Annotated in this window: 46 protein-coding genes, 2 tRNA genes and 1 pseudogene (1 of these 49 running past the window's edge); 7 read left to right on the top strand and 42 right to left on the bottom strand. The window is 64.6% G+C overall.

Features of this window, described 5'->3' with window-relative positions:
- Nucleotides 1–27: 27 nt before the first annotated feature.
- Both Q0L89_RS07890 and Q0L89_RS07895 read right to left on the bottom strand, forming a co-directional pair.
- Nucleotides 28–219 carry a hypothetical protein gene (locus Q0L89_RS07890; protein ID WP_296763635.1) on the bottom strand — a complete coding sequence of 64 codons (192 nt, stop codon included), beginning with the start codon at nt 217–219 and terminating at the stop codon, nt 28–30.
- Nucleotides 216–1,070, bottom strand: coding sequence for a sterol desaturase family protein (locus tag Q0L89_RS07895; protein WP_296763637.1), 855 nt, complete (start codon nt 1,068–1,070; stop codon nt 216–218). Before Q0L89_RS07895 ends, Q0L89_RS07890 begins: the two co-directional genes overlap by 4 nt.
- Nucleotides 1,071–1,154: 84 nt before the next feature.
- Between Q0L89_RS07895 and Q0L89_RS07900 the strand changes: the two genes are divergently transcribed.
- On the top strand, nt 1,155–1,826 hold the full coding sequence (locus Q0L89_RS07900; RefSeq protein ID WP_296763639.1) for a metalloregulator ArsR/SmtB family transcription factor: 672 nt from the start codon (nt 1,155–1,157) through the stop codon (nt 1,824–1,826).
- Between the two features lie 326 nt (nt 1,827–2,152).
- On the opposite strand, the pseudogene Q0L89_RS07905 reads toward Q0L89_RS07900, so the two are convergent.
- The 3 genes and pseudogenes from Q0L89_RS07905 to Q0L89_RS07915 form a co-directional block, all read right to left on the bottom strand.
- Nucleotides 2,153–2,571 (bottom strand): annotated as a pseudogene (locus Q0L89_RS07905) (transposase); the annotation flags it as partial.
- A 266-nt stretch (nt 2,572–2,837) separates the two neighbouring features.
- Complete coding sequence (locus tag Q0L89_RS07910; protein WP_296763641.1) at nt 2,838–3,362, bottom strand: BLUF domain-containing protein; 525 nt, start codon at nt 3,360–3,362, stop codon at nt 2,838–2,840.
- Nucleotides 3,363–3,503: 141 nt separating this feature from the next.
- Entirely contained in the window at nt 3,504–5,963 is a 2,460-nt protein-coding gene (locus Q0L89_RS07915) for an FAD-dependent oxidoreductase (RefSeq protein WP_296763643.1), read from the bottom strand.
- 75 nt (nt 5,964–6,038) lie between these two features.
- Here Q0L89_RS07915 and Q0L89_RS07920 point away from each other — a divergent pair, with 75 nt between their 5' ends.
- Entirely contained in the window at nt 6,039–6,695 is a 657-nt protein-coding gene (locus Q0L89_RS07920; RefSeq protein WP_296763645.1) for a TetR family transcriptional regulator C-terminal domain-containing protein, read from the top strand.
- Between the two features lie 256 nt (nt 6,696–6,951).
- Here the strand turns inward: Q0L89_RS07920 and Q0L89_RS07925 are convergent, their stop codons facing one another.
- The 13 genes from Q0L89_RS07925 to Q0L89_RS07985 all read right to left on the bottom strand — a co-directional run bounded on the left by Q0L89_RS07925 (nt 6,952) and on the right by Q0L89_RS07985 (nt 18,518).
- Nucleotides 6,952–8,424, bottom strand: a complete 1,473-nt coding sequence (locus Q0L89_RS07925; protein ID WP_296763647.1) for a sodium:solute symporter — start codon at nt 8,422–8,424, stop codon at nt 6,952–6,954.
- 3 nt (nt 8,425–8,427) lie between these two features.
- The gene (locus Q0L89_RS07930) at nt 8,428–8,607 is read right to left on the bottom strand and encodes a hypothetical protein (protein WP_296763648.1); all 180 of its coding nucleotides are present in this window, start codon (nt 8,605–8,607) and stop codon (nt 8,428–8,430) included.
- Nucleotides 8,608–8,937: 330 nt separating this feature from the next.
- Nucleotides 8,938–9,014, bottom strand: a tRNA-Arg gene (locus tag Q0L89_RS07935).
- A gap of 66 nt (nt 9,015–9,080) precedes the next feature.
- A complete protein-coding gene (locus Q0L89_RS07940; RefSeq protein WP_296763650.1) occupies nt 9,081–10,100 on the bottom strand; it encodes a methyltransferase in 1,020 nt (339 codons plus the stop codon).
- Nucleotides 10,101–10,271: 171 nt separating this feature from the next.
- The gene (locus Q0L89_RS07945; RefSeq protein WP_296763651.1) at nt 10,272–11,495 is read right to left on the bottom strand and encodes a cysteine desulfurase; all 1,224 of its coding nucleotides are present in this window, start codon (nt 11,493–11,495) and stop codon (nt 10,272–10,274) included.
- On the bottom strand, nt 11,496–12,086 hold the full coding sequence (locus Q0L89_RS07950; protein WP_296763652.1) for a Yip1 family protein: 591 nt from the start codon (nt 12,084–12,086) through the stop codon (nt 11,496–11,498).
- Complete coding sequence (locus Q0L89_RS07955; RefSeq protein ID WP_296763654.1) at nt 12,073–12,573, bottom strand: YIP1 family protein; 501 nt, start codon at nt 12,571–12,573, stop codon at nt 12,073–12,075. Before Q0L89_RS07955 ends, Q0L89_RS07950 begins: the two co-directional genes overlap by 14 nt.
- Entirely contained in the window at nt 12,573–13,862 is a 1,290-nt protein-coding gene (gene sufD / locus Q0L89_RS07960; RefSeq protein ID WP_296763655.1) for a Fe-S cluster assembly protein SufD, read from the bottom strand. Before sufD ends, Q0L89_RS07955 begins: the two co-directional genes overlap by 1 nt.
- Nucleotides 13,862–14,617 carry a Fe-S cluster assembly ATPase SufC gene (sufC, locus tag Q0L89_RS07965; protein ID WP_296763657.1) on the bottom strand — a complete coding sequence of 252 codons (756 nt, stop codon included), beginning with the start codon at nt 14,615–14,617 and terminating at the stop codon, nt 13,862–13,864. Before sufC ends, sufD begins: the two co-directional genes overlap by 1 nt.
- A 34-nt stretch (nt 14,618–14,651) precedes the next feature.
- Nucleotides 14,652–15,248: a hypothetical protein gene (locus tag Q0L89_RS07970; RefSeq protein ID WP_296763658.1), complete on the bottom strand. Its 597-nt coding sequence runs from the start codon at nt 15,246–15,248 to the stop codon at nt 14,652–14,654.
- A gap of 35 nt (nt 15,249–15,283) precedes the next feature.
- Nucleotides 15,284–16,846 (bottom strand): Fe-S cluster assembly protein SufB, encoded by a 1,563-nt coding sequence (gene sufB / locus Q0L89_RS07975; RefSeq protein WP_296763660.1) that lies wholly within the window; start codon nt 16,844–16,846, stop codon nt 15,284–15,286.
- A gap of 21 nt (nt 16,847–16,867) precedes the next feature.
- Nucleotides 16,868–17,911, bottom strand: a complete 1,044-nt coding sequence (locus Q0L89_RS07980) for an aminotransferase class V-fold PLP-dependent enzyme (protein ID WP_296763661.1) — start codon at nt 17,909–17,911, stop codon at nt 16,868–16,870.
- Nucleotides 17,912–18,056: 145 nt separating this feature from the next.
- Complete coding sequence (locus Q0L89_RS07985; protein WP_296763663.1) at nt 18,057–18,518, bottom strand: Rrf2 family transcriptional regulator; 462 nt, start codon at nt 18,516–18,518, stop codon at nt 18,057–18,059.
- Nucleotides 18,519–18,673: 155 nt separating this feature from the next.
- On the opposite strand from Q0L89_RS07985, the gene Q0L89_RS07990 reads away from it, so the two are divergent.
- Nucleotides 18,674–19,327, top strand: coding sequence for an alpha/beta hydrolase (locus Q0L89_RS07990; protein WP_296763664.1), 654 nt, complete (start codon nt 18,674–18,676; stop codon nt 19,325–19,327).
- A gap of 27 nt (nt 19,328–19,354) precedes the next feature.
- Here Q0L89_RS07990 and Q0L89_RS07995 read toward each other — a convergent pair whose 3' ends face one another.
- Genes Q0L89_RS07995 through Q0L89_RS08005 form a run of 3 tightly spaced genes read right to left on the bottom strand, consistent with a single transcriptional unit; the run spans nt 19,355 to nt 23,955 of the window.
- On the bottom strand, nt 19,355–19,945 hold the full coding sequence (locus Q0L89_RS07995; RefSeq protein WP_296763666.1) for an N-acetyltransferase: 591 nt from the start codon (nt 19,943–19,945) through the stop codon (nt 19,355–19,357).
- Entirely contained in the window at nt 19,938–23,399 is a 3,462-nt protein-coding gene (gene mfd, locus Q0L89_RS08000; RefSeq protein WP_296763667.1) for a transcription-repair coupling factor, read from the bottom strand. Before mfd ends, Q0L89_RS07995 begins: the two co-directional genes overlap by 8 nt.
- Before the next feature lie 10 nt (nt 23,400–23,409).
- A complete protein-coding gene (locus Q0L89_RS08005) occupies nt 23,410–23,955 on the bottom strand; it encodes a component of SufBCD complex (RefSeq protein WP_296763669.1) in 546 nt (181 codons plus the stop codon).
- Nucleotides 23,956–24,073: 118 nt separating this feature from the next.
- On the opposite strand from Q0L89_RS08005, the gene hemB reads away from it, so the two are divergent.
- Together hemB and Q0L89_RS08015 are read left to right on the top strand one after the other, a co-directional pair.
- Nucleotides 24,074–25,081, top strand: coding sequence for a porphobilinogen synthase (hemB, locus tag Q0L89_RS08010; RefSeq protein WP_296763825.1), 1,008 nt, complete (start codon nt 24,074–24,076; stop codon nt 25,079–25,081).
- Between the two features lie 145 nt (nt 25,082–25,226).
- Nucleotides 25,227–25,787 carry a YSC84-related protein gene (locus tag Q0L89_RS08015; RefSeq protein WP_296763670.1) on the top strand — a complete coding sequence of 187 codons (561 nt, stop codon included), beginning with the start codon at nt 25,227–25,229 and terminating at the stop codon, nt 25,785–25,787.
- Between the two features lie 34 nt (nt 25,788–25,821).
- Here the strand turns inward: Q0L89_RS08015 and Q0L89_RS08020 are convergent, their stop codons facing one another.
- The 3 genes from Q0L89_RS08020 to Q0L89_RS08030 are packed head-to-tail and all read right to left on the bottom strand — an operon-like array spanning nt 25,822 to nt 27,757.
- Nucleotides 25,822–26,301 (bottom strand): DUF2948 family protein, encoded by a 480-nt coding sequence (locus Q0L89_RS08020; RefSeq protein ID WP_296763671.1) that lies wholly within the window; start codon nt 26,299–26,301, stop codon nt 25,822–25,824.
- Nucleotides 26,298–27,566: a UDP-N-acetylglucosamine 1-carboxyvinyltransferase gene (gene murA, locus Q0L89_RS08025; RefSeq protein WP_296763673.1), complete on the bottom strand. Its 1,269-nt coding sequence runs from the start codon at nt 27,564–27,566 to the stop codon at nt 26,298–26,300. Before murA ends, Q0L89_RS08020 begins: the two co-directional genes overlap by 4 nt.
- The gene (locus Q0L89_RS08030; RefSeq protein WP_296763674.1) at nt 27,566–27,757 is read right to left on the bottom strand and encodes a hypothetical protein; all 192 of its coding nucleotides are present in this window, start codon (nt 27,755–27,757) and stop codon (nt 27,566–27,568) included. The genes murA and Q0L89_RS08030 overlap by 1 nt, the downstream gene beginning before the upstream one ends.
- An 87-nt stretch (nt 27,758–27,844) precedes the next feature.
- Here Q0L89_RS08030 and Q0L89_RS08035 point away from each other — a divergent pair.
- A tRNA-Thr gene (locus Q0L89_RS08035) sits at nt 27,845–27,919 on the top strand.
- 149 nt (nt 27,920–28,068) lie between these two features.
- Entirely contained in the window at nt 28,069–29,265 is a 1,197-nt protein-coding gene (locus Q0L89_RS08040) for a site-specific integrase (protein ID WP_296763676.1), read from the top strand.
- Here the strand turns inward: Q0L89_RS08040 and Q0L89_RS08045 are convergent, their stop codons facing one another.
- The 18 genes from Q0L89_RS08045 to Q0L89_RS08130 all read right to left on the bottom strand — a co-directional run.
- Nucleotides 29,266–30,342 (bottom strand): reverse transcriptase/maturase family protein, encoded by a 1,077-nt coding sequence (locus tag Q0L89_RS08045; RefSeq protein WP_296763677.1) that lies wholly within the window; start codon nt 30,340–30,342, stop codon nt 29,266–29,268.
- Nucleotides 30,343–30,608: 266 nt separating this feature from the next.
- The gene (gene avd, locus Q0L89_RS08050; RefSeq protein ID WP_296763679.1) at nt 30,609–30,986 is read right to left on the bottom strand and encodes a diversity-generating retroelement protein Avd; all 378 of its coding nucleotides are present in this window, start codon (nt 30,984–30,986) and stop codon (nt 30,609–30,611) included.
- A gap of 37 nt (nt 30,987–31,023) precedes the next feature.
- Nucleotides 31,024–32,064 (bottom strand): hypothetical protein, encoded by a 1,041-nt coding sequence (locus Q0L89_RS08055; protein ID WP_296763680.1) that lies wholly within the window; start codon nt 32,062–32,064, stop codon nt 31,024–31,026.
- The gene (locus tag Q0L89_RS08060) at nt 32,064–32,393 is read right to left on the bottom strand and encodes a hypothetical protein (RefSeq protein WP_296763682.1); all 330 of its coding nucleotides are present in this window, start codon (nt 32,391–32,393) and stop codon (nt 32,064–32,066) included. The genes Q0L89_RS08055 and Q0L89_RS08060 overlap by 1 nt, the downstream gene beginning before the upstream one ends.
- Before the next feature lie 13 nt (nt 32,394–32,406).
- The gene (locus tag Q0L89_RS08065) at nt 32,407–33,066 is read right to left on the bottom strand and encodes a hypothetical protein (RefSeq protein ID WP_296763684.1); all 660 of its coding nucleotides are present in this window, start codon (nt 33,064–33,066) and stop codon (nt 32,407–32,409) included.
- Between the two features lie 12 nt (nt 33,067–33,078).
- Nucleotides 33,079–34,266: a hypothetical protein gene (locus Q0L89_RS08070; protein WP_296763685.1), complete on the bottom strand. Its 1,188-nt coding sequence runs from the start codon at nt 34,264–34,266 to the stop codon at nt 33,079–33,081.
- Nucleotides 34,263–34,844: a holin family protein gene (locus Q0L89_RS08075; RefSeq protein ID WP_296763687.1), complete on the bottom strand. Its 582-nt coding sequence runs from the start codon at nt 34,842–34,844 to the stop codon at nt 34,263–34,265. Before Q0L89_RS08075 ends, Q0L89_RS08070 begins: the two co-directional genes overlap by 4 nt.
- Nucleotides 34,835–35,467: a holin-associated N-acetylmuramidase gene (locus Q0L89_RS08080; RefSeq protein WP_296763688.1), complete on the bottom strand. Its 633-nt coding sequence runs from the start codon at nt 35,465–35,467 to the stop codon at nt 34,835–34,837. Before Q0L89_RS08080 ends, Q0L89_RS08075 begins: the two co-directional genes overlap by 10 nt.
- 87 nt (nt 35,468–35,554) lie before the next feature.
- Nucleotides 35,555–49,372 carry a PLxRFG domain-containing protein gene (locus tag Q0L89_RS08085; protein ID WP_296763690.1) on the bottom strand — a complete coding sequence of 4,606 codons (13,818 nt, stop codon included), beginning with the start codon at nt 49,370–49,372 and terminating at the stop codon, nt 35,555–35,557.
- Nucleotides 49,373–49,473: 101 nt separating this feature from the next.
- Nucleotides 49,474–49,740, bottom strand: coding sequence for a hypothetical protein (locus tag Q0L89_RS08090; RefSeq protein ID WP_296763692.1), 267 nt, complete (start codon nt 49,738–49,740; stop codon nt 49,474–49,476).
- A 317-nt stretch (nt 49,741–50,057) separates the two neighbouring features.
- A complete protein-coding gene (locus Q0L89_RS08095; protein ID WP_296763693.1) occupies nt 50,058–51,749 on the bottom strand; it encodes a hypothetical protein in 1,692 nt (563 codons plus the stop codon).
- A 35-nt stretch (nt 51,750–51,784) separates the two neighbouring features.
- Nucleotides 51,785–52,594: a hypothetical protein gene (locus Q0L89_RS08100; protein WP_296763694.1), complete on the bottom strand. Its 810-nt coding sequence runs from the start codon at nt 52,592–52,594 to the stop codon at nt 51,785–51,787.
- Entirely contained in the window at nt 52,594–53,580 is a 987-nt protein-coding gene (locus tag Q0L89_RS08105; protein WP_296763696.1) for a tail fiber domain-containing protein, read from the bottom strand. The genes Q0L89_RS08100 and Q0L89_RS08105 overlap by 1 nt, the downstream gene beginning before the upstream one ends.
- A 1-nt stretch (nt 53,581) precedes the next feature.
- On the bottom strand, nt 53,582–54,016 hold the full coding sequence (locus tag Q0L89_RS08110; protein ID WP_296763697.1) for a hypothetical protein: 435 nt from the start codon (nt 54,014–54,016) through the stop codon (nt 53,582–53,584).
- Nucleotides 54,013–54,462, bottom strand: a complete 450-nt coding sequence (locus Q0L89_RS08115) for a hypothetical protein (RefSeq protein ID WP_296763699.1) — start codon at nt 54,460–54,462, stop codon at nt 54,013–54,015. Before Q0L89_RS08115 ends, Q0L89_RS08110 begins: the two co-directional genes overlap by 4 nt.
- The gene (locus Q0L89_RS08120) at nt 54,459–54,704 is read right to left on the bottom strand and encodes a hypothetical protein (protein ID WP_296763700.1); all 246 of its coding nucleotides are present in this window, start codon (nt 54,702–54,704) and stop codon (nt 54,459–54,461) included. The genes Q0L89_RS08115 and Q0L89_RS08120 overlap by 4 nt, the downstream gene beginning before the upstream one ends.
- A 175-nt stretch (nt 54,705–54,879) precedes the next feature.
- A complete protein-coding gene (locus Q0L89_RS08125; RefSeq protein ID WP_296763702.1) occupies nt 54,880–56,202 on the bottom strand; it encodes a hypothetical protein in 1,323 nt (440 codons plus the stop codon).
- Nucleotides 56,203–56,208: 6 nt separating this feature from the next.
- A protein-coding gene (locus tag Q0L89_RS08130; protein ID WP_296763703.1) for a DUF4214 domain-containing protein crosses the window boundary here: on the bottom strand, nt 56,209–57,671 show its 3' portion. 313 nt of this gene lie beyond the right edge of the window; only the last 1,463 of its 1,776 coding nucleotides appear in the window; its start codon lies off the right edge, out of view; the stop codon is at nt 56,209–56,211.

The raw sequence follows: 57,671 nt of genomic DNA on the forward strand, positions 1-57,671 counted from the left end.
GAGAGGAGATCAAACGAAAAACCATGCTCACGCGGCGCTTGCGCCACGAAACTGAAACCGCATAAACTTAATCGAGGATGGGCCAGAGCCTCCAATCCGAAAATCGCTCACGCGTCCCAAATTATCTGACGACGGACACACCAGCATCACTTGGATGAGTTGATGGGCGACCTGGACCCGGTTCTCGCGGATGCCGCGCGTGAAGTCGCTTGCGGTCATTCGGCGGGCTCCTTTTTCGTGTTCCGGGGGTCGAGCGCATGGCCCGATGCCGGGCCGCGGACGGGCTGGATCAACATCCGGTCGAGCCACAGATCGCGGCGCGTGCGGAACTGCTCCAGGCCGATCGTCATCCCCTTATGCCCCTTGGCGGGCTGGGCGATATAGGTGCCCAGCAGCCGATCCCACCACGGCAGGTTGAAGCCATAATTCGAGTTCGTCTCGCGCGGATCGACGGAATGGTGAACGCGGTGCATGTCGGGTGTGACCACGAACAGGCGCAGTATGCGATCGACGGGGCGCGGCAGGTCGATGTTCGCGTGGTTGAAGAGCGCGGTCGCGTTCAGCAGCACTTCGAACAGCAGAACTGCGATGGCCGGGGGGCCGAGCGCCGCGACAACCGCCAGCTTGACCCCCATAGAGATCAGGATTTCCACCGGGTGAAAGCGCAAGCCGGTGGTTGCGTCGAAGTCGAGATCGGCGTGGTGCATCCGGTGCAGCCGCCAGAGCCCCGGCACCGCATGGAACATCACGTGCTGGAGATAGATCGCCAGATCGAGCAGCAGCATCGAGACCACGATGGCCAGCCAGAACGGCACGTCGATGTTGTTGAACAGGCCCCATCCACGATCCTCGCCCATGACCGCAAGGCCGACCGCGACGATGGGAAACGAAAGCCGCAGGATGGCCGTGTCGACCACGACGAGCGCAAGGTTGTTCGTCCAGCGGATCACGCGCGGGATGTCGCGCCGACGCCGGGGTGCCGCGACCTCCCAAAGCGCCATCGCCGCCAGCACGCCAAGAAAGATGCTGAGGCGGATCGCGGGTTCGGCGGAAAGGATGGTTTCGGACATGGGTTTGACCCTTGGGGTTGCAGAAAGCACCGGAATTGCTATCATTCAATTCACTACTTGAATGTCTAGCCCTTGGAGTTCCCCGTGTCAATCAGCCCGAAAACTGCCCTGCTCGAAGAATATGCGCTTGTCGCCCGCGCGCTGTCGGCCCCGGCACGGCTTTCGCTGTTGGAGCAACTGGCGCAAGGGGAACGCGGGGTGGAGGCCCTGGCGGACAAGACCGGCCTGACCGTCGCCAATTGCTCGCAGCATCTGCAACAACTACGCCGCGCGGGCCTTGTCACCGGTCGGCGCGAGGGCAAGGCGGTGATCTACCGGTTGACCGACACGCAGACGCTGGCGCTGATGGACCTGCTGCGCATCGTGGCCGAGCGGAACCTGGCACAGGTCGACCGCATCCTGCGCGGCCTCTCGGACGGGCAAGACGCGCCCGAGCCGGTCAGCCGCGAAGACCTTGCCGCCCGACTGGCCGAGGGTTCCGTGACCGTTCTGGATGTGCGCCCCGCGGATGAATACGCCAGCGCGCATATTCCCGGCGCGCGCAACATCACGCTGGCTGATCTGGAGCGTGTCCTGCCCACGCTCGACCCCGTCACCGAAATCGTCGCCTATTGCCGTGGCCCTTATTGCATCTATGCCTATCAGGCGGTCGCGGCCCTGCGGAAGCACGGGCTGAACGCAAAGCGACTTGACGGCGGTCTCCCTGAGTGGCGTGAAGACGGGCGACCCGTGCTCACCGAGTCAACACCGGAGTAACAATGGAAGCCTGACATGCGACCAGTCCGATTCTGGATTTGGTACTTTGGTGATCAGCCTGGCAACCAACCGCTCCAACGTAGATGCAATCCAGCATCGGCCAACAATTTCTTGGCCTCTTTGAAGCGGCCACATTCATCATCTGCGTCCATCAATCTGGAGCGCGCAAATCGGCATTCTGCGCATTGCAGCCGTTCGTGCCCGACGCAGCGAATGCACACTTTCCACCATCTGTGAAGTTAACGCCGATGAGGGTCGGTTCACGACAGACGGGGCATTGTTGCACAAATCCCTTGCTGACAGGACTCCCCTTTCCCCGGAGGGAGTTATCCTACGGTCTCAGTGGTGGTATGCCGAGCGCGGTGTAGCGGTTGAGGACGGCGATGCGGACATGGATCTCGGCGACCTGGCGGTCGAAGTCCCGCGCCATGAGGCTCTGCCCCAACGATTTCACGCAATGCATCTTGGTCTCGACGCGGCTCCGGAGGTGGTATCCGCTCCACCGTCGCCAGATCGCGCGGCCGAGGTATTTCGATGCCCGCAAGGCCTCGTTGCACGCGATGGCGCCTGCCGTGGTTGGCTTCCACGATTTGGCGTTGTTGCGCGGCGGTATGTCAGCGTTGGCGCCTCGATCTGCGATGGCATCATGGCACTTTCGGGTGTCGTAGGCTCCATCGGCGGTGACGGTGCCGGTCTCCTGCTGGGGGGCGACCTGGTCGAGCCGCTCGGGCAGCATGGGCGCATCGGCGGTCGGCCCTGATCATGGCAGATCGGCTCTGAGGGAATTTCGGGACGGAGCGCGACCATGCTGATCCATCTTCATAAGCAAGCTACGACGACGCCGAAGGTTCGGGCGGTCGGCGACGGGCAATGCCCACATGGGCACCGCCAAGGCGGCCACGGCGGCAAGGTCAAGGTCAAGGTCCAGGTCGCCTCGCCCGTACCGCTCAGCACGTCCATAACGCTTTGCGCGGGGGCGACGGCAGGCCCTCACCGCCCCGCATGGCCCATTCAGAGCAGCTTGTTCAACTGCCGATCGAGGCGTGCCGCCGGGTTGCTGTCAATGCTGCGCGGCGTCACGGGGTCCTCGGCGGCTTGGGATTTCGGAGTCGGCCGCCGGTTCAGGTAGTCGCTGAGCGCATCCATGAAACAAACCGCATCGCCCTCGGACCACGTAAAGGGGTCAAACTGGTTCAGCGACAGATGCGGCACCAGCTTGAGGCTGCGCAATGTCTGGTCCTGCGTCACGGCGGCGGTCATCGACCAATCGGGAAACCAGCGGTCGTCCAGCTTGCGCACCAGCAGAAGCTTGATGTCGGTGTGCCGCGGATCGGCCGTGATGCGATCGAACACCGCGCGGATGTCGGCGACCTCGCCCTCGAGCCATTGCAGGAACGTGGTGTTGTCGTAGATCAGCGCGCCTGACAGCCCGTCCCTGGCATTGTTGCGCCGCGAGACCGCAAGGATTTCCCCCGTCTGCTCGAATGAAAACCCCACCGGCCGGGAACAGTAGGTGAGTGCAACGATGTTGGTCATGGCAAGGCCCTTTCATGTGCGATCGCCAGATCGCCCCGGGCAGGCGCTGATGGGGCTGTCAACTCCTGCCTGCGATCTTCGACTTACACGGCACACCGACCGATTTCCAGCCGTCTTGAGCATGCGAAAGCGATGGCGCGCTCAGCATTTCACGCGGTCCATCTTTGGGTCCAGCAGCGGCTTGAGCGAGCCGGTCGCCTTGACCCTTTGCGCGGCGACCTCGATCTCCCAATCGCCGGTGTTCACGGCCTCGGCCGTCAGCGGCGCATCGGTTTCGGCAAACCCGATGCCCACGGCGCCGCCCAGGCTGTGGCCGTAGGCGCCCACCTGAACATAGCCCACCTGCTCGCCGTTCAGGTAGATCGGCTCATTGCCATGCAGCAACGGCTCGGGGTTCTGAAGCAGGAATTGCAGCATCCGTCGTTTCGGCACGCCCGCCGCCTTGATCCCGGCCAATGCGTCGCGGCCGATGAAACCGCCCGGCTTGTCCAGTTTCACGGCAAAGCCCAACCCCGCCTCGATGGGGTTGTCGGTATTGTCCACATCCACGCCGAAGTCGCGATAGGCTTTTTCCAACCTGAGCGACGACAGCGTCTGCATCCCCGCGTTGCGCACCCCCAGGTCGCGACCGGCCTCGATCAGCAGGTCATAGACCTGCACGGCGTGCAGCGTTGGCACATGCAGCTCCCACCCCAACTCGCCGATATAGGTCACGCGCAGCGCCAGAACCTCGAAAAAACCCACGTCGATATACCGGGCCGACATGAAGGGGAAGCCGTCATTGGACAGATCCGCCTCGCTCACCTTGTGCATCAGTGTCCGTGCCTTGGGGCCGTGCACGTTGATCTGGGTGATGCCGGGGGTGATGTCGGTGAGGGTCACGAACTCGTCCGCCCCGACATGGCGGCGCATCCATGTCTCGGTGTGGCCGGCGCTGTTCTCGCCCACCACCACGACATATCTGTCTTCCGCCAGCCGGGTCACCGTCAGGTCGGCCTCGAAGCCCCCGCGCGCGTTGGTCCACGCGGTATAGACGACGCGGCCTGGCGCCACGTCCACATCATTGCAGCCAAGACGACTCAGGAGCGCGCAGGCATCGCGCCCCTGAACGAGGAACTTGGCCATCGAGGACATGTCCATCACGACCACGTCCTCGCGCGCCGCCCGGTGTTCCTCGGCATGCCAGTCGAACCAGTTCTGGCGGCCCCAGCTATAGTGCTCCACCTCGGCCTGCTCGGGCGTCGGCGCGAACCAGTCGGGCAGTTCCCAGCCGTGGCTTTCGCTGAAACAAGCGCCAGCCGCCTTCAGGCGCTCATGCAGGGCTGATTGCTTGAGGCCACGCGCGGTCTTGAAGCTTTCGTTCGGAAAATGCGCGCCAAAGCTCTTGGCCAGCAATTCGGGCGTCCTGGCGCGGCGAAAGGCGGGGGTGTTGTGGCTGCCGTCGGCGAAGCGATCAGCGTTGAAGCTGGTGTGATCCACGGGGCAATGCCCGTCCACGATCCAGTGTGCCAGCGCCATGCCGATGCCCGGACCGTTGAGAATACCCAGCGAATTGAGCCCCGCAGCCACCCAGCAGTTGCGCAGGCCCGGCGCCTCGCCCACCAGCGGCGCAAGGTCGGGGGTAAAGCTTTCGGGCCCGCAGAACAGTTTGCGCAGGCCCGCGTTGGCGGCCGCGGGCACCCGCTTGAACGCGGTTTCAAGGTGGGGCGCCAACCGGTCCCAGTCCGGGTCTATCTCGCCGAAGGAGAAATGCTCGGGGATGCCGTCGATATGCCAGGGCACGGCGTCGTGTTCGAACAACCCGATCAGCAGCCCGCCGACCTCTTCGCGGAAGTAGGCCCAACTGTGGGGGTCTTCCAACAAGGGCAGATCGCGCGTGCAGCCCTCCATCGGCTCGGTGATGAGGTAGTAATGCTCGGCCGCCTGGAGCGGCAGGTTGACGCCCGCGCGGCTGCCGATCTGGCGCGACCACATGCCCGCCGCGATGACCACATGTTCGGCCGCGATGTCGCCCTTGTCGGTGCGCACACCAACCGCGCGGCCGTCACGGGTCACGATGTCCTCGACGCGGGTATCCTCGATGATGCGTGCGCCGCGGCTGCGCGCGCCCCGGGCCAGCGCCATTGTCGTGTCCACCGGGTTGGTGCGCCCCTCCTGCGGGTACCAGAACGCCGCAAGCGTGTTCGAGAAATCGCCGATGGGAAAGCGTTCAGCGGCCTCGGCGGCGGAAATCTCGTGCACCTCGATGCCGAACCTGTCCATGAAGGCGGCGCCGCGGCGCATCTCTTCCAGTCGCTCGGGCGTGTCCGCCGGCTGGATATACCCCGGCTGGCGAAAGCCGGTTGCCTGGCCGGTTTCGGCCTCCAGTCCCGCGATCAGGTTGCGGCCATAGGTATAAAGCTCGCACTCCCATTCGCTTCCCAGAATGGCGGGCACGATCTCGCCCGCCGCGTGCCAAGTGGTGCCGGATGTCAGCTTGTCGCGCTCCAGCACGACCACGTCGGTCATGCCCAGCTTGGTCAGGTGATAGGCCAGGTTGCAGCCGATGGAGCCGCCCCCGATGATGACGGCCTGTGCCTGGCTGGGAAAGGAATTGCTCATGGAACGGTTCTCCGTGGTCGATTCGAGTTTTGATCAAATTCTTGACTTGACGCGATCGGGAAATCAAGAAAATGATTGAAAGACCATTCAATGGAAATCAGCATGTCCGAAGCCGCACCTACCCAGAAACCCCGCACCGCGCCGCCGGAAACCCGCCGCCGACAACTGATCGACGCAACCATCACCGCGATCAGCAAACACGGGATTTCCGGCACGACCCTGACCGCGGTCACCAGGGAGGCGGGCCTGTCGCTGGGGCTGGTCAGTTTCCACTTCAAGAACAAGGAGACGTTGTTCGCCGAAACGCTGAAATTCCTGGCGCAGGAGCATCGCGAGCTCTGGGTGCGAGAGCTCACGCGGAGCGATCTTGCGCCGGCCGGCAAGCTGGGCGCCATCGTCGATGCCCAGTTTCACCCTCGCATCTGTAATCGCAAGAAACTATCGGTCTGGTTTGCCTTCTTCGGAGAGGCCACGCACCGCAAGGCCTATCGTTCGACGTCATCCGAGATCGACATGGAGCGCCAGACGGTCTGTACCGAGCTTTGCCGCGACATCATACGCGACGGCGCCTATACGGGCGTTGCGCCCGAGGGTATCGCCGCCACCCTCGAAGGGCTGTTCGACGGGCTGTGGTTGAATTTCCTGATGTATCCCAACCGCTTCACGCGCGAAGAGGCCCACCGGCAGGTGCTGTCCTATCTGGCCCTCGTCTTCCCGCGGCATTTCGGCTGATCAAAAGGGCTGTCCCTTTGCCTTGAATGCCCGTTGGCGCCTTGTCCCGGAAAATTGCCCCGCAGCATGGCGCAAATCGAATGCAGGCGCGGCGATTGCTGGTGCCCGTCACCTGGCGGCTTCAACAGCCCGTCGAAGGCCGCCGCGCAGGTCTTGCAAGCGGTGTGCCACCTCTGTTCCAGGCGGCGATCTTTCCTGCGCGTGCGGCCATGACCGAACACCTCGGCGCGTTCCCTCCGCACAAAAAGCCGCGCGCTCACCAGACGCCGTATTCATCCAGTTCCTTGCGCAGCTCGCCCTTGAAATCCAGCGCCGAGGCCGAGGGACGCGTCAGAAGGCTGATACCGACGAACAGCGCCACCGTGACCACGATCACCGTGGCCGCCAGTTTCGGATCGAATACACTGACGCCCATGATCATCGCCATGGTGATGGCCGTGCCCGCACCGCCCACGAGCGAAGCCAGAACGCCCCACGCCGTGCCGCCGCGCCAGAAGAAGGCACCGATGGTGGCCGGAACGGTCACGATCAGTCCGGCGGCCGAAAGCGCCGCCAGCTGATCGACAACCGGCGCGCTCTGCACCGCGAACCATGCCGCGAACAGAACGACCGCCACCACCACGACCCGCCCGATGAATATCTGCCGCGCATCGCGCCCTTCACCCTGGCGCATCAGGTCGCGCGCGACCATGGAGCCAAGCGTCAGCGCGATGGAGTCGAGTGTCGAAACCGCCGCCGACAGGATACCGACGATCAGCAGCAGGCTGACCCCCACCGGCACCACGCCCGCGCCCAGTAGCGCCGGCGTCGCGCCGGCAGGATTGTCCAAATCGGGCATCAGCACCAGCGCGGCATAGCCCCAGATCACCGCGATCAGCGTGAAGATCAGGCCGAAACCCAACACCCAGAATACCATCCGCCGCATCGCCGCCAGGTCGGTGGTCACGAACAGGCGCTGGCTGACCTGCGGGTTGCTGAGCGGGAAAAAGAACCACGGTATCGCCAGCGCCAGGAAGGTCGGAAGGCTCCACAACCCCGGCCCCGGTACATCCAGCCATTCGCCATGCGTTTGCTTCACCTCGGCCGCGAAGGCGCCAACGCCGCCAATGGCTGCCACGACGAACCCCACTGCCAGCAGCGCCGAGACCAGCATCACGGCGGCCTGCACGGCATCCGTCCACGCCACAGATCGCAGCCCCGCGACCAGGGTCCAGAAGATCGCCAGCGCCGCCCCGATGGCGATGGCCATGCCAAGGCTGATCCCGCCGCCCGTGACGCCCGACAGAAGCAGCCCGATCCCGGCCATCTGCGTGGTGCAGTAAGGCATCAGGAACACGAGGCTCAGCACCGCCGTGAGCCGCGCGATGTTGCGGCTGCCGTAGCGCGCGCCCAGCATTTCCGCTGGCGTGATGAACCCCCACTTTCTTGCCGCCAGCCAGAACCGCGGGCCAAAGACCACCAGCAGGGTCAGACCGGAAAAATAGATCAGCTCAAAGCCGAGCGCCCCGATTCCCCCCCGGTAGGTCAGCCCGGTCAGCACTATCAGCATGAACGCCGAATAGGTCGTCGCCGCATAGGACAGCCCCGACACCATACCGCCGAGATGCCGCCCCCCAAGGTAGTAATCCGCCGCCGTGCCCTTGTTGCTGCGCGCCGCGGCGAAGGCGATCACGCCCCCAACCACGGCGAAAACCGCCAGGGTGATCCAGATGAGGGTGGAGGATATCATCGCTCAAAGCCTCCAGCGGGCAACGCCGACCACGACAAGGCCGACCACGGCCACGGCAAAAACACACCAGAAAACCAGGATATCGAGCGACGGCGCCCCGCCCCCCAGAAGGCCGTAAGGCACCGCGACGCCGGCAGCGATGACGAGACCGATCACGATCAGCCACAAGGTGAATCCGCGCATTGGTGTGTCGTCCTCTCTATGGATTGACCGCTCGTCATCTTCAGGCTTGGCCGCGGCCCGAGGATAGTGGGAGTCCGACGGTCTCGGCAAGACGACGCCGGCAAACGATCGAAAGTCCATCGCGCGAGACGTCTGGCCAGCGCGTCGGCCAGGGCACGCGGTGTTCCGGTTTCGCTTCCATGTGCTGCGCCGGAAAGTCCAGATGGGAGGTACATCCACGCCTCAGAAGGGCCTGCAAGGGACGCGCGAAGGGGGTAAAGGGGGTCTGCCAGGCCGAAAACCCAAGCCGCCGCACGCGCCGCAACGAGGTGTGAAGATCATGGCCTGAAGTGGCGGTCCCAACAGGATTCGAACCTGTGACCTCACGCTTCGGAGGCGTGCGCTCTATCCAGCTGAGCTATGGGACCTGCGCGTGCGTCTTTAACCAATGGGCGGTGCGGGCGCAATCGCTATCGCGCCCGCCCGCGGCAGATTCATGCGCCGGGTTTGACGCCCTGCGCCAGCATCGTCATCTTCGGGATCAGCGGCGCGACGTTTACCTGCTCGAACCCGATCTCGTCGAGCGCCACCGCCAGCCAGCCGGCATCGAGCGAGCGCGCCTCGGGGGTGAACGCCGTGTGCTGCAACTGCCACAGCGCCGCCAGTTTCGGGCCGGTTCGGTCTTTCTCGACGACGAAATCGTGAACCAGCAGCCGCCCGCCCGGGGCCAGCCGGTCATAGGCACGCTGGATCAGGTCGACATGCGCATCGCCCGGCACGCCGGACAGCAGGTACGACATCAGGATCACGTCCTGTTCACCGGGCCAGTCGGTTTCCAGCGCGTTGCCCCGGACGTAAGAGATGCGGTCGGACAGCCCCGCCTCTTCGATGTATTCGCGGCCCAGATCGGCGACGTTGGGAAACTCGACGATGGTCGCGTTCAGCTCGGGGTTGTCCTTGCACAGCGTGATGGCGAAAGCCCCGGTGCCGCCGCCGACGTCCAGCATGCGCCGCGCGCCCGACAGGTCGAGCGCGGCCGAAAGCTGCCGCGCCGGCCCAAGCGAGCCGGAATGCTGGCTTTCGGAATAGAGCCGCGCTTCCTCGGGGTCGGAAAACCACTCGGCATAGCTGGCGGTGTCGCCTTCGTCCATGCGGCCCTGGAGGGCATTCTCGATCTGGTCGAGAAGCCCGTACATCTGCTGGCCCACCTGCAGCCGCAGATAATCCCCGAAATCGTACTTGGCGCCGTTGACCAGGAACGCCTGCGAGGCGGGCGCGTTGGCATAGCGGTCATCCCCCTGCGATTCGACCAGCCCCAGTGACGCCAGCGCGGTCAGCAGCGTCTGCGCCCGGTCGTGATGCACCCCGGCCTTGCGCGCCAGTTCTTCGGCGCTGAGCGGGCCATCGGCGAGATAGGTGAAGACCTTGAGCTGGAGCGCCGCGAACAGGGCCTTGGAGCCCATGAAGCCAAACGCGATATCGGAAATCTCATCTGCCTTGGTGGCAAGTGTCATCGGGTTCTCCTGATATTGTTGATGCGCAGCCAACCTATCCCGGGGGCGAAAGGAATAAAAGCGACATTCGGGCGACGGTTTTCGACACGGCCGCTGCAGCGCCTGAAAAAGCCCCGCACGCTCGGAAAAGCGGCGGGGCGAAAACCTTGCGGTGGCGTCGGCGCTGGCGCGTCAGGCGAAAAGCTCGTGCGCCAGTTCAAGCGCGCCAACCAGCGCATCGACCTCTGCCTCGGTGTTGTAGAGCCCGAACGACGCCCGGCAGGTCGCCGGCACGCCGAGGTGATCCATCAAAGGCCCGGCGCAATGATGGCCGGCACGCACCGCGACGCCCTTCTTGTCCAGGATGGTCGAAAGGTCGTGCGCATGCGCCGCACCGTTGATGGTAAATGAAAAAATCGCCGCTTTTCCCGGGGCTTGCCCCTGGATATTCAACCAGTTCAGACCGCCCAGGCGCTGGTTGGCATAGGCGGCGACCCGGGCCTCGTGGCGGGCGATGTTGTCCATGCCCAGATCCATCATGTACTCCAGCGCCACGCCAAGGCCGATCTGCTGCACGATGCCGGGGGTGCCGGCCTCGAATTTCATCGGCGGGTCGTTGTAGGTGACCTCGGTCTTGCTGACCTCGCGGATCATGTCGCCGCCGCCCATGAAGGGGCGCATCTCGGCCAGACGCTCCTTGCGCACATGGATCGCCCCCGACCCGGACGGCCCATACAGCTTGTGCCCGGTGACGGCGTAGAAATCGGCGCCGATGTCATCGACATCGACCGGCATGTGCACCGCCGCCTGGCTGCCGTCGACCAGCACCGCCACGTCGCGCTCGCGCGCCGCGCGGGCAATGGTCTTCACATCTACAACGGTCCCCAACACATTGGAAAGATGGGTAATTGCCACCAGTTTCGTGCGCGGTCCCATGGCGTCGATCACCGCTTGCGGGTCAAGCGCACCGGTCGCGTCCACGTCGACCCATTTCAGCACCACGCCCTGACGTTCGCGCAGGAAATGCCAGGGCACGATGTTGGCGTGGTGCTCCATCACCGACAGCACGATCTCGTCACCCGCTTCCAGCCGCGGCATGGCCCAGCCATAGGCGACCATGTTGATCCCCTCGGTGGTGCCGGAATTCATCACGATCTCGTTCGCGTCGGCGGCGCCGAGAAACCGCGCGATGGTGTGGCGCACATCCTCGTATTTCTCGGTGGCAAGATTGGAAAGGTAGTGTAACCCCCTGTGAACATTTGCATATTCATACGAATAGGCGCGCGTCACGGCGTCGATCACCGCTTGCGGTTTCTGCGCCGAGGCGCCGTTGTCGAGATAAACCAGCGGGTTGCCGTTCACCTCGCGCGCAAGGATGGGAAAATCGGCGCGGATACGTTCGACGTCGTAGCTCATTCACGTCACCCCCGTGGACAGGCCGCCAAACATCGCCAGCAGCATCGAAAGCACCAGGCTGAGCCCCAACACCGCCAGCACCAGGGTCATCGCCCCGCGTCCCAGCGAACCGAACCCGTGCGCCGCGTCGATGAAGCTCACCATGATCCACAGGCTGAGCAGCGCCACCGCCAGCGTCGCCAGTGCCGCGAAAGGCGGTACCAGAATCATCAGGACCAGCAGGATCGCCTGCGCCGCCAGGCGCAGCGCCTGCAACCACACCAGCAGCGCCAGCATGTCGTCGAACCGCCCCTGCCCGCCAAGCGCGCGGCCCGCCCATGTCAGCACCAGCGCCGTAAGAATCACGCCGCCGGCCATCGCCAGCGCATAAAAGATGGGGCTGCTGATCAGCGCCGGAATCGGAAACCCCGTCGGCGGCACCGGGAACAACAACGACGAGAGTTGGAACAACAGGCTGCCCAGCACCACCGTCAGCGCCAGCGCCATCCACATCACCGGGCGGTCGAGGTCAAGCGCCAGGATGCGCCGCGCGGCGTCACCCGGGCTGCGCAGCGTCTGCGCGGCGAGCGCGGCCAGGTCATTCTTGGTCATCGGCCTCTCCCACCGCTGCCACACGCAGCCCCGCGATCCAGAACCACAAGACAAGTGCTAACCACAGCAGTGCCACCAGTTGCAAGGCCGGACCGGCGCCGATGAAGGCCGCGACCAACCCGCCAAGCAGGGCCGCCGGCGTCGCCGACAGAAGCGCCCAGAACAGGCTCAGCCGGATGGCAAAACCGCTGATCCGGCGCCGGGCCAGGCGGCTTACCCCCCAGGCCAGCGCCGCCAGCGCGTAGCACAGCAGCGGAAACACGAACACCCAGACGAGCGCGCTCCAGTAAAGCGCGGCGCTCAGCGGCACCTCGGGGTCAAGATGCGCCAGCCGCGCCTGGTAGGGCGCCTGCGCGACAAAGATCAACACCCCCGCCAGCAGCAGCACCAGCAGCGCCCGATCCTCGCGCCGGCCCATACCGAGCAGCCGTGCCACCACCCGGCCGGGGCCGCGATAGGTGGCCGCGATGTCGGCAGTCAGCGCCATCAGCCACGCCGCCGCGCCAGCCATGCACCCAGGCGCGCGGTGACCTCGTTGCGCAGCGCATCGTCCTCGATCTCCTCGACCGCCTCGGCGAGGAAGGACAGCACCAGCAAATCGGTCGCCTCGGCCTTGGGCAGCCCGCGCGAGCGCAGGTAATAGAGCGTGTCAGCGTCGATCGCCCCGGTGGTCGAGCCGTGCGAGCAGACCACGTCGTCGGCATATATCTCAAGCTCGGGCTTGGCCAGGAACTGGCTGTCGCCATCCAGCAGCAGCGATTGGCTGATCTGGTAGCCGTCGGTTTTCTGCGCCCCCGCCTTTACCAGAATCTTGCCCTGGAACACGCCCACGGCGCCGCCCCGCAGCACCTTCTTGAACACCTGGCGGCTTTCGCAGCGTTCGGCGTCATGGGTGACGAACACGGTGTCGTCGTCGTGGAAATCGCCGTCGCCCATCGCGGCGCCCGCGACATGTGCCACCGCATCGTCGCCCGCCATTTCGACCACGCATTCGTTGCGCGTCATCTGGCCGTTGACCGTCATGGTGAAGGACTTGAACACCGCCTCGGCGCCCAGCCGGGCAAAGATATGCGTGGCGGCACGGCGTTCGTGGTCGCGCCCCTGCGCGCGCACATGGTTGAAACGCCCGCCATCGGCGATGTCCACCTCCATCACCTTGTTGAAGCGCGCCGCCGCCGGTCCGTTTTCCAGCAGGGTCAGCTCCGCGCCACTCTCAACCCGGATAACATGATGCAAGTATGCATCCGAAGTCTTTGATTCATGACGATAAATCAGGCTTATTGGTTTTTCTGCGCGCGCCGTTGCGCGGATCAGGACGCCGTCGCCGGCACAGGCGGTGTTGAGCGCCGCCAGCGGCCGTGGCACCGGCGTCTGACCGCGCGCCTCGAGTATGCCATAGGTCTCGCGGGCCCAGTGGATATCGGTCTGCGCGGCGGTGGCCAGCCGCTCGATCTCGACCCCGGCCAGCGCCGGGTCGTCGCTGCTGTCGGCATCGAACACGCCATCGACGAAGACCAGCTTCACGCGGTCGAAACCGTCGAAGACCTGCGGCTCGCCCATCTCGAACAGCGCCGCGGCGGGCGCCTCGGGCGCGGTCAGGCTGTCGGGCCGGGTGAATTTCCAGTACTCGTCACGCCGACCGGGAAGCCCCATCTCGCGCAGGCGCGCACGGGCGGCGTCGCGCGCCGCCTCGATCCAGGCCGCCCCCTTGTCGGGCGCCGGGATGGCCGCGAGGCGCGCCTCGGTCGCGTCGACTTTTACCTGCGTCACCGCCATTACACCGCCTCCGCCTTGATGTCGGCATAGCCGTTCTTCTCGACTTCGATCGCCAATTCCGGACCGCCGCTGCGGATGATCCGGCCGGCCGACATGATATGCACGACGTCGGGTTCGATATGGTCCAGAAGTCGTTGATAATGCGTGATGACCAGGAAAGATCGGTCGGCATCGCGCAGGGCGTTGACGCCCTTGGCCACCAGCTTCATCGCGTCCACGTCAAGACCGCTGTCGGTCTCGTCGAGGATGCACATGCGCGGCTCCAGCATGGCCATTTGCAGGATCTCGTTGCGCTTCTTCTCGCCCCCCGAAAAGCCCACGTTGACCGGCCGCTTGAGCATCTCGGCGTCGATATCCAGCGTCTTGGCGCGCTCGCGCACCAGCTTGAGAAAATCGGTCGAACTGATTTCCTCCTGCCCGCGGGCCTTGCGCTGCGCGTTCACGGCGGTGCGCAGGAAGGTCATGTTGCCCACGCCGGGGATCTCGACCGGGTACTGGAAGGCCAGGAACAACCCAGCGGCGGCGCGCTCCTCGGGCTCAAGTTCAAGGATGTTGACCCCGTCCAGCCACGCCTCGCCCGCGGTCACCTCGTAGCCGTCGCGCCCCGAGAGCACGTAGCTGAGCGTCGATTTCCCCGACCCGTTGGGCCCCATGATCGCATGCACGCGACCGGGCTCCACGGTCAGGTTCACCCCTTTCAGGATGACCGTATCCTCGTCTTTAAGTTTGACGTGCAGGTTCTTGATTTCAAGCATGTTGTCCATTCCTTTAACTCTCTTTTCCGGTCCCTCAGGGTGCCGTCATCAAGCGCACGATCCTGAGCAGTTTCTCGGCCGGCACCGGCATCGGTTCAACATCGAAGCGCGCCATGCGGCCATATGTCTGTACCGGGGCACCGATGAAGTTTTCGACCTCGTGATAGCGCGGCCGGGGCATGTAGTCGTCGAAGTAGAGCGACACCGGCCGGCTGATGCGGTAGGCCGTCGCCAGCGCGCAGCCGACGCGGAACCGCCCGTCCACCAGCACCACGTCGGGGTGCTCGAACTCGGGCAGATCCCAGACCTGCAACGGGTAGCGCGCAAAACGCTTCCAGCCGCTGTCATCCACAGGGTGGCCCCATTCGCGGGTCTTGCCGACATCCGACCAGACCACATCGACGGGCCGCGGCGGCGGGTTGGCGGCGAACCATTGCTGCATCATCTGCGCCCAGGCCTTGTCGCTTTCCACGCTGATCACGCGCTTGCCCAGTTCCGCCCCCAACACGGTGGACCCGCCGCTGCCATATTCCAGGATCACGTCGGCCCCCGCATAGGCGGCGCGCACCGCCTCTGCCTCGGCCGGCGGCAGGGTCAGTTCGGGGCGTATCGCTTTCTGCGCACCATCCATGAGGTATCCTTTCGCGTTGTGGCACCGACGCGCCGTTAGCCCACCGACCCTTCAAGCGAAATCGCCACCAGTTGTTGCGCCTCCATGGCAAACTCCATCGGCAGTGCCTGCAACACGTCACGGCAGAACCCGTTGACCACCAGCGCGACGGCCTCTTCCTCGTCCATGCCGCGTTGACGGCAATAGAAAAGCTGGTCGTCGTCCACCTTCGACGTGGTCGCCTCGTGCTCGACCCGGGCCGAGTTGTTCTTGACCTCGATGTAAGGCACCGTGTGGGCGCCGCATGTGCTGCCGATCAGAAGGCTGTCGCACTGGGTGTAGTTGCGCGAGTTCTGCGCCTTGGGGTGCATGCTGACCAGCCCGCGATAGGTGTTCTGCGCATGGCCCGCGCTGATCCCCTTGGACACGATACGGCTCTTGGTGTTCTTGCCCAGATGCACCATCTTGGTGCCGGTATCGGCCTGCTGCCAGTTGTTGGTGATGGCGATCGAATAGAACTCGCCCTGGCTGTCATCGCCGCGCAGGATGCACGAGGGGTATTTCCACGTCACCGCCGACCCGGTTTCGACCTGCGTCCACATCACCTTGGACCGGTCGCCGCGGCAATCGGCGCGCTTGGTGACGAAGTTGTAGATGCCGCCCTTACCGTTCTCGTCGCCGGGAAACCAGTTCTGGACGGTGGAATATTTCACCTCGGCGTCTTCCTCGGCGATGATCTCGACCACTGCGGCGTGCAGTTGCGTCTCGTCACGCTTTGGCGCGGTGCAACCCTCCAGGTAGCTGACAAAGCTGCCCTTGTCGGCGATGATCAGCGTGCGCTCGAACTGGCCGGTGTTCTCGGCATTGATGCGGAAATAGGTGCTCAGCTCCATCGGGCAGCGGACGCCGGGCGGGACGTAGACGAACGATCCGTCCGAGAACACAGCCGAGTTGAGCGTGGCATAGAAATTGTCGCTGACCGGCACCACCGAGCCGAGGTACTTGCGCACCAGGTCGGGGTGGTCGCGGATCGCCTCGGAAATCGAGCAGAAGATGACCCCGGCCTTTTTCAGTTCTGCCTGGAACGTGGTGCCGACACTGACGGAATCGAACACCGCGTCCACGGCGACGCGACGCTCGCCCTGGCGGTCCTCGCCGGCGCCGATGCGCGCGTCTGCCGGCGTCGTCTCTCCGGCGCCCTCGACCCCGGCCAGGATCATCTGCTCTTTCAATGGGATGCCAAGTTTTTCATAGGTTTCCAAAAGCTTGGGGTCCACATCGTCCAGCGACTCGGGCTTGACCTCCATGCTCTTGGGGCGGGCATAGTAATACTGGCTCTGGAAGTCGATCTCGGGGTACTCGACCATCGCCCAGGTCGGTTCTTCCTTCTGCAACCAGCGCTCATAGGCCGACAGACGCCAGTCGGTCATCCACTGCGGCTCGCCGTTCTTGGCCGAGATCAGACGCACGATGTCGGCGTCAAGGCCGAGCGGCGCATAGTCCATCTCGATATCGGTTTCCCAACCGTACTTGTAGGCGCCGCCCACTTCGCGCACGGTATCGACCGTTTCCTGATCGACGCCTTCCTTGGCCTCGTCGCCCTTGTCCAATGCAGCCATGTCCATCTCCTGTTCGCGTTCTCACGCCACCCGGGCGCTGTGTTTCCTGCGTTTCGCCAGCCACGTATCGGCAAATCGCAAAACGTCGTCCTCGCTCGTTTCGGGCCCCAAAGACACGCGAATGGCGCTGCCGGCCACGTCGTCATCGAGCCCCATGGCGCGCAACACCCGGCTGGCCCGGACCTTGCCCGACGAACAGGCGCTGCCCGCCGACACCGCGTATCCGGCCAGGTCCATCTGCATCACCTGCGTCTCGCCTTTCCAGCCCGGCGCGGCGATGCAGGTGGTATTGGGCAGCCGATGCACGCCTTTCCCGACCAAAATAGTCTCGCTCTGATCGGTCGCAATGGCCTGTTCCAGATTATCCCTGATTTCCTCGACCCGTTGCCAGACCCCGCCGGCCAGGTCGCGCGCCGCGGCTTCGGCCGCAGCCCCGAACCCGGCAATCGCGGCGACGTTCTCGGTGCCCGCACGCCGGCCCATTTCCTGCCCGCCGCCGCGCAACTGCGCCGCGATATCGGTGCCGCGGCGCACCACCAGCGCCCCCACGCCCTTGGGCCCGCCCAGCTTGTGCGCCGACACCAGCGCCATCCGGCACCCCGACCAGTTGAAAGCCAGCGGCAGTTTGCCGAAGCCCTGTGTCATGTCGCTCAGCTCCAGCCCCTCGGGCAACTCCTGCACCACGCCGGTCTCGGAATTGGCCAGTTGCAGCACCGACCGCGCCGGATCGGCGACCGTGACCCGGCCCGCCGCATCGACCGGCAGATCGTCGTCAACCCAGGCGGCGACCGCGTCATGCTCGATGGCCGCGCCGTGCAATCCGCGCCCGGCCAGCGCCAGCGCCGCCGCCTCGGTCGCGCCCGAGGTGAATATCACGTCCGCCCCTTCGGCCCCCAGCGCCGCCGCCACCTGCGCGCGCGCCTTCTCGACCGTGGCGCGCGCCGCGCGCCCCTCGGCGTGCACACTCGACGGGTTTCCGACGAGGTCCATGGCCGCCAGCATCGCCGCGCGCGCCTCGGGCCTGAGCGGCGCCGTCGCGTTGTGGTCAAGATAAACCCGATCCATCACGCCCCCCGCACAACAACAGCCACACCACACCCAAGCCGGTCAGGCCCGGGGCGCGCGCGGCAGGCCTTTTCCTCTCTCGAAAATGATCCCGGGGAATCGCACCGCAGATGCAGCGGCGCGGAGCCCCCCTTGCGCACCCGCCTCATGCCTCGTCCACCACGGAAAACAGCGTCGGCACCGCCGGACATGGCGCCAGGTCGTTGTCGACCACGTCCGACAGCCGCGTCTGGTGCAGGAACACGTAGACATGGGCGCTCAGCCCTTCCCACAGCCGGTTGGACAGCGATTGCGCCTTACTGCCGGAGACACCCCCCGAGGCGCCCGCGCCGGTGTGCATCGCATCAACCGTCTCATCCACAGAGGCCAGCACCTCGACCACCCGGATATCGGTCGCCGAGCGCGCCAGCCGGTAGCCACCGCCGGGCCCGCGCACCGATTCGACCAGCCCCGAGCGGCGCAGTTTCACGAAAAGCTGCTCAAGGTAGGGAAGCGACACGTTCTGGCGGCGCGAGATATCGCCCAGCGATACCAGCTTGCCCGCCGGTTGCAGGGCGATGTCCACCAGCGCCACCATCGCATAGCGCCCCTTGGTGCTGAGTTTCATGGGCGAACCCCCTTTACATTGACCTCGGGCGGCGCAGGTCTTATCTCGCGAGCATCCCGGTCGGCGTACAACCGACTTTCTGGAATCGTTCTAAGGTACTTGAGCGAACTCGTCAACAATCGTGCCGTACCCCTGTTCAGGAGACAGTGACGCCCATGCCCGAGGTAATTTTTCCCGGCCCCGAAGGCCGCCTAGAAGGCCGGTACCATCCTCAGAAAGAGCGTGACGCCCCTATTGCCATCGTCCTGCACCCACACCCGCAATTCGGCGGGACGATGAACAACAAGGTCGTTTATAACCTTCACTACGCCTTCTACAACATGGGGTTCACCGTTCTGCGGTTCAATTTCCGCGGCGTCGGGCGCAGCCAGGGCGAATACGACCAGGGCGTCGGCGAGCTCAGCGATGCCGCCTCGGCGCTCGACTACCTGCAGTCGATGAACAGCAATTCCAAGCACTGCTGGGTCGCGGGCTTTTCCTTCGGCGCCTGGATCGGCATGCAGTTGCTGATGCGCCGACCCGAGATCACCGGCTTCATATCGGTCTCGCCGCCGGCGAACATGTACGACTTTTCGTTCCTTGCCCCCTGCCCGGCCTCGGGGCTGGTCATCAACGGCAGCGCCGACCGGGTCGCCCCGCCCGCCGACACCCAGTCGCTGGTCGAGAAACTGCAGGAGCAGAAGGGCATCACCGTGTCCCATGCCGAGATCGAGGGCGCCAGCCACTTCTTCGAAGACCCCCACATGGAGCCGATGATCGACACCGTGTCGGACTACGTCAAGCGGCGCCTGACCGAAAACAGCCGCTGAGCCGCGACAATGGCCGCGGCGCGCCGGTCACTCGACCAGCGGCACCTGCGGCGCGGCTTCGCGCGGCAAAAGCCCGTGCAGGCGCGGATCAGGGGCGATTTCGACCTCGCGGCGACAGGCCGTGAACCCGCTGCGCCTGTAGAATCCCAACGCGGCCGGATGGTCGAAGGTGCAGGTATGAACGTGAAAGCGTGAAATTCCCTGCCCCCATGCCAGCCGGATCGCCCGGTTCATCATCCAGCGCCCCGCGCCGGCGCCGACGCTTCCCGGCTCCAGCCCGAAATAGGCCAGTTCACAATTGCCGGGCTGCCGGAAATCCAGCTCAAGCAGGCCAACCTCGGCATCGCCATTCCTGAGCGCATGCACATGAACGCCCGGATCGGCAAGCAGCCCCTCCAGCGTGTCGGGCGGCATACCCAGCCGCCCGAACCACAGCCACGGCGCGCCCACCCGGCGGAACAGGTCCAGATACCAATCCGGCCGGGGCCGCGGCACCCGCACCAGCTCCAGCGGCAGGTCCGCCTCGGGGCGCAGCGGCGCTTCGTGACGCATTTCCAGGTGCGTCACGATCGACGCGGTGTGCCCCGGCGGCACCGCGTGCAGCCCGCTTTCAAGCATCGCGCTTGCCCTTCTTCTGCTCGGCCAAGACCTTTTCGGCCAGGTCGCGGGCGATGGCGAAGGCGCCCTTGATGCGGTCGCTTTCCTTTTTCCAGTCGCGGCGCACAACGATCTTGTTGTCCTTGACCTTTGCCAGCCCGCGCTGGTTCTCGATGAATTCGACCAACCCGTGCGGCGAGGCGAACTTGTCGTTGTGGAACTGGATCGTCGCCCCCTTGGGCCCGGCGTCCAGCCGCGCGATCCCGGCGCGCTTGCACATCGCCTTGATCCGCACCACGAGCAGCAGGGTGTTGACCTCCTTGGGGACAGGGCCGAAACGGTCGATCAACTCGGCGGCGAAGCCTTCCAGTTCGACCTTTTTCGCCAACCCGCCGAGACGGCGGTAGAGCCCCAGCCGCACGTCGAGATCGGGCACGTAGTCCTCGGGGATCAGCACCGACACGCCCAGGTTGATCTGCGGCGCCCATTGCGCGTCGGTCTCGCTGAGCCCCTCCATCTCGCCCGAGCGGATCTTGGCGATCGCGTCTTCCAGCATCTGCTGATACAACTCGAAGCCCACGTCGCGCATCTGGCCCGACTGCTCCTCGCCCAGCAGGTTGCCGGCGCCGCGAATGTCCAGGTCCTGGCTGGCCAGGGTGAACCCGGCGCCGAGCGTGTCGAGGCTGCCCAGCACCCGCAGACGTTTTTGCGCCGCCTCGGTCAGCCGGGCGCGCGGCCTGGTGGTGAGATAAGCATAGGCGCGCGTCTTCGAGCGCCCCACCCGGCCGCGGATCTGGTAAAGCTGGCTGAGCCCGAACATGTCGGCGCGGTGGATGACCATGGTGTTGGCGGTGGGAATATCGAGCCCCGATTCCACGATCGTGGTGGCCAGCAGCACGTCGAACTTGCCATCGTAGAAGGCGTTCATCCGATCATCCAACTGCCCCGCCGCCATCTGGCCATGCGCCACGACATAGCTCAGTTCGGGCAGTTGCGCGGCCAGGAACTCCTCTATCTCGGGCAGGTCGGTGATGCGCGGCACCACGAAAAACGACTGCCCGCCGCGGTAGTGCTCGCGCAGCAGCGCCTCGCGGATGGTGACGGGGTCGAATTCCGACACGTAAGTGCGGATCGACAGCCGGTCCACCGGAGGCGTGCCGATGATCGACAGATCGCGCACGCCCGAGAGCGACAGTTGCAGGGTGCGCGGGATCGGCGTGGCGGTCAGGGTCAGCACATGCACGTCCGTGCGCATCTGCTTGAGCCGTTCCTTGTGGGCGACGCCGAAGTGCTGTTCCTCGTCGATGATCAGCAGGCCAAGCTGCTTGAACCGCACCTGCTTGGCCAGCAGCGCATGGGTGCCAACCACGATATCGACGGTGCCGCGCGCCAGCCCGTCGCGGGTCGCCGCCGCGTCTCTGGCCGACACGAACCGCGACAGTGCCCGCACCTCCAGCGGAAAGCCGCGAAACCGCTCGGCAAAGGATTGCGCGTGCTGGCGCGCCAGCAGCGTGGTGGGCGCGATCACCGCCACCTGCTGGCCCGACATCGCGGCAGCGAAGGCGGCGCGCATCGCCACCTCAGTCTTGCCGAAGCCCACGTCGCCGCAGATCAGCCTGTCCATCGGACGCCCCGATGTCAGGTCGGCCATCACGTCCTCGATGGCGCCAAGCTGGTCGTCGGTTTCCTGGTAGGGAAAGCGGGCGGCGAACTCTTCCCAGGCGTGGTGGGGCGCCTCCAGCACCGGCGCGGTGCGCAGCGCGCGCTCGGCCGCGATGCGGATCAGGCGGTCGGCCATCTCGCGGATGCGCTCCTTGAGCCGCGCCTTGCGCGCCTGCCATGCGCCGCCGCCCAGCTTGTCGAGCAGGCCCTCCTCGTGGCCGAAGCGGCTGAGAAGTTCGATGTTCTCGACCGGCAGGTAAAGGCGCGCGCCCTCGGCATATTCCAGCAACAGGCATTCATGCGCGGCGCCGGCGGCGGCGATCACCTCCAGCCCGTGATAGCGCCCCACGCCGTGATCGACATGCACCACCAGGTCGCCGGGGCTGAGCGATTGCGCCTCGGTCAGGAAATTCTCGGCCCGCTTGCGCCGCTGGGGCGCGCGGATCAGCCGATCGCCCAGCACGTCCTGTTCGCTGATCACGGTCAGCTCGGGCGCCTCGAACCCGTGCTCCAGCGGCCACACCGCCAGATGCAGCCCGTGCCGCCCGATGCCGGCGGCGTCGGCGATGTGGACCGCGCCGATCAGCCCCTCGTCGGAAATCAACCCGTCGAGCCGTTCGCGCGCGCCCTCCGAATAGCTGGCCACCACGACCGGGCCGGTCGCCTGCCGGGCCTTGATGTGATCGGCCAGGGCGCTGAACAGGTTGATGTTTTCCTGCTGGCGTTCGGGGGCGAAATTGCGCCCGATACGCCCGCCCGCGTCGCGCACCCCCGGCCCCGAGGCCGACGGCAACGGGGTGAACTGCACCACCCGGCGCCCATCCAGCGCGGCTGCCCATGCCGCCTCGTCAAGGTAAAGCTGCTCGGGCGGGACGGGTTTGTAGACCGTGCCCATGCGCCCCGGCTGCGCCATCGCCAGGCGGCGGGTCTCGTACTGGTCGGCGATCCCCTCCCACCGCGACAGATGCGCCGACCCCGTTTGCTCGTCGAGCGTGACCGGCGCGCCGGGCAGGTAGTCGAACAATCGCTCAAGCGTGTCGTGGAAGAAGGGCAGCCAATGCTCGGCGCCTTGCGGCTTGCGGCCGGCGCTGATCGCCTCGTAGAGCGGGTCGTCGGTGCCGGTCGCGCCGAACTCGATCCGGTAGGTCTGCCGGAACCGGCGGATCGCCGCCTCGTCGAGAATCACCTCGGACACCGGCGCCAGCTCTACCGCGTCCAGCTTTTGCGTGGTCCGCTGGCTGGCGGGATCGAAGCGGCGCGCGCCGTCGAGCACGTCGCCGAACAGGTCCAGCCGTACCGGCCCGCCCTCGCCCGGCGGGTAGATGTCGATGATGCCGCCGCGGATGGCGTAATCGCCCGGCTCCAGGACCGTTGGCGCCTGGCTGAACCCCATCCGCGCCAGGAAGGTGCGCAGCGCGGCCTCGTCCACGCGCCCGCCCACCTGCGCGGTGAACGCCGCCTCGCGCAGCACCGCGCGCGGCGGTACCCGCTGCATGGCCGCGCCCAGCGTCGTCAGCAACACGAAACGCGTCGGCCCCGCATGCACCAGCCCGGCCAGTGTCGCCATGCGCGCCGCGGCGATGTCGGCATTGGGCCCGACCCGGTCATAGGGCAGGCAATCCCATGCGGGAAAGGTCAGCACCGGCATGTCGGGCGCGAAAAAGCGCAGTGCCGCGCGCGTCGCGGCCATCCGCTTGTCGTCGCGCGCGACATGAACGACAGGGCCGCCGGCGCGCGCGACCTCGTCCAGGATCAGGCGGGCATCGAAGCCTTCGGGGGCGCCGGCTACCGTCAGGCGCTGCGTCTCGGTCATGTCGCGTGCTTCATCCCAGCGGTTTGAACAGGATTTCGGGCAGGGTGGCCGTCAGGTTCTGGTACATCCCCCACATCGCGGTGACGAAAATGGCGATCATGCCGATCACCTGAACCGCCAGCCGGTGCAGGCGTATCCGGTGGCGCAAGTCCGCCCCGCTCAGCCCGGCGGCACGGATGTCGCGCGCGGCGCGCACGCTCAGCCCCCCCACGAGGCTCACCGGGAACGCCAGCAGGAACAGAGCCTGCATGAACTGCAGGTCATAGCCAAAGCCGCCCGCCCCCAGGACCGTGAGCACGAAGCTGACCAGCCCCACCAGCCACAGCCCCGAGACATCGGCGATGTAGAGCAGCCGGTTGACGTTGACGCGGACGATGTCCTCGAGGTCTTCCTCGGCCTGGCCGCCGAAGCGCGCGGCGCGCAGCACCATGTCATAGGGCACGCCCAGCACCCAGTGGCTGGCCGAGGACCACATGACCGCCAGCGCGATCCAGAACCAGAGGTTCGAAAACGATCGCATGTCGATCAACTCGGTGAGAAGTTCAAACCAGTTCAATCGTCTACCCCTGCCGCCCGATTGCGCCTAGATAGCGCCCCATGGCCGCAATTCCTAGCCTTGAGCGGAGCGAATTTCCATGCAACTTATGCATACCCATCGCGAGGAATACACCATGATCACCCCCACCCAGGCCACCTACCCCGCAGCACGCTTTCGCCGCGCCCGGCAGTCCGCCGCCAGGCGGGCGCTGACGCGCGAGACGGCGCTCGGCGTCGGCGACCTGATCTGGCCGATCTTCGTGTGCGAGGGCAAGGACGAAACGCAAGCCGTGCCCTCGATGCCCGGCGTGGTGCGGCGCAGCGTCGACCTGGCGGCAAAGGCGGCGCGCGAGGCCGCCGATCTGGGCATTCCGGCGATCTGCCTGTTTCCCTACACCCCCACCGACAAGCGCACCCGCGACTGCGCCGAGGCCTGGAACCCCGACAACCTGAGCAACCGCGCCACCCGCGCCATCAAGGACGCGGCCCCCGACATCGCGGTGATGACCGATGTCGCGCTCGACCCCTACAACGCCGACGGCCATGACGGGTTCGTGCGCGACGGCGAGGTGGTCAACGACGAAACCGTCGCCGCGCTGGTGCGCCAGGCGCTCAGCCAGGCCGAGGCGGGCGCCGACATCATCGGCCCAAGCGACATGATGGACGGCCGCATCGGCGCCATCCGCACGGCGCTGGAAGAGGCCGGCCACACCAACGTGATGTTGCTGAGTTACGCCGCGAAATATGCCAGCGCCTTCTACGGCCCGTTCCGCGACGCGGTCGGCGCCTCGGGCGCGCTCAAGGGCGACAAGGCCACCTACCAGATGGACCCGGCCAATTCGGACGAGGCGCTGCGGCTGGTGGCGCGCGATCTGTCCGAGGGCGCCGACATGGTGATGGTCAAGCCCGGCCTGCCCTACCTGGATATCTGCCGCCGGGTGAAAGACAGTTTCGGCGCCCCGACCTATGCCTACCAGGTGTCGGGCGAATACGCGATGATCCGCGCCGCCGCCGACAATGGCTGGATCGACGGCGAGCGCGCGATGATGGAAAGCCTTATGTGTTTCAAGCGCGCCGGCTGCGACGGCATCCTGACCTATTTCGCGCCCGAGGTGGCGCGGCGTCTCGGCGGCGGCGGGCAGTAATCTGCGCAAACCGGCCCCCCGCCGCGCAACGCGCGTGACAGCGCCGCGCTGCGCGGGTATGGTGCCCGCACGCTCTTTCTTCGAAGCTGGGCCCAGATCCGGCCGGGGCGCGCATGACAGGCAACAGATGACAGGCAAAACCGACATGACACAGATTTCCCGGCGCGCTTTCGCGCTGACCTCGCTGGCCGGCCTCGGCGCGCTTGCCGCCTGCGGCAACGGCATCGGCAGCCGCGGACCCAGCATTATCGACGCGCGGGTCCGACAGACCCTCGACCACCTCTATTCCAACTATCCCGCCACGCGGGAGCTTCGCGACGACTCCGAAGGTCAACTGGTGATGCCGCTGATTACCGAGGCGGGCTTCGGCTTCGGCGGCGGCTACGGGCGCGGCGCGCTGCAGGTCGACGGGACGACGGTGGATTACTACTCCGCCACCAAGGGCAGTTTCGGCCTGCAGATCGGCGCCCTGCAATACGCGCATGTGCTGTTTTTCATGACCGACGAGGCGCTCATGCGGTTCCGCCGGTCCGAAGGCTGGGCCGTGGGCGGCGACGTCAAGTACGCCTTCAACGACGTGGGCGAGAACCTGCGCGCCGAAACCACGACGATTACCGCGCCGGTTGTGGCGGTGATCTTCGGGCAGGCCGGGCTGCAGGTCGGCGCGACGCTGGACGGCGTGAAATACACCCGCATCATCCCCTGAGCCGCCGGGCCGCGGCGCGCGGGCATCGACCGGGTCAGGCGTCGTGAGCCGGCGCCTTGCCCGATGGTGCAAGGTAAGGGCGCGTGACATCGCGCAGGCGCAACTCCAGCGCCTCGACATGCAGCCGGATCGCGCCGTCGCCCGCCAGCGTCAGCACCACATGCCCGGCGGCATCCTCGCCGGGCTGCCAGTCGATCGCCAGCAACGACAGCACCAGGTCCGGATCGCGCCGGTCGAACCCGGTCGAGGCCACGCCAAGCACGTTTTCGACCGCCAGCACCGATTGAACCCGCTCGAACGGGCGCTGACGGCGCTGCGCGGCGGGCTGATCCTCCCAGCGGAACCGGTTGAGCAGCAGCCCGAAGCGACGCTCGGGTTTGCGCCAGGTCATCTCGGTCGCCGGGAACACAGCATCCTGCGCCAGCGCCGAAATCACCTCCAGATCCTCGGCATCGAACGCGCCCAGGTTCAGCGGCGCCTCGCGGGCGTCCTCGAATCGTGCATCTTCGCTCATGGTTGACTGACCCGTTCTATTCGCGCGCCGACGCCGCGCAGTTTCTCTTCCACCCGCTCGTATCCCCGGTCGAGGTGGTAAACCCGGTTGACGGTGGTCTCGCCCTCGGCGGCCAGCGCGGCCAGGATCAGCGACACGCTGGCGCGCAAATCGGTCGCCATGACCGGGGCGCCGCGCAATCGCTCGACACCGGTGACCGTGGCGGTGCCGCCCTGCACGTCGATCTGTGCCCCCATGCGCGCCAGTTCGGGCGCGTGCATGAAGCGGTTCTCGAAAATCCGCTCTTCCAGCACGCTGACCCCGTCGGCGGTGCACAACAGCGCCATCATCTGCGCCTGCAGATCGGTGGGAAAACCGGGGAACGGTTCCGTTACCACGTCGACCGGGCGCACGCGCGCCTCGCCGCGGCGCACCGTCAGCCCGGTGCCGGTGTCTTGTACCTCGACCCCGGTTTCGCGCAGCTTGTCCACGAACGCCTGCAACAGCTCCGGCCGGGCGCCGGGAAACGCGACTTCGCCGCCGCAGACCGCCGGCGCCAGCATGTAGGTGCCCAGCTCGATCCGGTCCATCACCACCCGGTGCGTGGCGCCGCCCAGTCGCTCGACCCCCTCGATGGTGATCTCCGAGGTGCCTTCGCCCTCGATCCGCGCGCCCATGGCCCGCAGGGAGCGCGCCAGGTCGGCGATCTCGGGCTCGCGCGCGGCGTTGCGGATCACGGTGGTCCCCTTTGCCAGCGTCGCCGCCATCAGCGCGTTCTCGGTGGCACCGACCGAGACGACCGGGAACGCCACCTCGCCCCCCTTCAACCCGCCGGGGGCGCGGGCATGCACGTAGCCGTCGCGCAGGTCCAGCTCGGCGCCCAGTGCCTCCAGCGCGCGCAGGTGCAGATCGACCGGCCGCGCCCCGATCGCGCAGCCGCCGGGAAGCGACACCACCGCGTGCCCCTCGCGCGCCAGCATCGGACCCAGCACCAGGATCGAGGCGCGCATCTTGCGCACGATGTCGTAATCGGCGGTGTGGTTGGTGATCTCGTGGCTCGACAGCGCCAGAACCTGGCCATCCTGCAACATGCTGACCTCAGCACCCAGAGATTGCAGCAACTCGGCCATGGTGCGGATGTCCGACAGCCGCGGCGCGTTGGTCAGGGTCAGCGGCTCGTCGGTCAGCAGCGTCGCCGGCATCAGCGTCAGGCAGGCGTTCTTGGCGCCGGCGATGGCGATCTGCCCCGTCAATGGGCCGTTGCCCGTCACCACGATCGAATCCATCAGCCCTGCCCCTTGTCGTTGTTTGTGCCGGCCCGCTCGGCCCCAGGATCATCCGCTGGCGCCGGCTTCGCGCCGCGGGCGCGTGCCTGCGCCTTGCGCCGGGCCATATTGGCCTTGAGCGCCGCCTTCAAGCGATCTTCGCGCGATGCGCCCGCTGCGGGCGGCGTCTTGCCGTCTGTCTTGCGTGTCATGACAACCCTCTTACAGCAGCGCCGAAAAACCGTCCAGATTGGGCTTGCACCGTGACCCGATTGCGTCTACTCACCCGCCGCATGCGGGCTGCTGTAGCTCAGAGGTAGAGCACTCCCTTGGTAAGGGAGAGGTCGAGAGTTCGATTCTCTCCAGCAGCACCATACACCCATCTCTAACTGTTGCATCACGTCGCAATTACCCCTTATGTTGCAGGAGGTTTCACCGTTGCCGCGTCTCACCATGTCGCTACATGTAGCAGAGCAGCGCGCGCAAAATGGGGGACTGAGTGTGGGACTGAGCGGGGACCGGGATGCGCAACAAGCTGACCGCGATTGCAATCAAGAAGGCGCCTGACGGCAAGCTGGGTGACGGCGGCGGCCTGTCGCTCATCAAGAGCGGCAGCGCGGGCAAGTGGGTCTATCGCTATACCCACCTGGGGCGGCGGCGCGACATGGGGCTCGGATCGTGGCCGGATCTTCCGTTGGCGGAAGCGCGGCGCCAGCGCGATCATTGGGCGTCTGTCGTTTCGGCCGGGAGTGATCCCATCGCGGCGCGGGAAGCGGAGCGTGCAGCACAGAAGGCCGAACAGGACCGCGCCGACCCCACATTCGCGGATATGGTTCAGATCGTGTTCGAGGCCAAGCAGGCCGGCCTGCGTGGCGGCGGCACCCGCGGCCGCTGGCTGAGCCCCCTCGAACACCACGTTATCCCGAAGATCGGGCGCAAGCGCATGTCTGAGATTACCAGAGGGGACGTCTACGACGCGATCAAGCCCATCTGGCGGGACAAGCACCCCACGGCCATGAAGGCGGTGCAGCGCACGCGCATTGTGTTCACCGAGGCGCGCTACATGGGAATCGACTGCGACCCCTTCACCGTCGATGCTGCGAACCGGATGCTGGGCGAGGTCAGGCACCAAACGAAGCACATAGCAGCGACGCCCTGGCAGGATATCCCGGCCCTATGGGATCGCCTCAATCCCGAATCGGCGGCCGGGCTGTGCCTGCGGTGGATGATGCTGACGCTTGTGCGGTTCGACGGGTGCCGCGCTGCTCGCGTATCCGAGGTGGATGGCGATATCTGGATCGTGCCCGCCGATCGGGTGAAGGGGCGCGAAGGCAAGGCCAGGGAATTCCGCGTGCCATTGTCGGGGCCCGCCCTTGAAATTGTCGAGGAAGCGCGCGCGGCCGGGCATGACCTGCTGTTTGCCGGACATCGCGGTCAGCCCATCACGTCACGCGCGGCTGAGAAGCATCTGGATCGCTTGGGCGAGCCGGGGCGGCCCCATGGGTTTCGCACCAGCTTTCGCACATGGGTCCAGGATACGGACGCCTGCCCCTGGGAGGTGTCGGAAACGATCCTCAATCACAGCATTGGCTCGACCGTCGAGCGCAGCTATGCGCGATCAGACCTGCTTGAGCGCCGGCGGCCTGTCATGGAGGCGTGGGCCGGGCACATCGTCGGCGGCGAGCGCGGGGTTGTCGATCTCGATTCCATGCGCAACTGATCACGTCCGGTCTCTCGACCTGCTCAGCGGCGGCGGCACGAAGGCAACGCCCCCGAGCACCTTGCGCCGCAGGTTGTAGGTGTCGGCGTGGCGCGCATGGCCGATCCAGCTCATGATGACCGGGTCGATCTCGTCCCAGCTGATCAGGCCGCGATGATACTGCGAGGCCATCCGTTTCATCTTGCGGCGCATCCGGTTGATGCTGTCTTTTCGCAGGGCGCGGTGCGTTGGCCATATGCGGTAGCCGAGAAAATCCAGGGCGCGGCCGCCCTCTTTCCTGACTGGAAATATCTGCGTTTTGGAGTTGGTGCGCAGACCGAGTTCTGCCCACAGGAATCCTTCGATATCCCGCCTGGTCTCGTGCAGGTGATCCTTGTCGTGGTGAATGACGACAAAATCATCCATGTAGCGCACATAGCGCGGCTCGCGCAGCGTGTGCTTCACGAAGTGATCCATCTCGTTGAGGTAGACGTTTGCGAATAGTTGGCTTGTCAGGTTGCCGATCGGGATCCCGCGCGGCATGAGCGCGCCGTCGTCGGCGCTGCTTCCGATCACCTCTTTCAGCAGCCACAACGTGTCCGGGCAGGCGATGCGCCGACCCAGGATGCGCACGAGCGGGTCGTGGCACACCGATGGAAAGTATTTCGATATGTCGGCCTTGAGTGCAAACGCTTGACCGTGCTCCCTGATCGTCTTTCTGAGGTAGCCCTGCACGGTATCGGCGCCCTTGTGTGCGCCCTTGCCATGCCGGCAGGCAAACGACTGGTCGATGAACCGCGCTTCGAATATCGGCTCGATGACACTGATCAACGCGTGCTGCACGACGCGATCCTTGAGCGGCAGCGATGCTATCTCCCGGCGCTTGGGTTCGTAGACGTGGAATCGGTGATAGGGGCCGGTGCGATATGTCTTGTGGATCAGGCTTTCCTGTATTGCGATCAGGTTGGGTTCGAGGTCGGCCTGAAAGGTTGCCACGTCGCGCTGGCGGCGACGCCCTTTCGCCGTGCGCTCCCATGCGCGCACAAGCGTCTCGAAGCTGATGATGTCGGGCCACAGATTTCGGAAGGTCTTAGCCATGATGGGGCGGCCGGGACGAGGGGTCGCCTGCGTGGCTACTGCGACGCCCCGGCCTGTTCATGTTTTTCGGCACTTGGCCGAGGATTGCGGGTCCTTTCGAGGGTGTTCTGAGCCGCCGCCCTTGAGCGACGGTTTTCTGACGGTCCCCGGAAGCGGGGCGAAAGCCGATGTTCGAGTTCGAGTTCGACCGGGCATTGTTCAGGTTCAGGGCAAAGACCCCGGCACTGGCGCCATTGTTCCAGTTGCCACCGCGGATCGGCAAACGCTCATGCATGGCCCGCACCCCTTACCAGCGACTTGAACCAGCCGCCGATCATGCGTCCGACCTCGTCTATGTGACGAGACCAGGTCTCATATTTCTTGATGTCGATATACCGCAGCGTGAAGGACGTTCTGACCTGTGAGCGCAGCAGGTCCAGCTCGGCGTCCAGATCCTGCATCGTCGTCTTTTTGTGATACCGCTTGTTGCAGATCACGATCAGGCGCAGCACACCCCACATCGCCTCGCGAATCTCCGCCGCCAGAACATGTCGCTCGAACTTCGGAAACTGCCGCAGGGCCACATAGCCGTAGGCGATCATTTCCTCGCACTTCTGTCGGATTTTCAGGTCTTCCAATTTCAGCCTATCACGGTATGGGCCCACGCTATCGCGCGGGCCTCAGATTTCAGGGGGTCGGATTTCAGATTACGAAAGCGGGGCGAAAGCCGATGCCCGAGATCGAGTACGACCGGGCAATGTTCAGGTACAGGGCAAAGACCCCGGCACCGGCGCCATAGCTCCAGTCGCCACCGCGGACCGGCAAACGCTCCCCGGCCACGTTGATGTAGAAGCGGTCGCTCTCGATCGGTGCACCCGGCTGTATCAGCCCGTATTGCTTGAGAATCTGAAGCGCGGCCGTGGACACCGAGTTCGCCGTCATCGTGGAAAACGCCGCGCCGGAGCTGCACACCAGCGTGCCGGCCGCCGTGCCGGACGTGGCGTAGTGAACGGTGCCTGCGGTGCCGGGGGCGACCAGCGCGCCCGTGGCGGCATCCACCGCCTTCCAGGGTCCGCTGGCGCTCAGGTCGGTCGCTGACAGGACGGCATCGTTGTCCGCGATGATCTGGATTTCTCCGTCGACGATGCGCATGCCGGGCGCCCATTCCCACACATTGCCGTTGAGAAGCTGCACGCCCCACGGGGTTGGCGGGTAATTCCAGGTCACCGGGCCGCTGCCTGCGCGGATCACCGTCGTCGTGCTGCCGTCGCCGGGGTCGCCGTTGTCGTCGACGCCGAACTCGGTGTCGTCGTTGTAGGCCCTGCCAGAATCATTATTCCCGCGCGGGAACCGGAAATCCGCACGCGCTTTCAGCGCGAGCGCCGCATACATCGGATTTGTCGCCACGCAGAAGCCCGCGCCGCTGTTGCGTGCCAGCGTTACGGCTTCGTCGTGGTCGATGCTGGTGCGCGGCACGAGGCCCGCCTGCGACACCATCTCGCCGCTCACCTCTGCCGCCGGGTGTACGCCGACCAAGATTTCATCCTTCGTCACGCCGTCAACGACGAAAGCCGGGTGCACGCCGGATCCTAGGCTCGCGTCAAGATCCTCGACGAGGAACTTCCGCAGCCGGTAGAAGTAGCTGGGCTGGCCTTTCGTCGTGAAGCGCACGGTCATGTCGCCGCCCGACATGGTTTCGACCTGCTTGCGCAGATCGGCTTGAATATCGACGCTGACGCTCATCATACTTCTCCTGCTGTCGGATCAATCGGCGGATTTGCTGTGGCGAGATACGCGGAATAGACCAGCGCGTAGATTTCGCCCTGCGTTGTGGTCTGGCCCGTGTCGGCGCCGGTTTCCGGGTCGATGATCGGAATGACGGCGGCCGGATCGAATGCCAGTGGCAGCGGGGATGCAGGCATGTGCATGACTTGCCCCCCGTCCGTGCCGATGATCGTCTCCTGATGGAACGTCACTCGTGGCGTCTTGCCAAGCTGGTTGTCGATGATCACCTGCGGGCAGCGGGTGAAGCTTTCTCCCGCGATCGGTGTTTGGTTCAACTTGTAGGACATGATGATCTCCTGATCAGGCTTGTGTTACGGTGCCGTAGACGGTGAGACCGGCGGATGTGAAGCGGACCACCTCTGTCCCGCCGATCGCAATGGACAGGGTGTCGGCGGCGGATGAATAGATACCGACCGTCCCGATGCGCAGCGCCGGGGCGTCAAGCGATCCGCCGGTCAGTTCGGTGCGACCGCCGTTGACTTGATCCGATACTTGGCCCAAGGCGGCCGCGAGGTTGAACAGGGCCAGCGTGGTGATCGTGTTCGCTTCCTGTGAGCCCGACAGGCGCTCGATTTCGCGGTATGCTTGCCCGAACGCCGCGGAGAGTGTGCCGAGACCACCGTCAAGTTCTGGCAGGCCGGGAGCTGCAATGCTGCCAGTCACCTTGACTGTGTCAAACACTGGATCAGTGCCGTAGGCAACTTGTTGGGCGTCCAGCAACGCCTGCTCGGCGCCGTCCTCGTGTTGCGATGCCAGCAACGCATCCGCAGAAGTGCTGCTTGCATGACCCTGGGCGGCGTCACGGTAGGTCAGCGCGGTGTCACGGGCGGCCTGGGATGCATCACGGGCTGCTTGGCTGTCGGTTACCGAGGTGTCCAGCGTGGCTTTCTTCACGTTCACAGCAGCCGTCAGGCTGTCGACCGAAGTGGTCAGATTGGCAACTTCTTGTTCAACGGTCATGATCGGGTCTCCTTACGAGAAAGCGTGCGCGTCGATGTAGCGGGTCTGGCTGTTGGTGAAGGCTGTGGCCATCTGGACGAGTTGGGGAGCGATGCTGTCATGGATCGCCTGCGTATCGTCCCGGTAGCCAAGGGCGGCCGTCTCGCTGGCCGCGGCATTGGTCTCGGATGTGGCAGCGCCGGTCTCAGCGGATTCCGCCGCGGTTTGCGCTGCCGCAGAAGCGGTCTGCGCTGCCTGGGCTGCATCTTTTGCCGCAACTGCGCCCGTCTCGGCAGTCTCCGCCCCGGTTCGCGCTATCTGCGCATTGGTCAAGGCGGTCTCGCTGGCAACCCGCGCAGTCTCCGCGTCGGTGGCTCTCTGGTCTGCCGTGATCGCGCTTGTATTCGCAGCGCTGGCATCTGCGGCAACACCAGACTCTGACGCTGCCGCTGCTGTAGCGCTGGCCGATGCCTCCCCGGCCTTGGTTGTGGCGGTGGCTTCCGCGGCCTCTGCGGCGGTTTGCGCATTCTGGGCGTTGAGCCTGTGGCCCGACGCCGAGTCCCGCGCGGCCTCCGATGCAGCCTGAGCCGTCTGGGCCCCCGTCTGAGCGGCCTCCGCTCCGGCCTGCGCGTCAACGGCGGCCACTTTTGCGGCGCTTGCTGCGCTCTTGTGCGCGTCAGCCGTCGTGGAGTGGGTGAAGGCATTGGACTCGGACTTCTCCGCCTCGCTCGCCGCCGTTTCGGCCCGCGTCGCGTCCGTGGCCGCCGATTGCTCGGACAGCGCAGCGTTGGCGGCGGCCGTCTCGGATGCGGTCTTTGCGGCCTCGGCATCACCCTTGTAGATGTTGGTCGTATCTCGCGCCGCGCGGGCGTCGATAACCGCCTGCTCGGCTGCATTGACGCTGGGCGGTGGCGGCAGATCCATGGATTGCGACAGATAGGCGGTCGCGCTTTCAGGGACGGTTGCGAAGATCGACTGGCTGAACCCGCCCGCCTGCCACACGACCAACACGCGATAGCGTCCGGGCGTCAGGTCGATCGAGAAATCACCGTTGTCGTCCGATGTGACCGTGTGCCCGCCGGTCTGGTTCGCGCTCGGCAGGACAATCGCATCGCCGTCGGCGCCGATCTTCTGCGGATGCGGTGTGAAGGTCAGCGTTACCCCGGATTGCGCGCCGAGGCCGACGTCAACGGTGCTGCCCGTGATGGTGCATACGCTCATCGGCCGGACTCCCTGCGCCAATCTCGAACTGCCGGGTTATCACTCGCGGCGCTTTCTACGGTTTCCAGGGTTACCTTGGCGTCAGATCCGGTATCGGCGGCGCCCGGCGTGTCGCTGTTCAGGGATCGCAGCGCCTCAATATCCTCGACCACCTGCGGGGTTCGCGCGGCGACGGCCGCCATCGCCTTCCCGGCCTGTAGGTGCTTGGCAGAATACCTCGCGCCGAAGTAAAAGGTGATGATCGCGCCCAACAGGAGCCACAACTGGTCAGGCACGAGCGCAAGGCCGCGCATCCGTGACGAAAACCACACGGGATCGACCATCGCCGCAACGAACAGACCGATCGTCCCAAGCGCCATTGCGGGACGCGGGATACGGTTGATGCCGTCGATCAGGCTGTTGAACCACCCGCCGGAGTTGTCGAACTCGGCCGCCATCTGTTCGAGCGCGGCGCGCTGTGCGCCTGCCTCGCGCTGATCTGCGGCCTCCGCGTTCGGCCGAAAGGTCTCGACCGTTTCGGTGATGACGTTGCGCCCGCCGCCGAACAGCGCGCCGATAAGTTTTCCAATCAGCCCCATGCCTTTACCCTTTCCTCAAACTCCGCGGTGCTCAGGTGAAAGCGCGGACTGATGAAACTCTCCGCCCGCCTGATCCAGCCGCCTTTGCCGCCGACGCGGGTGCGGGCGTACTTGCGCGACGCCGGCCGGCGGTCGGCCAGCCGCAGGTAATAGTTGCGCCGGGCGATGCCGTAGGCGTCTACCAGGCGGTCACCGGCCTTCTCGAACGCCCGCGCAACAGCGGCGGCCGTGTTGGGCCCCAGCGCGCCGTCCACCGTGACCGGCTCATCAAATTCCGCCAGAAGCCGCTGGAGGATGCGCACGGCGTTGCCGCCCGCGTTGACCTGCATGTCGAACACCGTCGCCTGCAACGGCTCGGGCAGCAGGTTGATCCGCGGCGCCTCGAAGTAGTGTTTGATGAAGATGTCGACGGCCTGTTGGCGCGTCAGGGCGCGCACGTCGGCCACGTCCACGTCGCCGTCGCGATCCAGGTCAAGCCCCAGCCTGCGCATGGTGTGGATAGTCACGCCATAGTTGGTCGCGCCGCCCGGATCGTCGGGGTCGTTCACAAACCCGCCCTCGCGCGAGACGATCTCGCGGGCTATCTCGGTGACGCTGGGTGAGGATCGGACATGCGAACCCATTGAAAACCTCGTTTTCTCTGCGGGTCGCACATCATGCGCGGTGTTGTGGAGCCACCATTACCACATCTTGCGGCAATGGTGAAGCCGTCAATCGTAGATCGGATCGCGCGTCGTGCTGCGGATCGTGTAATCGAGGCGCGGGTTAAGTTGGGCACCCTGCACATTGCGCTGGCTCGCGCGCATACCGCCCCGGATCGACTGCTTGAGCGTTTGCACCGTGATCGGATAGGTCGGGTGCTTGCTGTTGAAGTCGACGATCAGATCGACAATGGCCGGCGTAAGCCCGTCGCCTTCGCGGCGCGACTTGCGCACAGCGGCCAGGATATCGCCCCGCTCGTCCATGATCCGCCTTTCTCGCGACTTCATGCGCGAGTTCAGGTCGTAACGCTCGGACAAGCGCGCCGGGGTGAAGCCCACTGCCTGTGCCAGAAGCTCGCCGACCCTGAACTCGTCAATGATTGGATCGCCCCGGTAGGTCTCCGCGCCCTCGACCCAATAGCGTCCCGTCTGCATGATGTCGTTGATGAACTTGGGCGTCATCTTCTCGACGCCTCTCCAAACCTCGCCGTCCTTAACCATGCTGACGCCGCGCCAGATGTTTTCCCCGATGCCCGGCACTGCGCCCAGCATCTGCCGAATCCAGTAGTTGTATTCTTCTTCGCCTTCCAACTCGCGCCAGGGCTTGCGGAACCACAGTTCCGGCATGCCGATCCGGTTGGTCAGGTCAATTCCGGCCCAATAGCCGGGGGCGCCGTTCAGAATCATGCCGGCCGCATCCTTGGGAAGGTAGTTGAGAAGCGCCGTCTCCATCGCTTCCTCGACATCGTCGGACCCGCCCGAGAAAAACAGCCCCAGAAGCCCCGTGATCAGCGCATAGCCCCAGGTGCCCTTGACGCCGGCGTGGAACATCATCGAACCCGTGATCCCGGCCAGTTGCGCCATCGCTTCCTGCCGCTCGGACTTCGTCTTGCCTCGCATCATCTGATGCGTGTCGCGGAAAAGGCGCCACAGCATGTTGATCTGGAAGTTTCTGAAAACCATCGCGACGCGCATGTAGTCGTTCTGCAAAAGGCGTGGCCTGGCGGTATTTTGGTAGTCGAAATGCGTCTTCCAGGTCAGGTCACCGGCCTTCTGAATTGCGGCCTCCCGGTCCAGTCCCTTATCTTTGGCCATGCGGTATGCGGCGAGGAATGTCACCTCGCGGTTCATACGCTCAGCGTGGTGGAAGAACCAACTGACCTTCTCCATGATCATCGTGCGCGTGGCGCTATACTCCACCCCCGTCTCGCCGACACCGGCCAGATCGTGCGACTGGCTCTTGTCCACCACGCCGCGGCTATATGCATCGTGCATGGCAGCGCGCTCGTCGTCGGTCAGGCGCGAACTGTCAGCCGCATGCCCCTTGCCGGTGGTGAAGTCGGCCATGGCGCGCGTCAGTTCCCTGGCGGCCTTCCTGATCCCGCCCTTGCCATAGAACGCGCCGAGTATCGGCGTGCCCACAACGCTGGTCTGGGACACGTTCACAAGAGCGGCAGCCGGCGTCATGCCGAGGTAGTAGACAAACGCCGCCGAGGTCGCGCCCTGCGCCCACGCGGCGCCCTGCGGGTTCATCACATACTCGTGCCGGCGATCCATTTCACGCACGACAAGCCCGTCGCGCACCGGATCATCGGAGCGGCGCGCCTCGTCTGCGGCGACTTCCAGCGCCTCACTCATGTCGAGGCTGTATTTCAGGCGTGCAAGCTGGTGCGCGCCGTGAAACATCTGGGTGCCGAAGGCGCGGAATGCGTCACCGGAATAGCCTGGCGTGCCCTTCCGGTGCATGCGGTTCTTGCGCAGCGACATGTCGGGCAAGGTTTCCAGCCACCGCTGCCAGATCGCGTCCATCACTGTGTTGTCGGCGCTGATTTCCGACAGCAGCCCCTCGACATCTGCGACAAAGCCGGGGTCGACCATGTCGCGCATGTTCGTCTCGCTCATCACCCCGACTTCGACGTCGTAGCCCTCGCGCCGCATGCGCGCGGCTTCTTCCTGCTGATCTGCGACCTTCTCGAACTTCGAGAAACTCACGATCTTCCCGCTCTCGTCGCGCGAGGTCACATAGAGATCACCGAACCTGGACAGCGGGAAGTACGGCCCCTCGATCCTGTTGCTTTCGAACTTCTTGCGCAGCTGGGCGATGCGCGCTTGCTTTGAAAGGCGCGTCCTCAACTTGGCCTTGCTCAAGGCGGCGTTGGCTTCCTCGATGGCTTGATCCTTCTCCGCCCCATCGAGCCCGTCGTCCTTGATGCGCTCGATTTCGCGTTCGTGGGCGCGTTCTGCGCGACGCACAGCCACGGTCATGGCCTTTGCCGCCTGTTCCTCGATCGCCTTCTCGAACTGCTCGGCCAGTTTGCGATATTCATCGCGGACAGTCCTGAACATGGCCTGGAATTCCTGCGGCAGGCTGTCAAACGCCTCCCGAAGTCTCGCGTAGTCAGCCTTTCGCCTGATTTCGCGGTTCTGGCGCGCCTTGGCGGCCTTGTAGGCGACGCTGTTCGGGTTGTGCGTCTCCAGAATCTCGCTGTCGCGCGCCTCGACGACGCTCATGTAGGGCTTGGATGGATCTTGCCCGGCAATCGTCGAGTCGTGCATCAGGTCCATCATGCGCGCGTTGTTCGGCCTGTCTCCGCGCTTCCAAATCTTGTCGCCGGATATCAGGCGCCGCCATTTCTGCGCGATCTCGTCCGTATCGCCGTGGCGCTCGTTGCGCAGTGTGTCCATGGCTTCTTTCAGACGCAGGTATTTCTGCGCCGAAGGCAGGTTCTTGCCGAGTTCGGTGAACAGGGGGCGGCCGGGAACAAGCGCCAGGGCATTTGCGCTGTCGCCGGTCTTCATCCCGGCCATCGCCTGCGTCATGATGTTGCCGAGAAGTTTCTTGCGACCGCGTTCCGCGTTTGCGTCATAGACGGGTTCGACGTTTGCCGGATGCGCCGGATCGCGCCGACTGGCTCGCATGCCGCCACCCCCGCCGGGTCCGTCCGGACCGCGCCCGCCGACCTCGCCGCCGTTGATGCGCCCGAACACGTCCGCGGCCGTGTCCGCCCCGCTCAGCCGCAGCGCCTTGGTGATGGCTTGGATCACGTCGCCCAGCTTGGCCAGCGCGCGCCCGACCGGGGTTGCCGTGTCGCGCTTTGCGCCCCACTCGCGGAACATTTCGGCGACGACTTCCTCGATCTGCGCGGTTGCGTTCAAATCCGGATAGAGCCGCTTGATCTTGTCGCGCAGGTGCTTGTTCGCAGGGCTGCGCGCCGCGCGCACCAGCGTTTGCCATTCCGCCTTCGTGAACAGGCCATGCGAACCACCCCACAGGCTGGAGTCGCGCAGGGCGTGGATGATTTCGTGACGCAGCGCGCCAATGGCGCCGCCGACCCCGGTTGCGTCCGAGGCCACGCCGATCGTCTCGTCGAGGAAATACCCGTCGAGCGCAGACATGCCCGGATAGTCCGCGTCGATCGGCCCATCCGACACTCGCAGCTTGATCCGCGACGACAGGCCGACGCGCTTCAATTCAGCCCGCAGGCGCCCCTTGAGCCCGCGCACCTCGGCGGGTTCCACCACCGTGCGCTTGACCGGTTCGGGCGCGATGGCTACGTTGAGGGTGTCGGGGCTGACTTCCAATACCGGGTCGATGTGCGTCTCACCACGCCTCGCCGTCGATTTCTTCGAAAATCGGGCCCCGACACTCATATCCTTTGAGAGATCGTAGTGCATGCGGCCGTTGGAATCCTCGCGCACCGTAACCACAACGTCCTTGGGCTGACCTGCCAGCATCACCCGCGCGGCAAACTTGTGTACTGCTTTCATCTGCTGGCGGCCGTAGATGTCTGGCATGGTGGACACCAGTGTGCCGTGTGTCATGACTTGCTCCAGCGCCGGAATCAGTCGCACAAGATCCTCGCCCTTCGCGTTGACGCTCTTGGCCGCACCCCGCCGGGTAAAGCCGATCTCCCAGCCCGTCTCACGGTTGGTGATGCGCTTGCCGACCAGGTTGTCGCGATACCATCTGATGCCAGCGGCGCGCAGCGCGCGCATGCCGTCGCCCTTCGGCTCGATCTCCTTGCCGGTCAGGGATGTGACGGGCTCGCGCCGCGATGCCTTCGGCGCGGGCTTGTCGGCGTCGATGATTGCCTGAGCTTCATTCTTGTGGGCATCGGCAATGAACTCCGACCCAAGGCTCATTTCGTATTCAGACAGAACCTTGCCCAGCACATCGCGCGACTCGATGGACTTCTTGAACGGCCCGGAGCGGGTGGAAAAGTCGCCCAGGATTTCGCGCACCGTCGGGTTGAAGATGTACGGTTTGTGGCCGCGCTTCTTGTCGATCCTGATTTCAAACTCGCCGCGCGAGCCGGGCGTGCGCTGCACCGTCATGACCTCGTCAGCCGTTTTCAGCAGCGCCGGCGCGTTCGACGTGCCCGCCTCGCTCACGAACTTGATGGCCTGATCGACGCTCGTGAACGAACGCGGCGCATCGGCCATCGCCTGCTCGGCAGAAAAGTCCTTGGGAAGCATCAGACCTTGATCGAGAGACCCGTCGTCTCGGCGGAACATCACGATCTGGCCGCGCCCCTTGAACTTGGAGAAGGCGTTGATGACGTTGCCGGTCACGACCTCACGCTTTTCGCGCGCCTCGGCCTGGCCATTTTCGAACGCTTTGCGCACTGTTTCTTCGCGGGCTCCGGTGATCGAGTAGTCATCTGCGTCAGCGTCGGTGAGGCGCGACATGGATACCGTGATCTGCCGCCCCGGCGATGCAAGCGCGATCCTGACGCTGATCTTCGACGCCGCTGTCGGGTTGTCGGATACCCTTGAGAGGTCGGCGCCAAGTGCCATGGCGTAGACGGTATCCTGCGTCTGACCGTTTTGCAGGAACGACACCATCATAGGGCGACCGGGCGCAAACTGACTGATGGCGCTCTTGATGGCGCGGAACTTGTCTTGCTGGGTGGCGGTCGCCGCGTCGTGTCGGTTTATCAGGTCGGCCACCTTGTCCTTCTGCTTTTCGGTCTTGGCTTGTTTTTGCCGCTCGACAAGTTCCTCCCGGCGCTTCTTGTTGGCGTCGATCATGTCGGAATAGAGCCGGTCCATCTTTTCAATCTGATCGTCGACATGTGCGTCGATGCTCTTTCCGGCGCGCGCTTCGGCTATCAGTTCATCCAGCTTTTCGGGCGTGTAGGGCTTGCCCAGAATCTTGGCGTCGACCGCCTCCAGAATGGTGTCCCGGCCGAACGCGCTTTCCGGTGCGACGCCTTCTTCGATCACCTGTGACGACTCGGTTTTCGCGTCGATTTCCACGACCTTCGCTTCCAGGTCGTTCGCGCCGATGCTGTCGAGTTCGTCGATGTAGTTCTTGTATGCCTGCTCGATATCGACGTAGATTTCTTCCGTCCGCTTGGGCCCCAGGACAATCAGCTTGCCCGTCAATTTGGCCGCGATACCACCTGATGCGCCGGCGGTCTTCGGCGCCGCAACGCCCGTGGCGACGCTGACGTCGGGGTTATCGAGAAGATATTGGCGAACAACCTTGTCGCCATGCTTGTTCATGAAGTCCGGCGCATCCTCCATCGTCACGGCGGATTTCTTGTTGGCCGTGGTCGAGGCGTTCAGGCTCGCCAGCTTTTTCATCAGCAGCGCGGCCGGTCGCTTTTCGACTGCCAGATCAGAGACCGAAATGTAATACTCTGGCAGCTTGGTCTGGCCGGTCCTGTTGATCCGGCCCAGCATCTGCATGAACACGTCAATGTTGTTGTCGGGCTGCAAGATCAGCATGGCGCGCACCTTGCCGTCGTTATCCGCCGCATCGGTCGCATGCATGGAAAAGCCAGTTGCGCCCGACCTGTTGATGATCAGGCCATCATACTCGCCGCTGTTGTAGCCGTTCATGGTCCGCTTTTTCGACGCCTGGTCGTTCTTGCGCGTCTCCAGAACACCGTTGCGGATTTGCTTGCTTCGCCCCGTGATTTCACCGACGTTGATGCCGGCCGCCTCCATCTTGTCGCGGATCGCGTCGATGGGTGAGCCGGGAAGGTCGCCCAGGTCGATTTCCGCGATCATCTTTTCGGCGGCGCGAACCTCGTCGAGGGCAATTCTCCCGCCAAGCCGCTCGATATCGCCATCGGTCAGGAAGTAGTACGACTTGTTCTGGTCCTCATCCTTGATCGTGATCCGGCGCAGCCTGTCGAGATATCTGCGCAGAATCTCGTTGAACGGAACGTCAAGGCTGTCACCGACCGACAGGTCGCGATCATTGATGTAATCCTCGACGATCGAGGCGTTCGTGTTCGACAGCGCGATGATCGGTTTCTTGCCCTGCTTGAACAGGTCGATTGCACGATCGGCAACCTCACCGGTCTTTACGGACAAAAGGAGTTGGGCAACCACGTTGTGCATGGTCGATGCGAAGTTGGTCGACGACGCGCCGGCTTCGCCTATGGCTGCATCACGCGCAGCGCCGGAGCCCTCGGCCATGAGTTCCTCGGCATAGGCTTCGCGAATTCCCTCCATGAAGCCGCTGTCGAGTTTGAAAATCTCGCGCACAGCCTTGGCGCCGTTTTCAGCGGCAATGGGATCGCTGGACAGGACGTCCATTTCCATGCTGATGCCTTCATAGGTCCGCTCACGGCGAACATACTGACCGTCCTGCACCAGCGCCGCGCTGATGACCTGCTGCATGGGGACGCCGCCCTGCTCGACAGCCTGCTCAAGCTTCTCCGCGCTTGGCAGCGCATTGCGCAGGTTCGTCGACGTGTAGAGCGACATGACGGCCGAGTTTTTCGCGAAGGTCGCCGACGAGAACATCTTTCCATTCGGAGACGCCGCCAGAAGCTTTCGAATGAACACGGATCGAGGCTCCGGGTCTCCTTCCTTCTTCGGCTGTGCATTTGCGGTCCCGCCGGCTTCATGGCTTTCGTCCAGGATGAACATCGCGTTCGGCGCGATCGACTGCATGGCGCGCATGCGGTTCGTCACATTGCCTTTGTCCGTGGTCATCTGGTCGTAGGTCGTGAACAGGACGCGCTTACCCTCCGGCAAAGATCCTTCGCGCAGCATGGCGCGAATCCATGCGTCCTGCTCCGCGCTCGTTCCCGAAGAAATGGTATCGCCCGACTTGGAACTGACCGGCACCGCCTTGCCGGCGCGCAGACTGTTGTTCGTGACCATCACCTCGGACTGGATGTCGCCCATGCCGATATCGCGCAGATCGCGCATCATGTCCCCGTAGAGGCCGGGGTTGACCGTGAAAAACACCGGCGTCTTGCCCTGACGCAGCGCGTAGCGGATCATGCCGGCCACGATCCGGCCCTTGCCGACTCCCGTCTGGTCGCCGATGATGAAACCGAGTCCGTCCCCCACATTGTCGATTGCGAGCGCAATGGCGTCGACCTGCTCGGCCGAGAAATAGCCGCGCTTTTCGGGCGTTCCCAGCATATCGTCGACGTCATAGTCGAGTTCGCGCGCGACGAACTGGTCGATATCGCCCACCCGCGCTTCAAGCGACCCAAGCGCCCGCCCGACCGAGTCGGCAACATTCTTCGGGACAAGGGTGCCGACCGCGAATTGAGCGTTCGACCGCGGCGTGTATTGGACCTGGAAGTCGGTTTCGGCTTCGGTATTGTTGCGCTCGACCTTTGCCCGAGTGTCCTTGGGCTTTACGGCGTCGGGTAGATCGCCGCGAGAAGGTCGTTGAACTGCATCAGGCTGAGCGGTTCCCGCGTCTCCGGTTCTTCCTTGATTTTCTCCGGGTTGATCGGGAACAGATGAAGGTTCAGCCCCTGCGTCCTGAGCGTTTCGGACCGCCTCGCCAGCATTTCCGGTATCTCCCGGTCGCTGCTGGGCGTCAGGCCGTCCCATTTGGACATCCGCTCCTGCGCCATCGCCCACGGGTCTCCGCCCATTTCCTTGGTCTCGCGCACCATCCGGGCGAACCGACGCCTCAGATGATCCAGATACTGTTCCTCGGTCAGTGGTTTGCTGGGGGGGGGCATCAGAACCCCCGCTATCCGCGGATCGCTGTCCCCTGGGGTCCAGGCTATCTTGCTGTCCATCAATCCGACCTTTCAGCTGATCCCACGCATTATACAGCACAGGCGCCTCTTTCATAGGCAGAGATTTTCCGCTCTTGCCGCGCCCCTCGATCACGACGACGTCGACAGGCCACCCCGCGCCTTGCCGCGAATACATGTCGCCGTCGAGCGTGAAGTGCTCGGTCACGTTGTAGTTGTCGTATAGCTTCTTCCAGAAGGCGCGGCGCTTGGGCGCCCGGTAGCCGGTCTTGCGCGCGTCAGCGTCGCCCTGGTGGCCGCCGACGATCAACACGGCGCGGCCATCGTCCTTCATCGCGGACAGGGCACGCATCGAAATGGCGTGGTCAATCTCTCCGGTCGTGCCGGTGCTACCCTCGAACGCCCACTCCTTGTTGCGGCCGTCCTCGCCCTTCACTTTGCCGAACGGCGGGTTGGCAATGACAGCATCCTGACCGTTCGGCGGAGTGTCCTCCATCGCATCGGTCTGGCGAATGTCGCCCTCGCTGTAGAGGCGTTGCAGCAGGTCGGATCGGCTGCCCTGCAATTCATTGGCCGTGACGTTGGCAGGCGTGGCTTCGATCAGCAACATGCCGGTGCCCGCGCTCGGCTCATAAACGCTGGACTGCGCGTCGATCCCCGCGAGGCGGGAGGCCAGATAGGCCATCGGGGCCGGTGTCGAATAGGCTTGATACTGGATCGACGACGATGTGCGCTGCGCAAGCTTGGGCTGGCGCTTGTAGAGCGCGACCAGTTCATCGAACTTCTGCGCCTCGGTCTTGCCGGTGCGCACGATATCGCGCGCCGCCTGCACAACGCCACTCTCCATGGCTTCCTCGACCATCTTCAAGTCGGCTTCGCTCAGGTCGCGGCCAAGAAACTCGGACGCCTCTTTGCGCGCGGCAACGATGGTCGAGTATTCAGCGCCATCGCCAAGCCGCTTCTGGAAGTGCTCGGCCAGCCGCACGCTTTCAGGGCGGGTGGCCGCTGCCGGCTCCGGTCTGGCTCCGGTCTGGCTCCGGTCTGGCTCCGGCTCCGCCGCCTGCTTGTCGCGCATGTCGCGCACGATCTGCATCACCTCTGCCGACGATTGCATGTCACCGACGTCCTGGCCGTCGAGATCCATGTCGTCGCGCAGTTGGTTGTAGGCGTTGCGCGCCACCGGCTGGGCCTGCTCGAAGGTCAGCCCGGCGCGATCCATCAGCGCCTTGATGAAGTCGGAGAACTGCCGGCGACCGGCGCGGATGTAGAGACGCCCGATCTTGTAAGCGAGTTCGACAAGCTTCGGGTCAAGCCCGCTGCTCGTCTGGTTCTTCATGATGCCAGACAGTTCCGCTTCAAGCGCGGCCAGTTCCGCGTTTTCCTCGGCGGTAAGGCCGCTCATCCCCTCGGGGGCGGCGCTTCCCTGACTCGGCGCTGGGTCTCCCGTATTCTTCTTCGTCGCAAGGTCGCGGGCGCGCTTTATTGCTGCGGCCTCTCCATCCGACCCTACAGCATAGGCAATGCCACTGAACCCGGCGCGCCCCACGCTGTCACGGACCCCCCAAACAATGCCGGCAACTGGAATTTTACGGCCGCCTACAGTGACGGTCCTGGCAAAGTCTTGTGCGGGCGGCGGCGTTTCGCGCCATACCCTGAACTCGCCCATCTCAAAATCCTGGAAGGATGCGCCATCCAAAATGCCGGACGCATCGTCAATCGCAAGACCTCGCCGCGTTGCAAATTCCACATGTGACGAATTGGCTTCCTGTTGCGTCACCGCCTCACCCTGCCCCGCCTCGGGCTCAGTGGTGGGTGTGGGGGCGTCACGCTCCGCGTCCTCCTGCTGGGGCGCGGCGTCGGGCCGGGCGCTCTTTTGCTGCGGCTCGCCGCGCTCCGCGGCCTTCTTCCCGTCGCTCCCGACCAAGTTCACCATCACGCGCGGGACGGTAGGCTGATCCGGCGCTGTCGCAGCGGCCTTGCTGCCCTCGTCATATCCGGCCAGCCAATCCTTCGCGTTTTTGCCACGTTCATTTGTGAAATATGACGGTAGTTCACGGGCTTCCCCGCTTTCCCCAGCCTTGCGCCCCGCAGCGTAATGAGGCCCCCGGTCGTCAGTTGTGGTGATGCGCCCTGTTGCGGCCTCCTTGTCCTGCCGCTTGGCCTTGGGCGTGATCGGCTTTTTCGTGTCGCTCTCCAGCCACGCATCGAACTCTGGAACGCTCATCTTGCGAATGCCGCCCAGGCGCTGCTGTCCCTTGCCGTCGCTGAACCCGGCCTTGTAGGTCTCGGCCGCCTGCGTCGCGTCATTGAAGCCCAGCATCACCTTGTGCTCATCGAAGCGCCCGGTATCCGCGTCCATCTGATCCACCACCCAGACCGATTCAGAGTCCGGGTTGTCGCCCATGTAGAAATCGACGTGATCGCCATCCGCGCCCTCGGTGCGAAGGATGCGGCCGTAGTGGGCGGGCATTTCAACTTCCCACGCGGTTTTCCCATCGGGGCCGACCTTGCTGCGTGTCGATCCCTTGCGGTTCTCGATGGACAGGGTTCGACCTTGCCATTCGGTCTTTCCGGTCTTGTAGTTTTCGGCCTCGGCCTGTGCCGGCGTCGGGTTGGGGTCGGTTTTCGCGGCCGCCGCCTCGATCTCGCCCTCCTGCCCTTCGCCACGCTCTTTTTCTTTCGCCTCATTGCGGCGACGCTTGCGGTCCTTGCGGATCGCGGCGCGCACCTTCTCCTGATCGACGTCGGGCTCGCCTTGGAAGATCACCCGGCCATCGGGATCGCGCACCGTGGTCATGTCCGCGTCGCGTGTGTCCTGGTAGCCGTCCTTGGTGGTGTGGATTTTGCCCGTCGGCTTGGCCGTCTGCTCTGGAGCGAACATGTCGTCCTGCGCGCGGGCGCCGTCGTCGAACAGCCCGCCCTCCGGGGGCGCCTCCTGACCGCCGCGCATGGGGCGCTGTGTGCCAGCCTGCGCGCGGTCGCCATCCGTCACCGGAGTAACGCCGGGGATCAGAGATTGATCGCCTTCGGGGGTGCGCTCCGTGGCTGAGGCACTCTGGTCGTCCGCGGTTACTTCAGATCGAGCAGCGGCTTCTTGCTCTCCAAGTGCGCCAACATCTTCAACTGACGCTCGGCCTCCGCCTTCTCGGCCTTGCTGGCCTGCGGATTGTCCAGCGTTGCCTGCGCCTTCTGCCGCGTCTTGCTGCTGACGCGCTCGCGGAATGTCTTGCTCGCCGAACGGGGGAGCGGAATCCGGGTCTTGCCGGGTGTCTGCGGTCGCTGGGCCATCTTCAACCTCTCGTTCGAGTATTCTCCATAGCACATCTTCGACGATGCCGCCATCGCGCTCAAGCGTGTCGAACGCCTCCGCCCGCTCGGCGTCGGTCAGAGAAAATCCGCCTTCAACCTCTGTCTGGCGAAGGCTGGCACCAATGGTGTCGACGCGCTCGTCCGGCGTTGCGAAGTCGTGTTCCGGGTGCGGGATGATCAGGCCGAAGTCATTTATTTGGTTCTGGTCCGCCTCGATCAGTCCGGTCTCGTCGACGTCGATGCCTTGCGCGCGCGCCTCGTCGGACCACTGGCGCGCTTCTTTCTCCTGTTGCAGGTCGCGCTGCGTCTGGTCCTGCACCGGCTCGCCGGCGGCCTCCCTGGCGATCGCGTCAATCACGCCCTGGCGGGACAGGTATTCGCCGTCGCGGCCAACGATATCGGCATATTCGCCCCAATCGCCGGCCACCAGGTTGTCGACCTCTTTCGCGCCGCCATGGCGGAACAGACCCGGCATGCTTTGCGGCGTTACGCCGATGTGGTTCAGTTCGCGAGCGAACTCCGAGTCCGGGTCGATCCCGCCCAGGCGGCTATTGATCAGGTTGGTAAATGGCCGCTTTTGAAGCCGCACGGGGCCGCTGGGCGCCCTGCCGGCCATCGTGCTGGCGTTCCCGCCGGCCGATGTCCCGGTGTCGGCAAAGAGGGGCGTCGTATCCAGCGGCGGGCGCTGCGCAGCGCCTTTCATGCGTTCTTGCAGGATTTCCGCCGCCATGGCCTCGGCCTGGTCGCGGGGGGTGTCCTGCTCAGCCATTATATCCGACGCCAGCCCTTCCATCTCATCCGGGTCGATGCCATCAGGAACCGCAGCCGCCTGCATTTCCTCACGGCGCTCCTGGATCGGATCGCGTGCCGTGATTTCGATCTCGCCGGACGCAATCTGGTCCGGGGATACCAGAAGCGGGCCGTCCTCGCTGTTGAGCATCAGCCCGTCGGCCGTTTCCTCGACGAACTCGGCGTCCATCGTGATCCCGTCCGGCGTGGTGATGCGCACGCGCGCGCCATCTGTCAGCCCGCTGGAAAGGGACGGCCCGGCGCGCTCCGCGGCGCGGCTCAGGGGGCCGGCCGGCGGGGCTTCTGGTGCGGAGGGGAATTCCGGCAGTGCGTCGCCGTCCAAGTCATCGTTGGGCGCCGGCTCAGGCGCAGGTGCAGGGGGTTCGCCGCCGGGTGCGGGTTCATCGTTGGGCCCGGCGTTGCGCGGCGCAGTGGGGGCGGGCTTCGGATTAACCGGGCCGCCATCGCGCCCGCCTTCCATGTCGCCGCCGTCCGCGTCGCCTCCACGCATGGAGCCGACGGCGCCAGCGCCGCCGCCAAGAACCGCGCCGACAAGGGCGCCCTCGGTCGCGTTTTCGGTCCAGCCGCGATCCGGGTCATAAAGCTTCTGCGCCACCACGTTGTTCGCAACGGTCGCAAGGTATTCCTGCGCCGCTTCCTCACCTGACCCCTTGGCAATGTGGATCAGGCGCTTCATCACGCCGTTGGTGATCTTTTTGCGAAACGACGGCGGCAATATCTTGAGCGCGCGCGCCAGCGGGATCATTTCGGTCGCGCCGATCGTCATGCCAATCTTGGATGCCTGCTCCGCAACTGCCTCGTCGGCGCCGGCCTCTTTCGCTTCCTCATAGAGTTGCCGGGCGTTCATCCCCATGCCGGAAACCGCCGCGCCGGCGCCGGCTGTCGGCAGGCCGGCGACGCCCATACCGGTCATGTTGCCCGCGCCGCGCGCCACCTGGCCCCAGAATGACTGATCGCGCTCGTCAGGCGCGCCGAGCGTGCTTTCGGTCGCATCAAGGACGGCTTGGCCGCGCTGGAAGCCCGCGGTCTCGGGAAGCGTTTCCGCGCCCATCGTTTCGGTTGCCTGGTTCTGGCGGATTTGCGCCTCAAGCTGCCCGATCTGTTCCTGGACGTAGGCGCGTTCCTCGTCCGACGGCAGGTTTGGCAACTCTGCCTTGAGCGCCTCGACCTGCTGCCTCGCATTGTCGATGCGCTGGCCGGCCTGCTCGCGCATGTTGCGCGCGCCCTCCAGCTGCGACCTGCCGGCTGCGTCCTGCGTGCCAGCCACGGCGTCGGCCGCGCCTGCGGCGAACTGCTGCCCCCGGCGCTTCATCAGGGATCCCGCGCCCTCGCCTTCGAAGACGTCGCCATCATCGCCGGGCTGCGCGCCGCCCTGCCCATTCAACGCCAGCGCCCGGTCCACGATCGCATCGCCATCATCGCCAAGAAGCGACGACATGGCCTCGCGCATGGGGGCGCCCTGCTGCAACTGCTGGCCCAGCTTGGTTGAAAATTCCTGCGACACGCGCGCGGCGGCAGTGGGGTCTTCCACCTGCGCGCTCACGGCTTCCTGGAACGCGGCGACGATGTTCGGCGGAACCTGCGTGGCGGCGGCGATTTCGGTGGGCTTGAGAAGGTCTTGCCGGGGCGCGGTGGCGGGCTTTTTCTCTTTTTCGCGCTGCTGGGTCGAGAAGATCGACTTCGGCTTGCGGCGCTCAAGGGTTGCTTCAACGGGGGAATAGGCAAAGACGTTATCGGCCACGGGCATACCTCATCGGGACAGGGTAGCGAAGGTGGCCGCACGTCATGCGCGGTATCACAGGGGTATGCTAGCAGAAGGTCGGGTCGGATGGAAGCGGCGCGTTAGCGGGCGCGCTTGCCGGAAGCCTCGCGCTTTGCTGCCATTTCATCACGCATCTTGTTGCGCCGATCACGTTCGCGGCCAATCTGGCTATTGATCCAGAGGCCAACGCAAAGCGTGCCGATGACCGCGACGATGACACCCACCGCGATGCTGTCGGTCGCGATTAGGACCATGAAGCCGAAAAGGCTGCCGATGGACAGACCAGACGCCAGCATGGCGATCCAACCGTAAATCTGGGCGCGGTCATGATAATCAGGGAAGCGCATGCTCACAATATAAGCATGCGCCCCGCTGTTGTGAAGCCCTGTGCTAGCGCATTGGCGTCACGGTCGGTTTTATCTCAACACATCGTGTCAATGGCAATGATAGGGCTTGGAGCCCGCGTGGCACCCTGCGGAGTTGGTCCCGCCCGAATGCGCCAGGGCGCCAGAGGCTGCCGTTGCTGCGACAAGTGCAGCCATAGCTAAGGCTCTAATCATAGAATCATTCCTTTTTTGTTGCGGTGAGTCGACGCTAGCAGTCGACGCAAAGTTGCGCAACTTTTCCGCGATTTTCCTGTTTGTTTCGCCGCCCCCGCCCTGCCTCACTCGGTATAGTTCGGGGGCGGCTCCTGCCGAGGTGGTGCGTAGCCCTGCGCCGCCAACCCCATCGCCCGGGCCACGTTGTCGCGTGCCTCCTGCGTGATCTGCGCATTGGACGGCATTCCCTCAGCGGTGACAAGGCTCTGATCCGTGTACTGCTTCCGCAACCGGGCCGCCTCGGCGATGATCTTCTTGGCGATATCCTCTTGCTGCCCTGACGCCTTCTTGGCTTGCTCGGCCTCAAGCTTCTGCGCCGCCTGCATTTGCTCCCAAAGCATTTCGAAGACGTTTTCGGGCGCCAGAGCGTAGAGCCCCTCCTGTATCAGATCGCCCTGGTCCTCATAGTCGCGCGTGAAGGTTTCCCCGGTTTCGCGATTGCGGAATGTCAGGCGGGCGCCGGTAATCTCCCCGTTCTCGCCGCGCTGGAATCCGCTTTGCTCGCGCACCACGTCGAACCCGTCGTCGAAAGCGTTGTAGGTGTCAGACAGGTGATCCATGAGGCCATCTTCATCGCCGATCGTGGCGGCATGCACGGCCTTGCTCCAACTTTCCAACTGACCCTTGGTCTCGCGTGCCTGCGACCATTCTTCGAACGCCTGCGCTTTCTCGATATCGCCGCGCTGGAGGTACAGGTCCACGATCTTCGGCACGGCCTTCTTGGCGTAGAAGTCCATGAAACTGTCCGTCGCGCGCTTCTGCTGCGCCGGGGTGAACTTCGGCGCTCCGCTGCGCTCCTTGCCCTTGGCTCTGTTCGGGTCCGGCGCACTGGCGGCGGCGGCCTGAACGGACGGCGGATCTTGCGGCGACACCGGCGGGCGCTGGCTCTCGCCGGGCGTGGATGCTTGCGGCGCGTCCGGTGCTGCGCGCCCCCGCGGCGAAGGATCATTGCGCCCGGCGACACCGCGCGCCAGAACCCCGCGCTCCGGCGGCGTGCTGGGCATATCGGGCCGTGACGGGGCTGCCGGCTGGGCGGGTTGTTGCGGTGTTTGGCTTCCCTGCGGGTTATCCGCGGCGAGAAACCTGCTGCGCCCCTGTGGCACCATGGCCGCCCAAAGATCGCTCGGCTTCATGTTGGCGCTTTGCGCCGCCTCCTGGACGCTCGGGTTTTGCGCGAAGCTGGCGGGCATCGGTGCGCTTGCGGGATCGGACGTGCCGCCGCCTGCCGCCTGGGGCGCGTCGTTCATGATAGTGCGGGGCGCGGGGCGCGCTGGCGCCTGCGGTGTGGTCCGGTCAACCTGCGGTCGCTGCGGCATTGCCATATTCTGCGGCTGGGGCATCTGCTGCGGTGCCATTTGCTGGCCGACACCCGGTGGCGTGGGGTTGATGCTGCGCGGGCGTCGTGCGGGCGCCTCCTGCTGCGGCGCCTGCGGCTGCGGCGTGTTGATGTCGCCGCTCAGAACGTCCGAATTCGGGTCGGGCTGGGTGATGATGCTGCGCCCGGGGTTGGGCGCGCCCTGCGTCTCGTATTCCTCGCGAGCGCCGTCGTAGGCATCGGTCATACGTTGGCGCTCGGCCTCGGCGCGCTGCCGGGCGCGTTGCTGGGCGGCGCGCTTGCGCTCGCGTTCGCTCTTGGTCCACTCGCGGTCCTCGCGCGCCCAATCGAACCGCTCCGCTTCGCGCGCGAGCTGCTCGTCCTCGATCTTCTGCCGGCGTTTCTGGTTCTTGATCCCGGTGCCGAGTTGATAGCCCGACATTGCGCCTTCGATGAATGATCCCAAGCCTGCCATGGTTACGAATCCTCTTTGCGATAGAACATGCGCACGAGCCTCTGTGCGGGCGACTCGTCGCCGAATATGCTGCGCGCCACGCGCTCGGCCGCCGGGGTGTTGTCACCCTTCGGCTTGGGCGTCCCCGACCCGCGCGATGGCGCCCCGGCGTGCGTCTTTGCATAGTCGAGCAGCGACGTCTTGTTGGAGTCAGCGGGGTTGTACTTTCCGCCAGATGTCAAAAGCTTGCGCATTCCGTTCTTGCCGCCCAGATGAGCCATGGCGCGCATGCCGTTGCGGGTCATACGGACGCCGCCGACTTCCTGACCGAGATACTTGTCCAGCCCGTTGCTTTCGATGAAGCCGTCGATATCCCGCACATGCCAGTCCTGAACGCGCTCTTGCAGTTTGCGGCTTTCTTCCTTGGGAAGGCTCACGAAATCATTCGTCGTGACCTTGCTGCCGGTGGCGCGGTTGAAGTCGTCGAGACGTTCCTGTCCGAACTGATATTTCCCGGTGTAGCCCTCGTCGTTCACAACGTCATATCGCCCACCGCTTTCCGTGCGCGACAGGCTGGCGTCGAATTCTGAGGCATAGTCACCGCGCCCGCTTCCGTGTCGCTGGCCTTCGCTGACCACGCTGCGACCCGCCGCCGTGTTTTCGGGGATGAATGATGGCGTGCCGCCGGATGCGCCGCCGCCGCTGTTGGTGGCGCCATCCCCGCTGCCATTCAGCCGATCCAGCGCATCGGTGATCGACCGCTGGCGCCTCATGCCGCGGCCTGTGCTGATACCGCCGGCCAGCCCTTGAAGGAACGAACCCGCGCCCGCCATCAGGCCGCCACCCCTGCTATGCTACGCGACTTCGGCTTGCGGCGCGTCTTGCCGTTGCCGATCTTGTCGACCTTCTGCGACAACTCCTGGACCGCGCCCATGGTCACGCCAAGCGCATCGACGACGTTGATGCTGCGCCCATCGCCCTTGCCGGTCGCTGCCTTGAAGTCCTCGGCATAGGCGCCGACATGGCTGCCGCCGTCGCCCTCGCCCGGCTTGTAGTCCCATTCCTCGACGGGCATTTTCTCGACCGCCTTGAGAAGGCTGCGCTCGACCGGTTTCTTGTTCGTCTTGGCGTCCTTCGAGGACGTAAGCGCAAGCCCGGCCAGGCTACCCAGGCCACCCCACAGGCTCGACGACTGCGACATCTGCGCGTTGTATTGCTGCATCTGCTGTTGATACTGCGTGTTGAGCAGGCTGCCCTTCTGGCGCTGCCCCTGCATGGCGCCCTGAAAGCCTGCACCGCTGGCCGCGTTCGACAGCCCCATCGAGGTGCCGGGGTTGACCGCCATGCCCGACCCCATGTTGATGGCGTTCGCCTTCATGGTGTCGGACTTGTTCTCGGCCATGGCGCGGGATTTGAGCCGCGTGTCATTCGCGGCCCCGGCGGTGGCGGCGGCCTCTGCCAGTTCACTGCTGCGCGTGGCAGAGCCAAAGCGCCCGGATCGCGGGTCAACGCCCATGGACGCCAGCCTGCGCTCCTGCTGGCCCTGTGCTGCGTTAAACTGGTGCGCGGCCGTTGCCTTGGCGCGGCGCGCATCGCCGGCGACCTTTCCGTAATCTGGCCCGCCTTGCGAGTCAGCGATGTACTCATCCTGCAAGGGCTGGAAGACGGAACGATACCGGGACCGATCCTCTGCGGCCCAATCGTTCGTGATTGCCGCCTGATCCTTCATGAAGGCGAGGTAGTCTTCCCCGATCGCGGCAGACTTCAATGCAGCTTCGCCGATGCGCTTGTCGGGCTTCGGGGGGCTTGGCTTACCCATGTCAGTTCTCCTTGATCCACGCGCACCGGTCGCGATGCATGGTGAACAGAATGCCGTCTTCGTTGTCGTCCATGACGCCGCGAAGGCGCGCCTCGATCTCGAAGCCCAGCTTGATGTTCATGGCCTGGCACGCGATGTTGTCGGCGCCGACGATGGCGTGGGCCTGTGGCACCTTGCGTACCAGAAAAACGTATCCGAACAGGCCGCCAAGAATGTTGCGTGTCGCCCAGCCGCGCGAGCCGTCCGAGGCAAAGTGCAGATCGCAGGTCGTGGAATAGGTCTGGACCATGATCATCACGGCCCGGATCTTGCCTGTGTCGCTGTCAATCACGCCGATCGCTTCCGCCGATTCCGGCCACGCCGCATGCAGATCGCAGCGCGGCGCCGCCCATGCCTTGAGCGCGTCCTGGTCCTCGAATGTCAGCGCCAGCGTCACCCTCGGCCTCCATACGATTTGATTACACGGTGGGACAGCCTTGCCGGCCCGACTTCGAAATTTCCTATGTGCCACGTCCAGACCGACGACCAGACGTATCCGGTTGGATCGGAAAGGCAGTCACCGGCCCAATCCGTGATGCGCCACCGGCCGACCTTCTGAGCCCGTGAGTAACGAAAGGGCCCACCCCTATCAGCGCACGGATGGCCGTTGTTGTGGGTCTGTGTGATCGGTCTGACCGTTTCGACATAGGACAGGCGGGGGCGTGGAAGGCCGAAAACATCACCGGGAAATGTGCGCTGCATCACCACCTCGTCGCCGCGCACCTGGACCGCTACGGGGTTGAATGCGATCCGCGTGACTGGCAGAATTTGCAGCAGCATCCACACAAGTGCGACGATACCGATCCAGCGATATGTCTTGCTGTCCATCGCGCGCTTCATCATTGCGCCATCCATTCTGCAAGACCGCGCCAACCCTCTTCCCCCAGCCACCAGACGACCGCGATGATCGGGGCGACCTTGATGCAAAAACCTCCAAGCCATGCTGTCATCTCCACGCTGCGTGCGACCTTGCGCAGCAGCCGATCGAGACGTTGGTCCTCCGGGTCTTTCGTGTGCACGGCGATTGCTTCCAGGGCGTCGATGCGCCGCACAAGCCTTTCGTAAAGATCCTCATTGCTCGACACAGTTCACACTCCCGCTCCAGAAGGCGAAAGGGTCGATGGGGCGTTTCTTGCAGGTCATTCGGGCACTCGCAGATAGTGGTTGGCCAACCGGTTGTCGTGGTGGTGGCCGCACATCTTGCGCGGTGTCGCGTGGAAGTTAGCACATATGGTGCGCGCGGGGAAGGGCCGCGGCGCCCTACCTGCGCAGTTCGATTACGACCAACTCGATATCATCGACCGTTGGCGATCCATTTGCGTTAGCGTCGTTTGCTATAAGCTGAACAGATTGCCCACCACTAACCGATGTCGTCGTGCTAATGAAATGGCTGCCGTTAGTTTTCCACAGCTCTACACCATCGACTTCACATGATATGTAGACGTTGGACGATCCACCTGGGGTGGACACGTTTTTGATAGTGTAGTTTGCCAATATCAAAAGAGGGTAGCCACCCAGACCGGTAATCCAGACTGTGATCAGCCCACCCATCCCGCTTTCAGGCTCAGTTCCTGACTCTGATTTTGTCGCTGCGTTGGTCGTCAGGATTTGTGACGTCACGCCGCCAGCCTTGAGCGTCAGATTGCCATTTACATCGGTATCGAGCGTGGAATTGTCGATGACAAGCTTATCGACCGTCACCTCTCCTGCCCCGATCTTGTCGGCGGTGATCTCCCCGGCCCCGATCTTGTCGGCCGTAATGGCGCCGGCGGCGATATTATTAGCTTTAACCTCACCAGCACCAATTTTGGCAGCTGTGATGGCGCCTGCACTAAGGTGTTGTGTGTAGACGGTCCCGTCCAAAAGAATGCGATCGGCTGTCATTCTGACGGCGCTGGCGGCGCCATTTATCGGATCATCAGCCGCTACCAGTTCCAGCTCTGCTGTGGCGGAGCCCGCAACAGTTCGAAGCGTATAGGTGGCCGCCTGGTAGCCCTCGATCGTGGCGATCGCGTTTTTGCTTTCGGTGACCTGCGCCTCAGCCGATGACAGGTTTGCAGAAACCGTCGATATGTCTTGAGAAAGCGCGGTGTCCGCGTCTGCACGCGCTATGCTCTCATTTGTAATATCCGCTTCGGCCTGATCGACGCGCGCGGTGACGGCCGTCACATCGGATGCGATGGCTGTGTCGCCATCTGTGCGGGCTATGGTTTCGGCCGTAATGTCCGCTTCGGCCTGATCGACGCGCACGTTGACATTGGCAATCTCACCTTCACGCACGGTTGTTTCGGCGTCCAGGGCGCCATCAAGCCTATCTGCCTCGTTATTGATGAACGTATTGACGCTGTCGATAAGCTGGTTGATATCGCGGATGGTGTCGGTATTGCCGACAGCGCCATCCAGGTCGCGCCCGCTCGCACTCCCGACAAGCTTGTCGGCCAGCTTGGTGCCAATGAGTTTCTGCGCGATCTTCTCGGCCAGGCCGTCGAGTTCCTTCCACAGCACGGCCCGGTCGCCGGGACTGCCCCGCTGGCCGCCGAGGGTCTCGACATCCCTCTGTGTTCTGTCGCGCCGAATAGCCATCCGTGATCAGCTCCAGATTTCAGCGATATCGCCGGCAAGGGTGATGCGCTCTATTCGGGCGGTGCCCTCCACCTCGACCTCCCATCGACGCCCGAGCCCCGGCGGCACACGCATTGGCTCGCTGATCGTCGTGATGCTCGCATGCTCAACGCCATCGCGGTAAATCTTGGCGATAAAGCCGCTTGGGTCTGACAGTTTTTCACCGTCGATCAGGATGGCACCAAAGCTTGTCAGGGTTGGCAGGTGATACTGCGCCGACTTCCACCGCATGGCGCTGTAACCGGCGTCCACGCTGGCGAACTCCCGAATGCTGGTGTCGCCTTTGATGTAGTGCAGGCTCCCGGTGTAGACGTCATCGCGCAGGTGGGTTGCCTCCAGCGTGGAGCGGATCAAAAACGGCGTCTGACCGGTCAGGTCAATAATGGCCGCCTCTCGGCTACCCGCTCCGGCGCGCTGATAGCTGAACACATATTTCCCGGTCACCTGACCTGCGCTGATCGTTTCCGGCGCCAGCGCAGCCCATTGCTCGCGGCTGAACAGCGGCTTGGTAACGATCTGGGCCCCGCTCTGCGAAAGTGTGACCAGGCCATCAGGGGACGGGTATGCGGCGGCATAGCCCATGTCGACTACGCCATCGGCGCTGACGCACGGCATGTTCTGCTCGATGCGCTCCATGACCATGCTTTCCGGCGAATTGCCTTGCGCGATATACGGCGTTCCGGTGGTCAGGATGGCAAGGATCGGGCCGAAGGCAACAAGCGCGACCACGTCGTAGTCCGTGATCAGTTCGTATTTTCCAGGCCACGCATGCGGCCGGTAGGGCTCGCAAAACTGGACGCTTTTGCCCTTGAAACCCGCGATCACACCGCCTTGCAGAGCCGTGAAGCCCTGTAGACCCGTGACCGGCGGATCATAGTATGTTGAGGGCAAGACCTCCTGGGGCTGATCGACCGAGACATCATGCACATAGGCCGTCGTGGCGGAGTTCAGTTCCTTCACGAACTGAAACTCGGTCGACCCGACATTCGACGATTGCGTGCGGTAGACGCGCAACCTGTCGATCCGCGATCCCGTGGGGGGCTGGTCGATGAACGTGATCCTGACCGTGCTGCCTTCCGGCACCTCAAGCGCGGTGCTGGGCGGGCTCGGCAGGCTTTCTTCATCGAAGATCGAAACCCAGGTGTAGACGAACACCTCGTCCTCGATACGAGGCGGCAGGATGTTTTCCGAACTACGCTCAACTTCGTCGATGAACTCCGCTCGTGTCACGTTCGCCGCGTCGAGGTGACCCACCCAGAATGTAAGCCCGGCCGGGTCCGGGTCGCGCCCGAGTATGTCGTTATAGACCGCGGTGACAAACTCCGTGTTGGTCAGCGCGGCATCATATGGCTCCTGCGACGCACCGGCAAAACTGGTATCAGTTTCCAGTGATGTGGTCGGTGGCGCCGACGGCGTCGGGATTGCCAGCG

The organism is Sediminimonas sp. (assembly GCF_024637375.1).
GTDB lineage: Bacteria > Pseudomonadota > Alphaproteobacteria > Rhodobacterales > Rhodobacteraceae > Sediminimonas.

Bases quoted from the DNA above. Each gene is read 5' to 3' on its own strand.
- Q0L89_RS07995 (WP_296763666.1), bottom strand. From the start codon at position 19,945: ATGCTTGAAAGCGGGCTGCACGCGGTGCCGCCGGGGCACACCGCGTCG.
- Q0L89_RS07950 (WP_296763652.1), bottom strand. From the start codon at position 12,086: ATGACCAAGAATGACCTGGCCGCGCTCGCCGCGCAGACGCTGCGCAGC.
- Q0L89_RS08080 (WP_296763688.1), bottom strand. From the start codon at position 35,467: ATGGGTTCGCATGTCCGATCCTCACCCAGCGTCACCGAGATAGCCCGC.
- Q0L89_RS07930 (WP_296763648.1), bottom strand. From the start codon at position 8,607: ATGCGCGGATTCACCTTGTGGCTGATCGTGATCGGTCTCGTCATCGCT.
- Q0L89_RS07940 (WP_296763650.1), bottom strand. From the start codon at position 10,100: ATGACACTTGCCACCAAGGCAGATGAGATTTCCGATATCGCGTTTGGC.
- Q0L89_RS08105 (WP_296763696.1), bottom strand. From the start codon at position 53,580: ATGGGTAAGCCAAGCCCCCCGAAGCCCGACAAGCGCATCGGCGAAGCT.
- Q0L89_RS07980 (WP_296763661.1), bottom strand. From the start codon at position 17,911: ATGGATCGGGTTTATCTTGACCACAACGCGACGGCGCCGCTCAGGCCC.
- Q0L89_RS08070 (WP_296763685.1), bottom strand. From the start codon at position 34,266: ATGAGCGTATGCACCATCACGGGCAGCACCGTTGACGTCGGCCTCGGC.
- Q0L89_RS07985 (WP_296763663.1), bottom strand. From the start codon at position 18,518: ATGAAACTCAGCACCAAGGGGCGCTATGCGATGGTGGCGCTGGTGGAC.
- Q0L89_RS08055 (WP_296763680.1), bottom strand. From the start codon at position 32,064: ATGAGCGTCAGCGTCGATATTCAAGCCGATCTGCGCAAGCAGGTCGAA.
- Q0L89_RS08100 (WP_296763694.1), bottom strand. From the start codon at position 52,594: ATGGCGGGCGCGGGTTCGTTCCTTCAAGGGCTGGCCGGCGGTATCAGC.
- Q0L89_RS07890 (WP_296763635.1), bottom strand. From the start codon at position 219: ATGACCGCAAGCGACTTCACGCGCGGCATCCGCGAGAACCGGGTCCAG.
- Q0L89_RS08095 (WP_296763693.1), bottom strand. From the start codon at position 51,749: ATGTCGGGCTATCAACTCGGCACCGGGATCAAGAACCAGAAACGCCGG.
- Q0L89_RS07910 (WP_296763641.1), bottom strand. From the start codon at position 3,362: ATGACCAACATCGTTGCACTCACCTACTGTTCCCGGCCGGTGGGGTTT.
- Q0L89_RS08065 (WP_296763684.1), bottom strand. From the start codon at position 33,066: ATGACCGTTGAACAAGAAGTTGCCAATCTGACCACTTCGGTCGACAGC.
- Q0L89_RS07955 (WP_296763654.1), bottom strand. From the start codon at position 12,573: ATGGCGCTGACTGCCGACATCGCGGCCACCTATCGCGGCCCCGGCCGG.
- Q0L89_RS08125 (WP_296763702.1), bottom strand. From the start codon at position 56,202: ATGGCTATTCGGCGCGACAGAACACAGAGGGATGTCGAGACCCTCGGC.
- Q0L89_RS08040 (WP_296763676.1), top strand. From the start codon at position 28,069: ATGCGCAACAAGCTGACCGCGATTGCAATCAAGAAGGCGCCTGACGGC.
- Q0L89_RS07895 (WP_296763637.1), bottom strand. From the start codon at position 1,070: ATGTCCGAAACCATCCTTTCCGCCGAACCCGCGATCCGCCTCAGCATC.
- Q0L89_RS07945 (WP_296763651.1), bottom strand. From the start codon at position 11,495: ATGAGCTACGACGTCGAACGTATCCGCGCCGATTTTCCCATCCTTGCG.
- Q0L89_RS07915 (WP_296763643.1), bottom strand. From the start codon at position 5,963: ATGAGCAATTCCTTTCCCAGCCAGGCACAGGCCGTCATCATCGGGGGC.
- Q0L89_RS08020 (WP_296763671.1), bottom strand. From the start codon at position 26,301: ATGAGCGAAGATGCACGATTCGAGGACGCCCGCGAGGCGCCGCTGAAC.
- Q0L89_RS08045 (WP_296763677.1), bottom strand. From the start codon at position 30,342: ATGGCTAAGACCTTCCGAAATCTGTGGCCCGACATCATCAGCTTCGAG.
- Q0L89_RS08060 (WP_296763682.1), bottom strand. From the start codon at position 32,393: ATGTCCTACAAGTTGAACCAAACACCGATCGCGGGAGAAAGCTTCACC.
- sufD (WP_296763655.1), bottom strand. From the start codon at position 13,862: ATGGCGGTGACGCAGGTAAAAGTCGACGCGACCGAGGCGCGCCTCGCG.
- Q0L89_RS08075 (WP_296763687.1), bottom strand. From the start codon at position 34,844: ATGGGGCTGATTGGAAAACTTATCGGCGCGCTGTTCGGCGGCGGGCGC.
- sufC (WP_296763657.1), bottom strand. From the start codon at position 14,617: ATGCTTGAAATCAAGAACCTGCACGTCAAACTTAAAGACGAGGATACG.
- Q0L89_RS08030 (WP_296763674.1), bottom strand. From the start codon at position 27,757: ATGACACGCAAGACAGACGGCAAGACGCCGCCCGCAGCGGGCGCATCG.
- Q0L89_RS07990 (WP_296763664.1), top strand. From the start codon at position 18,674: ATGCCCGAGGTAATTTTTCCCGGCCCCGAAGGCCGCCTAGAAGGCCGG.
- sufB (WP_296763660.1), bottom strand. From the start codon at position 16,846: ATGGCTGCATTGGACAAGGGCGACGAGGCCAAGGAAGGCGTCGATCAG.
- mfd (WP_296763667.1), bottom strand. From the start codon at position 23,399: ATGACCGAGACGCAGCGCCTGACGGTAGCCGGCGCCCCCGAAGGCTTC.
- Q0L89_RS08015 (WP_296763670.1), top strand. From the start codon at position 25,227: ATGACACAGATTTCCCGGCGCGCTTTCGCGCTGACCTCGCTGGCCGGC.
- Q0L89_RS07925 (WP_296763647.1), bottom strand. From the start codon at position 8,424: ATGATATCCTCCACCCTCATCTGGATCACCCTGGCGGTTTTCGCCGTG.
- Q0L89_RS08115 (WP_296763699.1), bottom strand. From the start codon at position 54,462: ATGATGAAGCGCGCGATGGACAGCAAGACATATCGCTGGATCGGTATC.
- Q0L89_RS07970 (WP_296763658.1), bottom strand. From the start codon at position 15,248: ATGGATGGTGCGCAGAAAGCGATACGCCCCGAACTGACCCTGCCGCCG.
- Q0L89_RS08090 (WP_296763692.1), bottom strand. From the start codon at position 49,740: ATGCGCTTCCCTGATTATCATGACCGCGCCCAGATTTACGGTTGGATC.
- murA (WP_296763673.1), bottom strand. From the start codon at position 27,566: ATGGATTCGATCGTGGTGACGGGCAACGGCCCATTGACGGGGCAGATC.